At 61.6% G+C, this 56,086-nt stretch carries 56 protein-coding genes and 12 pseudogenes (1 of these 68 cut by a window edge); 30 read left to right on the top strand and 38 right to left on the bottom strand.

The window, feature by feature from the left end; all coding sequences use genetic code 11:
* The 3 genes and pseudogenes from thiC to SY89_RS16195 all read right to left on the bottom strand — a co-directional run.
* Positions 1-572 (bottom strand): annotated as a pseudogene (gene thiC, locus SY89_RS13910) (phosphomethylpyrimidine synthase ThiC) (it extends 825 nt beyond the left edge of the window).
* A 158-nt stretch (positions 573-730) separates the two neighbouring features.
* A pseudogene (locus SY89_RS16200) lies at positions 731-1,977 on the bottom strand (digeranylgeranylglycerophospholipid reductase).
* Between the two features lie 94 nt (positions 1,978-2,071).
* On the bottom strand, positions 2,072-2,404 hold the full coding sequence (locus SY89_RS16195; RefSeq protein ID WP_080506755.1) for a DMT family transporter: 333 nt from the start codon (positions 2,402-2,404) through the stop codon (positions 2,072-2,074).
* 83 nt (positions 2,405-2,487) lie between these two features.
* On the opposite strand from SY89_RS16195, the gene SY89_RS13900 reads away from it, so the two are divergent.
* Positions 2,488-3,276 (top strand): TrmB family transcriptional regulator, encoded by a 789-nt coding sequence (locus tag SY89_RS13900; RefSeq protein WP_054584779.1) that lies wholly within the window; start codon positions 2,488-2,490, stop codon positions 3,274-3,276.
* Between the two features lie 221 nt (positions 3,277-3,497).
* Here the strand turns inward: SY89_RS13900 and SY89_RS16190 are convergent.
* From SY89_RS16190 to SY89_RS18735, 3 genes and pseudogenes are all read right to left on the bottom strand, one after another.
* A pseudogene (locus tag SY89_RS16190) lies at positions 3,498-4,134 on the bottom strand (trimeric intracellular cation channel family protein).
* Positions 4,134-4,580: a DMT family transporter gene (locus tag SY89_RS18740; RefSeq protein WP_239685703.1), complete on the bottom strand. Its 447-nt coding sequence runs from the start codon at positions 4,578-4,580 to the stop codon at positions 4,134-4,136. Before SY89_RS18740 ends, SY89_RS16190 begins: the two are co-directional and overlap by 1 nt.
* A 131-nt stretch (positions 4,581-4,711) precedes the next feature.
* Complete coding sequence (locus tag SY89_RS18735) at positions 4,712-5,107, bottom strand: DMT family transporter (protein WP_239685680.1); 396 nt, start codon at positions 5,105-5,107, stop codon at positions 4,712-4,714.
* A 157-nt stretch (positions 5,108-5,264) separates the two neighbouring features.
* Here SY89_RS18735 and SY89_RS19725 point away from each other — a divergent pair.
* The 4 genes and pseudogenes from SY89_RS19725 to SY89_RS18720 all read left to right on the top strand — a co-directional run bounded on the left by SY89_RS19725 (position 5,265) and on the right by SY89_RS18720 (position 7,163).
* Positions 5,265-5,744 (top strand): annotated as a pseudogene (locus tag SY89_RS19725) (Lrp/AsnC family transcriptional regulator).
* Between the two features lie 12 nt (positions 5,745-5,756).
* Entirely contained in the window at positions 5,757-6,230 is a 474-nt protein-coding gene (locus SY89_RS13895; protein WP_394325755.1) for a DUF6735 family protein, read from the top strand.
* Between the two features lie 135 nt (positions 6,231-6,365).
* Entirely contained in the window at positions 6,366-6,560 is a 195-nt protein-coding gene (locus SY89_RS16175) for a hypothetical protein (RefSeq protein WP_080506754.1), read from the top strand.
* Between the two features lie 291 nt (positions 6,561-6,851).
* Entirely contained in the window at positions 6,852-7,163 is a 312-nt protein-coding gene (locus SY89_RS18720; protein WP_239685677.1) for a hypothetical protein, read from the top strand.
* Positions 7,164-7,218: 55 nt separating this feature from the next.
* Here SY89_RS18720 and SY89_RS18715 read toward each other — a convergent pair whose 3' ends face one another.
* From SY89_RS18715 to SY89_RS13875, 5 genes are read right to left on the bottom strand one after another with little or no spacing between them, the layout of a single operon-like run.
* Positions 7,219-7,491, bottom strand: coding sequence for a hypothetical protein (locus tag SY89_RS18715; protein ID WP_239685676.1), 273 nt, complete (start codon positions 7,489-7,491; stop codon positions 7,219-7,221).
* Positions 7,488-7,853: a hypothetical protein gene (locus tag SY89_RS18710; protein ID WP_239685675.1), complete on the bottom strand. Its 366-nt coding sequence runs from the start codon at positions 7,851-7,853 to the stop codon at positions 7,488-7,490. The genes SY89_RS18715 and SY89_RS18710 overlap by 4 nt, the downstream gene beginning before the upstream one ends.
* Before the next feature lie 50 nt (positions 7,854-7,903).
* A complete protein-coding gene (locus SY89_RS17815) occupies positions 7,904-8,179 on the bottom strand; it encodes a hypothetical protein (protein WP_204374474.1) in 276 nt (91 codons plus the stop codon).
* On the bottom strand, positions 8,176-8,604 hold the full coding sequence (locus SY89_RS17810) for a hypothetical protein (RefSeq protein WP_204374473.1): 429 nt from the start codon (positions 8,602-8,604) through the stop codon (positions 8,176-8,178). The genes SY89_RS17815 and SY89_RS17810 overlap by 4 nt, the downstream gene beginning before the upstream one ends.
* Positions 8,605-8,661: 57 nt before the next feature.
* Complete coding sequence (locus SY89_RS13875; RefSeq protein ID WP_080506785.1) at positions 8,662-9,459, bottom strand: DUF7847 domain-containing protein; 798 nt, start codon at positions 9,457-9,459, stop codon at positions 8,662-8,664.
* Positions 9,460-9,744: 285 nt separating this feature from the next.
* Between SY89_RS13875 and SY89_RS13865 the strand changes: the two genes are divergently transcribed.
* Both SY89_RS13865 and SY89_RS13860 read left to right on the top strand, forming a co-directional pair.
* Positions 9,745-10,167 carry a hypothetical protein gene (locus tag SY89_RS13865; RefSeq protein WP_054584777.1) on the top strand — a complete coding sequence of 141 codons (423 nt, stop codon included), beginning with the start codon at positions 9,745-9,747 and terminating at the stop codon, positions 10,165-10,167.
* Between the two features lie 73 nt (positions 10,168-10,240).
* Complete coding sequence (locus SY89_RS13860; protein ID WP_080506753.1) at positions 10,241-10,813, top strand: hypothetical protein; 573 nt, start codon at positions 10,241-10,243, stop codon at positions 10,811-10,813.
* 13 nt (positions 10,814-10,826) lie between these two features.
* Here the strand turns inward: SY89_RS13860 and SY89_RS13855 are convergent.
* Positions 10,827-12,190 (bottom strand): annotated as a pseudogene (locus SY89_RS13855) (restriction endonuclease).
* 118 nt (positions 12,191-12,308) lie between these two features.
* Here SY89_RS13855 and SY89_RS19720 point away from each other — a divergent pair.
* A pseudogene (locus SY89_RS19720) lies at positions 12,309-12,497 on the top strand (DUF6166 domain-containing protein); the annotation flags it as partial.
* Positions 12,498-13,173: 676 nt separating this feature from the next.
* Here the strand turns inward: SY89_RS19720 and SY89_RS16780 are convergent.
* On the bottom strand, positions 13,174-13,872 hold the full coding sequence (locus SY89_RS16780) for a hypothetical protein (protein ID WP_144427261.1): 699 nt from the start codon (positions 13,870-13,872) through the stop codon (positions 13,174-13,176).
* A 97-nt stretch (positions 13,873-13,969) separates the two neighbouring features.
* On the opposite strand from SY89_RS16780, the gene SY89_RS16775 reads away from it, so the two are divergent.
* The 5 genes from SY89_RS16775 (at position 13,970) to SY89_RS16770 (ending at position 18,418) form a co-directional block, all read left to right on the top strand.
* Positions 13,970-14,650, top strand: coding sequence for a hypothetical protein (locus SY89_RS16775; RefSeq protein ID WP_144427260.1), 681 nt, complete (start codon positions 13,970-13,972; stop codon positions 14,648-14,650).
* A 395-nt stretch (positions 14,651-15,045) separates the two neighbouring features.
* Positions 15,046-16,206 (top strand): hypothetical protein, encoded by a 1,161-nt coding sequence (locus tag SY89_RS13845; protein ID WP_080506783.1) that lies wholly within the window; start codon positions 15,046-15,048, stop codon positions 16,204-16,206.
* A gap of 97 nt (positions 16,207-16,303) precedes the next feature.
* Positions 16,304-16,615, top strand: a complete 312-nt coding sequence (locus SY89_RS13840) for a hypothetical protein (RefSeq protein ID WP_054584773.1) — start codon at positions 16,304-16,306, stop codon at positions 16,613-16,615.
* 139 nt (positions 16,616-16,754) lie between these two features.
* Positions 16,755-16,976 (top strand): hypothetical protein, encoded by a 222-nt coding sequence (locus SY89_RS13835; protein ID WP_054584772.1) that lies wholly within the window; start codon positions 16,755-16,757, stop codon positions 16,974-16,976.
* Positions 16,977-17,200: 224 nt separating this feature from the next.
* Positions 17,201-18,418, top strand: coding sequence for a homing endonuclease associated repeat-containing protein (locus SY89_RS16770; RefSeq protein ID WP_144427259.1), 1,218 nt, complete (start codon positions 17,201-17,203; stop codon positions 18,416-18,418).
* 193 nt (positions 18,419-18,611) lie between these two features.
* Here SY89_RS16770 and SY89_RS16165 read toward each other — a convergent pair whose 3' ends face one another.
* Positions 18,612-19,211: a TetR/AcrR family transcriptional regulator gene (locus SY89_RS16165; RefSeq protein ID WP_080506751.1), complete on the bottom strand. Its 600-nt coding sequence runs from the start codon at positions 19,209-19,211 to the stop codon at positions 18,612-18,614.
* A 689-nt stretch (positions 19,212-19,900) separates the two neighbouring features.
* Here SY89_RS16165 and SY89_RS13820 point away from each other — a divergent pair.
* The 5 genes and pseudogenes from SY89_RS13820 (at position 19,901) to SY89_RS13800 (ending at position 23,418) form a co-directional block, all read left to right on the top strand.
* A complete protein-coding gene (locus SY89_RS13820) occupies positions 19,901-20,821 on the top strand; it encodes an alpha/beta hydrolase family protein (RefSeq protein ID WP_054584769.1) in 921 nt (306 codons plus the stop codon).
* 303 nt (positions 20,822-21,124) lie between these two features.
* Complete coding sequence (locus SY89_RS13815; protein WP_054584768.1) at positions 21,125-21,472, top strand: hypothetical protein; 348 nt, start codon at positions 21,125-21,127, stop codon at positions 21,470-21,472.
* Between the two features lie 88 nt (positions 21,473-21,560).
* Positions 21,561-22,499, top strand: coding sequence for a M78 family metallopeptidase domain-containing protein (locus SY89_RS13810; protein ID WP_054585018.1), 939 nt, complete (start codon positions 21,561-21,563; stop codon positions 22,497-22,499).
* Positions 22,500-22,674: 175 nt separating this feature from the next.
* A pseudogene (locus SY89_RS13805) lies at positions 22,675-22,917 on the top strand (AbrB/MazE/SpoVT family DNA-binding domain-containing protein); the annotation flags it as partial.
* A 66-nt stretch (positions 22,918-22,983) separates the two neighbouring features.
* Positions 22,984-23,418, top strand: coding sequence for a PIN domain-containing protein (locus SY89_RS13800; RefSeq protein ID WP_054584767.1), 435 nt, complete (start codon positions 22,984-22,986; stop codon positions 23,416-23,418).
* Positions 23,419-23,455: 37 nt separating this feature from the next.
* Here the strand turns inward: SY89_RS13800 and SY89_RS13795 are convergent.
* Positions 23,456-24,265, bottom strand: a pseudogene (locus SY89_RS13795) (transcriptional regulator TrmB); the annotation flags it as partial.
* 83 nt (positions 24,266-24,348) lie between these two features.
* Between SY89_RS13795 and SY89_RS13790 the strand changes: the two are divergent.
* Together SY89_RS13790 and SY89_RS13785 are read left to right on the top strand one after the other, a co-directional pair.
* Complete coding sequence (locus SY89_RS13790; protein WP_054584765.1) at positions 24,349-24,855, top strand: LutC/YkgG family protein; 507 nt, start codon at positions 24,349-24,351, stop codon at positions 24,853-24,855.
* A pseudogene (locus SY89_RS13785) lies at positions 24,856-27,035 on the top strand (LUD domain-containing protein).
* Between the two features lie 21 nt (positions 27,036-27,056).
* Here SY89_RS13785 and SY89_RS13780 read toward each other — a convergent pair.
* The 3 genes from SY89_RS13780 to SY89_RS13770 form a co-directional block, all read right to left on the bottom strand.
* Positions 27,057-28,364 carry a hypothetical protein gene (locus tag SY89_RS13780; RefSeq protein ID WP_189319197.1) on the bottom strand — a complete coding sequence of 436 codons (1,308 nt, stop codon included), beginning with the start codon at positions 28,362-28,364 and terminating at the stop codon, positions 27,057-27,059.
* Positions 28,364-29,038 carry a hypothetical protein gene (locus SY89_RS13775; protein ID WP_144427258.1) on the bottom strand — a complete coding sequence of 225 codons (675 nt, stop codon included), beginning with the start codon at positions 29,036-29,038 and terminating at the stop codon, positions 28,364-28,366. The genes SY89_RS13780 and SY89_RS13775 overlap by 1 nt, the downstream gene beginning before the upstream one ends.
* Before the next feature lie 108 nt (positions 29,039-29,146).
* Positions 29,147-29,608 carry a pyridoxamine 5'-phosphate oxidase family protein gene (locus SY89_RS13770; RefSeq protein WP_054584763.1) on the bottom strand — a complete coding sequence of 154 codons (462 nt, stop codon included), beginning with the start codon at positions 29,606-29,608 and terminating at the stop codon, positions 29,147-29,149.
* 201 nt (positions 29,609-29,809) lie between these two features.
* On the opposite strand from SY89_RS13770, the gene SY89_RS13765 reads away from it, so the two are divergent.
* Entirely contained in the window at positions 29,810-31,465 is a 1,656-nt protein-coding gene (locus SY89_RS13765) for an acyl-CoA synthetase (RefSeq protein ID WP_054584762.1), read from the top strand.
* A 44-nt stretch (positions 31,466-31,509) separates the two neighbouring features.
* Here the strand turns inward: SY89_RS13765 and SY89_RS13760 are convergent, their stop codons facing one another.
* From SY89_RS13760 to nikR, 5 genes and pseudogenes are all read right to left on the bottom strand, one after another.
* Positions 31,510-32,307, bottom strand: a complete 798-nt coding sequence (locus SY89_RS13760; RefSeq protein WP_204374481.1) for an ATP-binding cassette domain-containing protein — start codon at positions 32,305-32,307, stop codon at positions 31,510-31,512.
* 68 nt (positions 32,308-32,375) lie between these two features.
* Positions 32,376-33,188: an energy-coupling factor transporter transmembrane component T family protein gene (locus SY89_RS13755; RefSeq protein WP_054584760.1), complete on the bottom strand. Its 813-nt coding sequence runs from the start codon at positions 33,186-33,188 to the stop codon at positions 32,376-32,378.
* A complete protein-coding gene (locus SY89_RS13750) occupies positions 33,185-33,514 on the bottom strand; it encodes a hypothetical protein (protein WP_054584759.1) in 330 nt (109 codons plus the stop codon). The genes SY89_RS13755 and SY89_RS13750 overlap by 4 nt, the downstream gene beginning before the upstream one ends.
* Positions 33,514-34,193 (bottom strand): annotated as a pseudogene (locus tag SY89_RS13745) (energy-coupling factor ABC transporter permease). The gene SY89_RS13750 and the pseudogene SY89_RS13745 overlap by 1 nt, the downstream one beginning before the upstream one ends.
* Positions 34,194-34,449: 256 nt before the next feature.
* A complete protein-coding gene (gene nikR, locus SY89_RS13740; protein ID WP_054584758.1) occupies positions 34,450-34,878 on the bottom strand; it encodes a nickel-responsive transcriptional regulator NikR in 429 nt (142 codons plus the stop codon).
* Between the two features lie 251 nt (positions 34,879-35,129).
* Between nikR and SY89_RS13735 the strand changes: the two genes are divergently transcribed.
* Positions 35,130-35,729: a class I SAM-dependent methyltransferase gene (locus tag SY89_RS13735; protein ID WP_054584757.1), complete on the top strand. Its 600-nt coding sequence runs from the start codon at positions 35,130-35,132 to the stop codon at positions 35,727-35,729.
* Between the two features lie 175 nt (positions 35,730-35,904).
* Here the strand turns inward: SY89_RS13735 and SY89_RS13730 are convergent, their stop codons facing one another.
* Positions 35,905-36,684 (bottom strand): cytochrome b family protein, encoded by a 780-nt coding sequence (locus SY89_RS13730; protein WP_054584756.1) that lies wholly within the window; start codon positions 36,682-36,684, stop codon positions 35,905-35,907.
* A 325-nt stretch (positions 36,685-37,009) separates the two neighbouring features.
* Between SY89_RS13730 and SY89_RS13725 the strand changes: the two genes are divergently transcribed.
* Entirely contained in the window at positions 37,010-37,843 is an 834-nt protein-coding gene (locus tag SY89_RS13725) for a winged helix-turn-helix domain-containing protein (RefSeq protein ID WP_054584755.1), read from the top strand.
* Positions 37,844-38,029: 186 nt separating this feature from the next.
* On the opposite strand, the gene SY89_RS13720 is transcribed toward SY89_RS13725, so the two are convergent.
* Positions 38,030-38,482: a DUF5518 domain-containing protein gene (locus SY89_RS13720; RefSeq protein WP_054584754.1), complete on the bottom strand. Its 453-nt coding sequence runs from the start codon at positions 38,480-38,482 to the stop codon at positions 38,030-38,032.
* Positions 38,483-38,563: 81 nt separating this feature from the next.
* Positions 38,564-39,964: an FAD-dependent oxidoreductase gene (locus SY89_RS13715; protein ID WP_054584753.1), complete on the bottom strand. Its 1,401-nt coding sequence runs from the start codon at positions 39,962-39,964 to the stop codon at positions 38,564-38,566.
* A 181-nt stretch (positions 39,965-40,145) separates the two neighbouring features.
* Here SY89_RS13715 and SY89_RS13710 point away from each other — a divergent pair.
* A pseudogene (locus SY89_RS13710) lies at positions 40,146-40,693 on the top strand (DUF1684 domain-containing protein).
* A 72-nt stretch (positions 40,694-40,765) separates the two neighbouring features.
* On the opposite strand, the gene SY89_RS18705 reads toward SY89_RS13710, so the two are convergent.
* The 3 genes and pseudogenes from SY89_RS18705 to SY89_RS16765 form a co-directional block, all read right to left on the bottom strand.
* Positions 40,766-41,773, bottom strand: coding sequence for a hypothetical protein (locus SY89_RS18705; RefSeq protein WP_054584752.1), 1,008 nt, complete (start codon positions 41,771-41,773; stop codon positions 40,766-40,768).
* Positions 41,774-41,972: 199 nt separating this feature from the next.
* Positions 41,973-42,674 (bottom strand): annotated as a pseudogene (locus SY89_RS18700) (metallophosphoesterase family protein); the annotation flags it as partial.
* 79 nt (positions 42,675-42,753) lie between these two features.
* Positions 42,754-43,449: a metallophosphoesterase family protein gene (locus SY89_RS16765; protein WP_144427257.1), complete on the bottom strand. Its 696-nt coding sequence runs from the start codon at positions 43,447-43,449 to the stop codon at positions 42,754-42,756.
* A gap of 387 nt (positions 43,450-43,836) precedes the next feature.
* Here SY89_RS16765 and SY89_RS13680 point away from each other — a divergent pair, with 387 nt between their 5' ends.
* The gene (locus tag SY89_RS13680) at positions 43,837-45,306 is read left to right on the top strand and encodes a hypothetical protein (RefSeq protein WP_054584747.1); all 1,470 of its coding nucleotides are present in this window, start codon (positions 43,837-43,839) and stop codon (positions 45,304-45,306) included.
* Between the two features lie 251 nt (positions 45,307-45,557).
* On the opposite strand, the gene SY89_RS16760 is transcribed toward SY89_RS13680, so the two are convergent.
* From SY89_RS16760 to SY89_RS13660, 4 genes are all read right to left on the bottom strand, one after another.
* Complete coding sequence (locus tag SY89_RS16760; RefSeq protein ID WP_144427256.1) at positions 45,558-46,337, bottom strand: hypothetical protein; 780 nt, start codon at positions 46,335-46,337, stop codon at positions 45,558-45,560.
* Between the two features lie 30 nt (positions 46,338-46,367).
* Positions 46,368-46,502 (bottom strand): hypothetical protein, encoded by a 135-nt coding sequence (locus SY89_RS19140; RefSeq protein WP_275575423.1) that lies wholly within the window; start codon positions 46,500-46,502, stop codon positions 46,368-46,370.
* 62 nt (positions 46,503-46,564) lie between these two features.
* Positions 46,565-47,314: a hypothetical protein gene (locus tag SY89_RS13665; RefSeq protein WP_144427255.1), complete on the bottom strand. Its 750-nt coding sequence runs from the start codon at positions 47,312-47,314 to the stop codon at positions 46,565-46,567.
* A gap of 331 nt (positions 47,315-47,645) precedes the next feature.
* Positions 47,646-48,050: a hypothetical protein gene (locus SY89_RS13660; RefSeq protein WP_144427254.1), complete on the bottom strand. Its 405-nt coding sequence runs from the start codon at positions 48,048-48,050 to the stop codon at positions 47,646-47,648.
* Between the two features lie 285 nt (positions 48,051-48,335).
* Here SY89_RS13660 and SY89_RS17435 point away from each other — a divergent pair, with 285 nt between their 5' ends.
* From SY89_RS17435 to SY89_RS13650, 3 genes are all read left to right on the top strand, one after another.
* Entirely contained in the window at positions 48,336-48,497 is a 162-nt protein-coding gene (locus SY89_RS17435; protein ID WP_189319196.1) for a hypothetical protein, read from the top strand.
* Positions 48,498-48,614: 117 nt separating this feature from the next.
* Positions 48,615-48,896, top strand: a complete 282-nt coding sequence (locus SY89_RS13655; RefSeq protein WP_054584742.1) for a hypothetical protein — start codon at positions 48,615-48,617, stop codon at positions 48,894-48,896.
* 455 nt (positions 48,897-49,351) lie between these two features.
* Positions 49,352-49,804, top strand: coding sequence for a hypothetical protein (locus SY89_RS13650; protein WP_054584741.1), 453 nt, complete (start codon positions 49,352-49,354; stop codon positions 49,802-49,804).
* A 93-nt stretch (positions 49,805-49,897) separates the two neighbouring features.
* On the opposite strand, the gene SY89_RS13645 is transcribed toward SY89_RS13650, so the two are convergent.
* The 5 genes from SY89_RS13645 to SY89_RS13625 all read right to left on the bottom strand — a co-directional run bounded on the left by SY89_RS13645 (position 49,898) and on the right by SY89_RS13625 (position 54,778).
* Positions 49,898-52,153, bottom strand: a complete 2,256-nt coding sequence (locus tag SY89_RS13645; protein WP_144427253.1) for a hypothetical protein — start codon at positions 52,151-52,153, stop codon at positions 49,898-49,900.
* A complete protein-coding gene (locus tag SY89_RS13640; RefSeq protein ID WP_144427252.1) occupies positions 52,087-53,136 on the bottom strand; it encodes a hypothetical protein in 1,050 nt (349 codons plus the stop codon). Before SY89_RS13640 ends, SY89_RS13645 begins: the two co-directional genes overlap by 67 nt.
* Before the next feature lie 37 nt (positions 53,137-53,173).
* Positions 53,174-53,392, bottom strand: a complete 219-nt coding sequence (locus SY89_RS13635) for a hypothetical protein (RefSeq protein ID WP_054584738.1) — start codon at positions 53,390-53,392, stop codon at positions 53,174-53,176.
* Positions 53,393-53,579: 187 nt separating this feature from the next.
* Positions 53,580-54,338, bottom strand: a complete 759-nt coding sequence (locus SY89_RS13630; RefSeq protein WP_054584737.1) for a hypothetical protein — start codon at positions 54,336-54,338, stop codon at positions 53,580-53,582.
* Positions 54,338-54,778: a hypothetical protein gene (locus tag SY89_RS13625; RefSeq protein ID WP_054584736.1), complete on the bottom strand. Its 441-nt coding sequence runs from the start codon at positions 54,776-54,778 to the stop codon at positions 54,338-54,340. The genes SY89_RS13630 and SY89_RS13625 overlap by 1 nt, the downstream gene beginning before the upstream one ends.
* A gap of 527 nt (positions 54,779-55,305) precedes the next feature.
* Here SY89_RS13625 and SY89_RS13620 point away from each other — a divergent pair.
* Together SY89_RS13620 and SY89_RS13615 are read left to right on the top strand one after the other, a co-directional pair.
* Complete coding sequence (locus SY89_RS13620) at positions 55,306-55,542, top strand: hypothetical protein (RefSeq protein WP_054584735.1); 237 nt, start codon at positions 55,306-55,308, stop codon at positions 55,540-55,542.
* 337 nt (positions 55,543-55,879) lie between these two features.
* Positions 55,880-56,086, top strand: a 207-nt coding sequence (locus SY89_RS13615) for a hypothetical protein (RefSeq protein WP_144427251.1), incomplete at its 3' end; no start/stop codon positions are given.

The raw sequence follows: 56,086 nt of genomic DNA, 5'->3' as shown, positions 1-56,086 counted from the left end.
CAGATATCCTCGAATTTTGTGTATAGCGGGTTCTGCATACCGTTCTCTTCGATCCACTGGGCGAGAATCGACCCGCCCCGAGACACGATACCGGTCTTGCGACCGTCTGTTAGCGGGAGATGTTCCATCAGAACGCCAGCGTGAATCGTCATATAATCGACGCCCTGCTCGGCCTGTTTCTCGATGATATCAAGCAACAGCTCATGAGTGATGTCGGCAGGGTTGTCGACATGTTTAATCGCCTCGTAGATCGGAACCGTTCCGACGGGAACGGGAGAATACTCAATATTGGCCGTGCGAATCGCATCAAGATTGTCACCGGTCGAGAGGTCCATAACCGTATCCGCACCATAATGGACTGCCGTGTGGAGTTTCTGAAGCTCGCCGTCGATGTCGCTCGTTGTATCGCTATTACCGATGTTCGCGTTGACCTTCGTGGAAAACTCACGTCCAATGATCATCGGATCCAGCGAATCGTGAGCCTGATTACTTGGAATAACTGCGAATCCGGCAGCAACTTGCTGTCGAACAAATTCTGGCTTACAGTTTTCACGCTTGGCAACTCGTTCCATCGCGGGAGTGATTTCGCCTGCTTTGGCCCGCTGAAGCTGTGTCCTCGACATTAATTCCCGGGTGGTACCACTAGCTGATATATTTTGGGTGAAGTCTCCCGAGAGATCAGTTAGTCCGGATTTGATAGGGGCTAGTTTCATCAATACAAGGGTTGTGGTTAGTTGAGATAAGCGGCAATTTCGGACTTTGTTTCTCGCCAATAGTTCAAGAGGAGAGATAAATCACTAGGATACAACAGCTTCATAATTTTCCACTTTCTTCCATCGTTAATATCTGAAAGGGTATCTCGAGAAAGCTTGTTCAGATCTTGCATGAGTCGGTCGTACCGTTCGTTTGGTGCAAGGTATAGCAACCTCGTCATCATCAATCGACGGTCTTGTCTGGGGCCAACTTGCTCGTTCCATAGGTCGTCGTAGACTCCCATCTCCTCAGCAGAGGTGTTTTTCCTCCTCGTCAGACAGCGGTCGGCTGTCATTGCAGCTGCTCGAGCTGATTTCATACACTTGTAGATTCCCTCTCCCCAGACAGGATCAACCGACGGGACAGTATCACCGATCGCCATAAACGAATCAGTACTCATCGATCCGGGGGCTGTACATGTGCTGATCCCCGAACTGGACTCTCTGCGATTTGTCTGGCGTTCTCGAACCGTGGGTCAGTATCAAGCCAATGTTCGAGATACCCGTCGACGGTGCGATCGTGAAGGGCGTTTTCTTGATAGCGTTCATTCTGGATGTAACAGATACCGACTTTTGCTGTGTCGTCACCCGTATGGAAGATCCACGAATAACCTCCAGGGGCGTACTCGTGGTCCAACCGTAACATCATCGCGTCAGTGAGATCAGCAAACTCGGGATGATTGAGATCGACGCCTTCAAATAAGTATTCAATACCAATTGCGTGGTTCTCCCGCTCAAGATTGGCTATCCCCAGATCTTTAGCCAGTGGCGCAGCCGGACCCGTAGCATCAATAACGATTTCGCCAAAGACCTCCTGGTCACGGTTATAACGGACACCAACGAGATCACCATCTTCGACGATCGGGTCACGAACACGAGCATCAAACCGATACTCAGCACCCTTGTGACGACCATCCTCGACAAGGAACTTCTTGAACGCCTCGAAGTCCAAGACAAAGCCCGGCTGCTCCTGGATAAAGTGTTCATTTGGAGATTCAAGAACGACTGATTCAGTCGCGTGCATAACGACGTCGTCCGGGATGCCGAAGGAGGTCATCATTGACGCAAACGTTCCGCCGGTAGATTTGTTACTTTGAGCTGGGAACTCATCTTCTACTTCGATTTCTAGGACGACAACATCGTACCCACGGTCAGCTAGATCTCGTGCACACTGCGCTCCCGCTGGACCTGCCCCAGCGATGATTACATCATACCTGTTTGACATCGTTGGAGAACAACTACTCAAGAGCGGACGAACAAGATGTTGGAACACAGTGCCACTTTTCGGTTGTTTCTACACAGGCCCGGTGCCCACCAACTTAGTGGGCAGACATCTGTGACACCACGTTGACGAAGTAGACGCCACCGATAATAAGGCCAATTCCGAGAAGGCCTGCCAGATCAACTGGTTCATCAAAAACAACGGCCCCGATACCTGCCACACCGACAATACCCAATGCTGCCCATGTCCCATAGACGACACCCATCGGTAATTCCTCTAACGTCAGGGAGAGTAGATAGAACGCTGCCCCATATCCGAGGACAACCCCAATACTGGGAACTGGTTGTGAAAATCCATCGGAGAGTTTGAGGGCAGTCGTCCCGAATAATTCGGAGAGTATTGCACCAGCGAGCAGTACGTACGGATACATGTCGTTAGGTCTCGAAGCCCCCGATATACGACTACTGAAACAAAACAGCACTTACAATTTGTTTGGAGGCACAATGACAAAGCATGACGGAATTGGGCGAGCTTGGACTCTCAAGTTACGAGGAGAAGGCCTATCGAACCCTTCTCGTAACAGGAGCAGTGACGGCAGCTGAACTCTCTGATACTAGTGGGGTTCCAAAAGGCCGTATCTACGACGTACTAAACGGTCTTGAAGCTCGCAAGCTGATCTGGAGACAGTCAAGCGATCCAAATCGGTACGTCGCCGTACAGCCAGAAACCGTCGTCGATAGGCTTCTGGCTGAACGAGCGTATGAACTGAAACAAGAGTGGGACCGGTACCGCGAGAAAGCAGAAACAGTTCGTTCGAACCTTTTGCCGACACCACCAACAGAGAGTAGTTTCTGGCTTGGATCGCTCGGGAGTGACGAAATGAGTACAGCACTCCAGCAGCATATGCGAACCGCGGAGAACGTTGTCAAAGCAACTGTCGGGCCTCCCTACGAGGATGCGACGTGGGAGACACTCCAATCTGAAGTGGAAGGCTTTTTCGAGGGTGCTAATACGGATTTGTCTGTTGACCTCCTCTTCAGTGAAAAAGCAGTTACCGTACTCCCCGACCGATTCCCACATCTAATTGAAAACCAGCCCGCAGACATAACTGTCAGAACGACTCCCGAGATTGCGCTTTCGTTTGATATCGTGGACAATGTGGAGACGACGATTGATGTGCTACATCCAGTATCTGGTGAAGATAGGGTCGGTGTGATCGGGATCAAAGATTCGCAAGTGGTCTCCGAGTTTGAGCAGTACTTCCAACGACTGTGGGCCGATGCTGTTCCTCTCCTCGAGTGAGACAGTAGTGATGGAAGGGAAAGCTGATGTGGTCTGATTGGTCCAACAACCTAATATCGATTCTGTACATCTGGGTGATCAATCTCAACACCTAGATGGTAGAACGGAGATAGCGTCAGAGCATTGTTTGGTCGTCGTATAGTGAAAGTATCGTGACTACTAACTTGATACGGGTTTCAGATTGCTGTTACGGGTCGACGGACAGCATCCAGGGGTCAAATTTAATTGGCTTTTTCGATTGTGTAGTCACGAATATTTGGCAATTCCCAACCAAATCGGACTGCCATTAGCCTTGACCCTACTGTCATCACAGCACATCCGCCGGCTGCGAGAACACCGGCTTCAAAGCTATTCGAGAGTAGCCAATAAACACACCCCCGAGTACTGAGCAGCTTGCATAAAAGTCTTGTAGCAAAATAAACGGAGGCCGGTCAAGTAGGATATCCGCGAATGCCCCACCTCCAACAGCGTTGATGGTTGCAACTGCAACCACTCCAAAAGGGGAGACCCCAGCATGGGTTGCTACGATAGCCCCAGTGGTCGCAAATGCTCCGAGCCCGATTGCATCAGCAGTAATCGAGTACGGGTGTCGATGAGGTTCATCGAGCAGTACAGAGAGTGCTACTGCTAAAACCACCCCAAACAATCCAAACGCAATATTTGAAACAGTCTGGAGCGAGAGTGGTATCCGCAGGACCAAGAGATCCCGAGTGGTACCTCCCCAAACGCAGTCACGAGGCCAACCACAGTAACCCCGAATGGATCGAATCCCTCATGAATAGCTTTGCTAGCACCAACGAGTGCGAAGGCGACTAAGCCGACGGCATTAGCAACCCAGAACAATGCGTTATCGAGCATCAGTCACCCCGAACATTGGAGTCACGGTGACTCGATGAATCCGTCGCTCTAAAACTAGCAATCGCTTGCCGCATTGTGTCTCGACTGACGAGTGAGAATCCTGTTGCGATTGCGAAAAACCCGATAATTGTCGTTGTACTAATTGTTTGGTTGAGGAAGAGAACAGACACAAGCGTCGCTGCCACAGGTTCCAAGTACGCGACAAGTGTTGTTTCCGTCGCCCCAACCTGTCGTACGAGACGGAAGTACAACAGGTATCCTCCGGCCCCAGCGATGAGAGTGATATACAGTAACGAGGCGAGAGCTACCGGCGAAAGCGACTGTACATCCGGAATCGATTCGCCTCGAAGGAAGCCGCCACAGAATAGAAGTGTTGCTCCGACCAGCATCGCCCACCCCTGGAGTGCCTCCATTGGGAGTCCTTCGTCGAATAGTTGGATTGTCACCGAGCCAACGGCAAACAGTATCGTTCCGAGGAAAACCAATCCGACACCGAGTGCTGTTGAGGACAACGATGCTGTGCCGACTGATGGTTGTGAAAGGACCAAGACACCACTAATACCCAAACAGAACCCGATCACATCAGGGATACCACGGGATTCCCCAAGATTGGAACTGCGACGAGCGCTGCAATAACAGGAGACATGGTAGTGACAACTGATGCAACTGCCCCCGTGATGTGCTGCGTTCCCATGTAGAGGCCCGCTTGATACCCACCAAACATGAACCCGCCAACGATCAGGATGCCCATGAGTTCTCGAAGAGTCTGTGGCCGTAGCCGATCCGTGGTCACCCGTGCATAGCCAAGGACGATACAACCAGAGACGGCATATCGAATCCCTGCAGCGCCCAGTGGTGGGAGCTCTGAAACGACGACATCAATAGCCGGGAATCCTGCCCCCCAGAGAAGTCCCAATCCAATGATGGCGATTCCGGCCGGAACGTGAAATCGAGGCGCACTTTGTGCTCCCATATTCTGTTGTCTCTCGATAGACCCCGAATTGATAATAAGAGAAGGAACACGGCATTACTTCGGGCTAACTGTAGCAATCCTGCATTCACTTCGAAGAAAAGGTTAGATATAGGTTGTGGGTTGAAGTAGCTTCGAATGATAGCTACATGTCGAACCTATGGATGAGAAGGATATTCAGATATTAAAATCACTAGAAGAACTTGAGACGACAAGTACCGAAGCAGTAAGCGAATTAACTGGGATTCCCCTCTCCACGATTCACTATCGACTCAATAATCTCCGTAACGAGGGTATCATTACAAATGAGCGTCTTGACCTCGATTTGAGTGAATTCGGGCTAGGAGTGACAATTCTTGTTGAGGTATTCACAAAAGATGACCAATCCCACACAGAGAGTGGACAAGTTATTTCAGATATTGAAGGGTAACAAAGGTCTTCTTTACCATGGGGGTACCGATTTTATCGCATTAGCACGACTACCGGATAGTGACAGCGTAGAGCGATTAATTTCTGATTTTGAAGCCCTCGATGAGGTGGCCCGTACCGATTCAACGTTTGTAATCGAAAGAGAACTTGACAGTCACTACCCCTTCAACAATACAATAAAAATACACTTATTAATGAATTTGCAGATTAAGTCCCTCAGAATCTGTCTCCTAAAGACATTGGGCACTCTCAGCACCGACTAGCAATCAGCGTCGAGTTGAAGCTCCGCGCCACCGGGCTCACCCTCGACGAGATCGTCGCGGACCATCTCGACTACCTCCACCACGAGGCGTTCTTCGTGGTGTCGACGAGGTTCGAGGTGACCGCCTACCGGACGCTGTGGTTCGGGCTCCAGTACGACTCGGAGACGGTCGAACAGGGAGAGACCGTCGGGAACGGCGCGCTCGCGACGGTGCGCTGGTACGACGGCGAGCCGGTCGGCGACGGCCACCTGCAGGGCCAGTTCGCGGCCCTCAAAGACGTCGTCGGCGACATGATCGACAAGGGCGTCTTCACGCCGTCGACGGCGAGACAATACCTGAAACGGAAGCTGGCCGAGCGAGTCGGAGACCGACAGGAGCTGCTCATTCCGACCGGGGAATCACCCTTCGAGAAGGCGAGCCTCAACCACTCCTAGTTCGATCTGTTGAAACCTTCATCCGCTGATAGTTTGCTGAGGTCGTGCTGAATACAGAGCGCGACTCAGTCATGGTCCGCTTGGAGAGCAACAAGGGACACCACTCTTATTAGATTCACACTGTCTCACTAGAGTGTGAAATCAATCGTCCTCATGCTGACATCGGTCTCGGTGGCTCTCTTTGTCGGATTCAGCGTTTCATTCGTCGTGTCTCCTGACCCAACAGGTGTTCTCCCAATGGCCATGGGAGTCGTTCTGACCGCTATATTAAGTGCTATTTTCTACATCGGAAGCCAGCAGATACTTGCTTCAACCGAGAGTCCGGCGTAAACGATACATCCTCTATATTCATCAGACGACCCGTGTCAAATTCTAAGAACTCACTCAATCCAATATATCACACACTACGGTTCGGCATCGATAGTCTCTCGTGCCCTCCATCGAGTCGTTCAGAACGAAGCGCGGAGTCGCACGCCTCACAGACGATGCCGTCCACTTCGATGAGTCTGCCGTCGGGTATGCCCGCTCGCTCTATCGGGGTACTGGCAAAGCGAGGAGCGATGGCGCAAGGCGATTTTCCTCGGGTACGTATCTGGACTGCTGTTTGCCATCAGTTGGCTCGTGAGTGCGATTCGCACTGGAGACAGACTGCTTCTCGCAGGACTGCTCGGCATTCTCACTATCCTCGTTGGAGTGAACTACGCTCGAGGATTCCGGTCTCCTAATCGCATTCCGCTCGACGATATCGAGGATGTCTCGACAACACGCGGTGAGAAGGGACTGACACGACCACGACTCGTTATCACGTACCTGGACGATGAGTCGACCTACAAGCGCCGGGTGAATCTGCCGACACTCTATACGGCCGACGGGGAGGCGGCGTACGAACGTGCACTCGACGCCTTCGGCGAGCGCGGATTCGACACGGGGTGACAGGAACTCTCGATGTCGGGGCACCACGACCAACCGCCGATCGATCTTCAACACGTCAGAACAGGAGTGAGGTCTCACGTTCGGCAACCGTATAGCCCTGTGCAGCGAGTGCGTCAGCCCGGTATCGTTCGGCGACGAACTGCTGTGGGAGCCGTCGAAGGCCGAACCGACGATCCGAGGTCCAGTCGACGTCGACGACTGTGTGGTCGTCGTCCTGTCTGATCGAGGCGGTGTACGTTCCCCACGGCCGACCGCCGGCGGTCACGAGCAGTTCGATATCACCATTTGGATCCCCATCGGGAGCGTTCGAGCGCGTCTCGACAGTCATCTCGGTAGAACGTAGGCCGAGTAGGTACGAGAACTCGTAGGTCGCGCCGTCATCGGTCGTGTGTACAGCGTCGGCGATCCCCCACTGAAAAGCGAGTGGGGCGGGGTTGCCCCCGTAAAGTCGGCCCGGACTGTTTCGGGGTCGGCGTCTGTAATCAGTCGAGCGGTGCCGCTGGTCCGAAACACCGGAATACGGACCAGCGCGCCGAGGGCCAGCCCGACGAGAACTGCCTGTAGCAGTGAGAACAGGAAGAATGCAGCGCCGACGACGAGCCCCACGAGAAGCGCAACCACATAGCTGAGCGGCCGTTCGAGTCGCTGGTATCGCTGAGCGACATCGACAGGGTTCGTGGTGGAGGGCATCGATAGCATGTGGACGAACCGTCGGTGTAGATGTTCTGTTATCGAGTCGTTCAGAGTAAAACGAGCACGAGGCCCAGCGCGACATTGAACACACCGAGACAGACCCCGACGAGTGACGTCTTGGCCATCCGGACGAGCGTCTGGCTGGGCGGACGATCGGAGACGACGAGTGGGTCGATGCCGTCGCCAGTCTCGGTGACACGGCCAACGACAGTGACCTCATCGCCGGGCATCGCACGCTGTTCGCTGTAGCGGCGAGTCCCGAGCGAGAGACGCCTCGTGAGCGGTCGGACGAGCGATGGAGGGGATCGCCAGTACGTCGTCACTGGGACGGCGTCAGTGGTCCGCTCGAACCGTGCGATGCGCTCGGGGGCTCGTCGCTCGGCGGGACGGTCGCGACGATTTCGCGTTCGAGTGTCACGGTGCGTGCCGGCTCGACGATATCGACATCGGCTTCGGCTGTGCGCACACGGAACGCATCCGAACCCGCCAATTCGTGGATCGTCACGAACCAGGGGAGCAAGAACGGACTCAAGCGGCGTTCTTCGACGGCGTATCGGAGGGCAAGACAGTCGTTCCCGCTGAAAGGCGCGCTCAGGAGGTCGGCGTCGCCCTGCTGGGCCGTCCCGGAGACACGAACGAGCGCCCTAGGAGTCGTCTCACCGAGCATCGAGACGACCTCAGCCCGGTAGATGCTGGTAGCACGCCAGACGTACCGCCCACTGAACGCGAGGACGATCGTCCCGACCACGGCGAGGCCGACGCCGAACAGTTGACTTCCGGAGAGTCCGAAGACCATGCTGACTGATTACGTTGTGAGCTCTCGATAGAACGACACGGAGTACACTCCGAAGAAGCCACCGAACAGCGTCCCGACCACGAGGACGAGGAGGCCGACGACGGCCACGAGCGGGAGTGACAGCTCCGGGAGATGAAGCGCCGCTGCCGATTGCGGTGACAGCAACAGCGAGAGCACGCCGAACACACCACCGAACACCCCACCGAGGACTCCGACGAGGATCGAGTAGCCGAGCGTACTCACCAGGTGCTCACGAACGACCGACACGCTGCGTTTGAGCCCGTCGACCGCGCCCATATCTTCGAGCACGATCGCCTGGCCGTAGAATTGGACGAAAAAGAGCGCTAGGAGATACAGAAGGACGACGATGGCGACAACGATTCCGATGACGGCGAGAACAGCGATGCTGGCTGATTCGAGACCACCGCTTCCGATGACGAAGATGCCGCCGAATAGCGCGACGAAGAACGCGACCATCCCGAGCGCAAAGTTGACCGCCACCAGGGCGAGATACGCGACGAGGATGGAGACGTAGTTGGCTTTCCCGTCGTCGACGAACGTCTGCAGTGCTGTTCGTCCATCGAGGGCTTCGTCGGCCATCGCGATCAATCCGCCTTGGAAGAATGGCATAACGACGAGGAATACGAGCGACACTCCGAGCGAGACGACGCTGCTGAGCAGTGGGTTGACCGCCTGCAAGGCTAACTGTGGGAGTTGGAACAGCGATATCACGAGTATCGGGACGAGCACAACCGGATTTCGGCGGAGAGCACTCGGCGTCCGGCGGAGGGCATTCAGGACAGCCATATCGGAATTTCCATCGGGCGACGTGAAAAGCTGTTCCCTATCAGACAGCTCGCCGAGTACATCGACGGCGACGAGGAATTCGACATCCAAACGGCCGGGTATACGAAGTGTCGATTCCCGGTCCTCGCAAAGCGGTACGTCGTTCGCGATAGCGAAGTCCTCCATGCCGATCTTAGCGGGCTCGAACCGATCGACGAGTAACTGTTGATCAGTCACCTGTCGGGTGAAGGGGAGCCGTTTATCGGGGGCTGATGGCTTGAGCCCCCACTGGGGCTTCGTGATTCCATGTCCGAGCAATCATCAAACGACCCATTCGAGGACTGTGAGCTAGGCCCCGACGCGATCCTCGGGACGCGAACCTTCGATGATGTCCTGTTCACCGATGAGACGGAAACGCCCATGAACGTCCTGACCGGCGAGACGCCCGAGCTTTCGCAAGTGAGCGTGGGTGAGGCCCAGACCTTTGTAGCCGGGATCGACAGCGACACCCCGCAGATCGCGCTACAAGCGTCGGTCGAATCGCAGATCGACACCGCGAGCAAACCGTACACGGCAGCCGCGTTCTTCCACTTCAAGGCGACCGGGTCGCTCAAACGGCATCGCGCCTACCATGCGGCCTTTGAGTCGGAAGTACTCTCGGTCGATTTCGAGGCTGACTACGAAACCGGTGACCTGACCATCACTGTCGAACGAGCGGACGAGGCCTGAGAATCCGCCGTCACGAGGAGAGTTTTTCGAGCGCCGGCGATGGGTGCCGGCGCACACGTGCCGGCGATGATCGATGTCGATACGGAGTCAACTCAGATTCGTCGAACGAGTGGACCAGGACGGCGAACAAACCGATAACGACCGCGTCGCGCAAGTGTACCGACATTCGGACGGCTACCCGGAGAGCGTGCTTCGCGATCTTGCGCAGTTGAAGGAACTTCTCGACGCGACCCGTGCCGAGCGAGGACCGGGTTATACGGCAGCGTCGTTCGTGTTCCTCGACAAGCTCTCGACAGTCGACCTGTATCTGGATGGTGACGCAGATCGAACAATCGACGCAACACAGCCAGCGGATCTCCTCGAGCCGGACAATATGGAGCACCTCGACCAGCCGATGTTCCTGCTCGGACACGGCGTCGAGAACCCAGCCGACGGCATTCACGGCGACGAGGAGTACCTCTACGTCGTCGAGCTCCCGACCCGGAACCCGTTCGAGGAGCCGTCCGAGTGGACCGTCAAGGTGAGTGGTCACTCCGCTTTCCCCCGGTGGGATGGGCCGACCGACGAGGCCTTCGAGCGGGCTAGCTGGCAGTTCAACGGCCCGCTTGAGCACGCACTCGAAGAGATGGTCGCTGTGCCGGCGTGAACACCGAGCCCGCTCAGATGATGCCGCCGATGACGAGGAGTCCGACGACGAGCAGCAGCGTCGCGACCACGCTCCCCCGGCCAGCCACTTGTTCTCCATCGCCTTCTCGTGAAGCGGCATCGCGGCGTACTCCTCGCGGAACGCCTCGAGATTCTGTTCGTCGTAGAAGTACTTCGTCTTCAGCGCGAACCGCTCGGTGACTGCACAGCCCTTACAGATCGGCTCGCCTTCCAGCCGCTCCGTTTTGATGTGGCTGGAGCAAGCGATTGCCCCGCAGTTCGGACAGTATGTGTACGTCTCGTCGCCGCCGCTCGCGTCACAGTGGACGCACCGATGGATGCCGTCCTCGGCGGTCACTCGTGACGGGCCTGCCGCGTAGTACTCATAGGGGTAGGTGTACTCCTGGATGTCGGTGGTGTGCCGAACTTCCGGGAGGTACACTGGTTCGATCGACTGGATGGAGATGTCCGAGCGGTTCGGCTCACACGTCTTGTTGTACGTGACGTTATTGTCGCCGGTGTAGGTCACCGTCGTCGTGTGGTAATCCTGGAGGCGGTCAACAGCCCACTCCTTGTACTCCGTTTGGGTCTGGCCGAACCGGCGCTCCTCAACGTCGTCGAACACCTCGCCGAACTGCTCGGCGTCGAGGTCAACCGTCGCGTGGAGGTTCTCAGTGACCAGCGTCGCGACGTCTTCGTCGACGACCTGTGGCTGCCCGCGCTCGGCGTGGGCAACGAATCGTGTCCGGTCGTTGATCTGGTGGATGACGCCCACCGACGTCTCGAAGACGGCGTTCGTGTCCGCGGTAACCGCGACCACCGGGCGGAACGTCACCGCCGAATGCGGTTCTGGCAGGTCGGCAGCCTCGATGTTCTCGATGTCGCGGAACGCCTCCGTGACCGGCGCGTCGACGTCTGCGGCAGGGTCGTACGGGCGGAGTGTCTCGTCGCAGAGAATCTCGATGCGCCCATTGTAGAGGTCGAGGCCGATCTCGTCGGCGATCTCCCGGAGGTCCTCGCCATCGAGCAGCTCGATCGGGTGCGGGTCGTCATTCTGCTGGAGGCGGTCGGCGTACTCCTGAGCGGGATTCGTGAACCGGCCAGTTGTGACGACCATCCCGCGTTTCGGGCCGTCGAAGTCGAAGGTCGCGATGGCGGAGTGGAGCTTCTGGACGACCGGCCGCCCGACCGTCCCCGTGTGCTTGCACTCGACGATAATCGCACGCCGCGTACCGTCGACGACCTCCTCCATGATGACGTCGCGCCCCTCGTCAGCCGTGCGGTCGGCCTGGCGGACGTTCTCGTAGCCGAGGTTCCGGAACACGTCCTCCATCACGTCCTCGAACTCGAACCCCGAGAGATCGTCCAGTACAGCCATCCTCAATTATGTGGATAGTACGTTGCAACTGCCAAATACGTTGCCGAACGCTACGCCGTCCTGTTTGTTGAACCCCTGAGAAGGGTGCGGGGGTCACCGAACCGCCCGCGAGCAACGAATGAACGGGAATATACCTGTAGCCAGATCGGAATCGGTTCCAGTCGCATCGCCCGGTCAGGCTCACCGAGACGCAGTCGAATACGTCGGCTTCCGCGTCGACGGCCAAGCCGTCGTGCTGAACCTCTCGGAGCATCGGCGACTCTCCCTCGAGCGCAGTCTGGACCTCGTCAACCACAGTCTAGCTGGCCGCCTATAGCGACTTACGTGAAACGCGGTTGCACAACAGTTCCCGCACTGGAGCCGGGAAATTAGTCGGGATAGAAGGACCTGGAACAGTCTGGAAAATGGTCTGGTCAGCATTTGTCAGAAGAGAGCTGCTGAATATTGAAGATGCAGTCAGCAAGCGACTGTTATACGTTCCACATCCGAAGCTGTGGAACGCCGGTAGCAGGTGTGCTCACCTATCGATAACCAGTTTGTAACAATTTGTAAACTGACTTCGATAAACGGCGGCTTAACTTGTGACGACAGAGATGGTTAGCTCCTTTTCCGACGAAATGAAGAGCACCATCTCGTCTGTTTCGTCCTTTATCGGACGCTCCTTGCGAATTTCACTATCAAGTTCGCATACCAACTTGTACTGCGACCGATTTTGGATTTTCAACCCATCAATTAATGTTTTTGTGTTGGAACCCGCTACCTGATAGGAATCCTCAAAAAGGACTGATTGGTCAGATTCGGATACAACAGAGACATCAAGCTGTACAGGATCTTCGTAAAAATTATTCGCCCATACTTCCAGTGGGTTTTTTACCAGTTTCGAACACCCAGAGATTGATGGGACGGCAAGTACGCCAGCTATGAACTGTCTACGATGCATATTCTAAAAAGTTATTTAGTTATTCGGTTTGTTGAGAGGGACGTTAGATGTTGTTAGCTGAGGCATTGACCGCGTCAATAGTACAACTGGAAGGGCTGCGAGTGTAACTTACCCCGAGGGCACGGTATTCTGAACATGTACCCTTCTCGGAGGCTGTGCCATGGCCTACTGACATAGGAGTTCGATAGTCCTTACCGTTTTTGTAAAAGTCTTTACCAAGGTAGTGGTGGTTTCCCTCCCCCTCAGTCATCTCCTTGATGTCCCCATCACTATTATCAATGGTAGTGTGAAGAACCTCGTGAAGAGCTAAGCTCTTGAACATAGACCGGTTAGTTACTCTAGTTGTGCTCACCGTTGCAGGGACTGCTTGGTCAAACGCGCTCGGCCCCAATACGGCGGCATTCCAACCACTTCCGCTACCGCCCCCGGCGATACCGTGGACGAGTAGCCATGTTCCGTTAGTTGGTTTGTGGTTGTTATTCAGCCAATTGGCCCACTCCTCCAACACATTTGAGTTGGAGTTCGCTGAATGTTCCACATCCCACTGTCGAATGACATACCCATCGATTGTATTCTTCACATAGAGCTCGGAGAGGCCCTCTTCAATAGCAGATGCAGCGTCATTGCGATCATCTGCAGTTTGACCGCTCGCCTTGCAGACATTAACGTTCAGACATTGGTTACTACTCCTATCGCCCGCGACGATATCCTCGGCAGGAGTTGAATGAACCTTGTGACCCATTCTGTCTGAAATACAATCTACCAATCATAAATTCCTTTCTATTTAGAGATAGACTTGGGAAGAAAAATATACAAATAAGGGATTCAGAATAGAGAGTATGTCGGAAGAAAGCAAAATTAACTCGACTCGAAGAGGTGTTCTCCAAGCAGTCGGGACAGGGGCAACTGTTTCAGCATTCGCAAGTGGCCACGCCGCAGCAACTCCGGTTGAGGAAGAAACCACCACTATTGTAACACAAATCGCCCCCCAGTTTGAATTTGATGGAGAGATTTATCAAAGAGAGGTAATGGTTATGTCCGAGGATAGACTTCGGGGAGTATCTGTTCTGGCAGACGAACAGCGAATTGACTTACATGATTATTGCAATGACGATGAGGCAACATCAATCATCGATAGTGAACGTGTAGTGATGACCTCTAATACAACGAGAGAGTTTGGGGGTCGTAAGATCAATCCTGGGCTCAATGGGAATGTTCCCGTCTCTCTGAGTTCCAATGGCGCTCCCATGGACAACGTCATAGTAAATTCGACGCCAAAACTTGCTGCTGTCACAGGACATCGCTCAACTGCAGACGAGGTGACTGTTCAGTACAATGGGGATAAAATGACTGTTCCAAATGGTGAGGAAAAGCGGTTCAATTTCTACAGAGGCGGTCTGGATACTGAAACCGCTGATTTGGTGTCGGAAAGTAGCGGAGCGGACGTGATACCTGTTCGGGGAGATATCGTTGTTCGTCACTTGGGAGAGTGTTCGATCAATGTGGAACAGAGTGATTGATTCTCTTCTCCAGCTAAGGCCCATGGAATCCCAAAAGGTGGGATATTAGAGTTTACACACCCCCAATTCTCCCATTTGGAATGAGCATCCTCGCACTCAAACTGGAAGACTTCGGGCTATTGCAAAAAGCCGTTACTCATCCGTGCGACGCAGCTGTGGGTTATCTCCAGCATTAAGGAATTCTCCAGTTTCGTTCTCACGATCTCGTCGGTCCCGTGAACCGCCGGTGACCCCTCGCTTCGCTTGTAGAAACGTCAAACAGTCAGGTTGGGGAGTACACTCTCTAGGTCGAATGGCAGTTCGTGAGACGTTGTTTTTGCGCCCGGGAGAGGGGCGCAGGGCGCGAGACGATGCAGTCGCACGTCGACGAGGATTCCTCAAGTGAGGTGACTGAGATGAAAGATCCAGAGTCCAGAACCATCTTCGCTGGCGTCGATGGACGTACCGACACCGAACTACCCGAGTGGTACCGAGAGCGGCATGGAGATGCAGACCCTGTGACCTTCGCCGAGGCGGTCCGTGATCTTCCGCAGGCCGTCGAGACGACCGTGGCGTACCAGAATCCCTACACCGACGAGTGGGTCGAGACGGAGCGGTTCAACGCGCTCGTCGAACCGAGCCGAGCTCGGGAGCAGGCCCGAGATGAGGACGCAGACACGGACCCGTTGTTCCACGTTCCCACTGACAGCTACTCGATCATCAACACGGTCGACGTCTACGGGCCGCTGGAGGAGGTCCTCCGCGAGGAGACCATCGACGGGACCCCGCTGGGCGAGGTGATGTTCGGCGAGATTCGGCGCTACCGGGGAGGCGGCGAGGTCCACATGGACATCATGTTCGATGGTCTCGAGGTGCGCCTTCCTGGCCGGTCGGATCCGATCACGATGGGCGTCACGTCGGGCTACGACTTCTTCGGCGAGCACGCCGTCTACGTGGAAGGGTTTGCCCAAGACGGCTACTGCTCGAACACGATGCGCTCGCTCACCGACAAGGAGGTTATCAAGCACGTTGGCGACGTCCGGAACTTCCGCACCTGGTGGGAGGAACTCCTCGCACAGGTCGAACTCGTCGCCGACGATCTCTTCGAGTTCATCCGGGACGCCCAGGACATCGACCTCGACTTCTCGGAGCTCCCGTTCACCGTCACGGAGTTCTACAGTCTGCTGGGCTTCCCGGACTACCTGGCCGAGCGCGCTGCGAGCGATGCCGAGGCCAACGCGGCCTCACCCGTCGAGATCGATATGTGGACGCTGCATTCCGGCGCGACGTACGCGCTCACTCACTTCTTCCAGGGCAAGGAAGGCGCGTCGCTGGACGGCTACGTTCGCACGGCCAACGACATCCTGTTCAACCCCGAGGGTACCATCGAGCGGGTCGAGCGAGCCTACGAGGAGGAGCTGGAGGCGGACGGCGACGACGGGTCGCAGGCGTCGCTCGCCGGCGAGCGGGCGCTCGCGAGCATCGAGCGCGTCAGCGACGATCTACAGGAGAAGGTCGACCAGTTCGAGGAGCGTGAGGACGCGCTTCGTGAGCGGTTCCAAGAGGCGATGGGCTAAGACCAGTTGAAGAGAAAATTCGCCAGGCGTGCTTCCGTTCTAGCGGCTGGAATCCACTGCTGACAGTATTAAGTGAGTAGGGGCGTACCCAGAGACCATGTCTATTGAGCATAATCCGACTCTCGACGCGCGAGAGCCACAGCAGGGGGATATAGAGACTTTTGAAGAGTTGGAGCGTGGTGACTCGGTCAAATTCTTTGAATGGCCCGTCGAGCCGTTGACCGTGATCGGTTGGGAAGAAGACGATAATGTCGGGAAGCGGGTACGAGTTGAAGCAGAAGGCGGCGAGTCGTTTCTCTACCAGGTAGACGGCCACCTCTGGCATTACGTCCCTGAGGACGAGTTCGCCGGCGAGAATAACCCATACCCTGTTCAGAACCTCGTTTTGCTCGAATCCTCGGAAGCCTGATTGGGCTTCGAGACAGCTCGAATCCTGTCGTGAAGGCCTCTATTTTGATGGTCTCATTCGCAGTGGGTGCACCTTCCCAAGATCTACTGCTTCAATTCTCTGCTGTTGCTCGTGCCCTCGATAGGTGGAGGCATCCGTTATGGGTACTTCTACAGACGACTCAGAGGCGTCAGACGAATTTCCGCCTGAAAAGCGGCTTGAGGCACCGAACACGCGTCTGATCAAGGCAGGGATCGCGACGATTCCGGATATGGAAACCCTCCAGGAGTGCGTTGCCTACGAGAACGCCCACCAGAATCGAACGCAAATTCTGCGCCGGCTCAAGTGGAAGGCTGAAGAGCTGCGTGAGGACGAAGAGTAAGCTCTATTCTTAACCAACACACCCTGCGTAGGTCCCCCTTTTGTTGGTTAACAGGCTGTGCCTCGGTTTTTCGGGCCCCTGAAAGGGTGCGGGGCAGCCAGCAGCGGCCTCGCGAGTTCAGTGGTTATAGACGCCTGCGATAGATCGACAGGGAACAGACGCCGGGACAAACATTCAAATACCAAGCCGGGACCAAACTGAGTGATTCATTCACATCGCTAATTATGGGCAAGAAGCTGTACTCAGACGAAGAACTCCTCAACCGCCTCCAGGAGTTCGCTGCGGAACTCGGACGACCTCCGTCTCAGAATGAGATGAACGACTCTGGACCTCATGCTGCAGCAACCTACGCTGCCCGGTTCGGGTCGTGGAATGAAACACTCAAGACTGCAGGACTGGAGACGGGCACAAACGAACCGGATGGGCGACCACCGACCCCAAAGGAGGATCTCCTTGCGGACCTCAAGGCGGTTGCCGAAATTGTCGGGGAGGCTCCATCAGAGCGAACCTACAGACAGCACGGGGAGTATTCGGTGAAAACATACTACAAGCGGTTCAGGGGGTGGAATTCGGCGCTACAGGCGGCTGGTTTTGAACCGAACGTTGAAATCAACCTCTCCGAAGAGACGCTTATTACTGCTCTACAGAAGTTTTCTGAGGATCTGGGTAGAGCACCGACATCGGATGAGATGGACCAGAATGGTCCATACACAGCGGGCCCATACAAGCGAGTATTCGGAACGTGGAATCGAGCTCTTGAGCAAGCTGGACTGGGAGTCCACTCTGCGTGGGGTGTGAGCGAGGAAGATCTGATAGCCGAACTCAAAAGGCTCAACGAAGAGTTGGGACACGTTCCCCGTAAGAGTGAGATGCGGGATCAGGGAAAATGGAGCGGGTCGATCTATCAAAAGCGGTTCGGTTCCTGGAACGAAGCCCTGACAGCCGCTGGCTTCGAGCCGAACGAGCGGTGGCGAATTCCGCAGGAGGATTTGTTGACAGAGTTGCGAGAACTCGCAGACGAGTTGGGCCACCCGCCGACAACGAGTGAGATGCTTGAACACGGGAAATTCACGACCCAGCCGTATCAGCGCGTATTCGGATCATGGCGAACAGCCCTACAGGCGGCCGATCCGGACTATCTGGAAAAGTACCGTCAGTCAAATACCGAGACAGTGCCGTTCGGCTCGAACTGGCCACAGATTCGTGAGGAAATCATCACCCGGGACAACGAGTCCTGTCTGCGCTGCGGTATGGGCCGCGAAGCTCACCGCGAGAAATTCGGCCGTGATCTCCCGGTACATCACCGGATTCCACGACGTCGGTTCTACAACGATCCAGATCGGTCAGTCGACGATGCAGATATTCCGAGCAATCTACTGACACTCTGTATTCCTTGTCATCGGCGTCTCGAACGAATGCCAGTTCAGCCAGTAGTTGGGTGATCAGACGAACACAGATTCGGGCCAGTCGCTCGTGATATTATTAGTAACTGACAGCAGTCGCGTGCTGAATACACAGCGCGTATGAGTAGAATCGTCTGGTCCGCTACTGACTGATTCGCTAATCAGCTGAGTACTGTTGAGAATGCGTACAACGCCCGACGATACGTCGTTTTCGCGGACGGTGTAGGTTCGACTATTCGATTACGATACTTGAGACCACCAAATCGAAGAGAAAATCGCGGACCATCGTATACTGGCCTTTTCTGAATTCGTCTCGATGGAGCGGAAGATAAGACACGTAGATCAGGGCCAATGCAATAATTTCCGCGTCTTCCTGGATGATTAGTCCACGTCGCTGCCAATCCTTGAGTTGTGGAATCAGCACCGATAGCTTTTCTAGTCGCGTCGAGTGGAGTGTCTCCTCATCAAGTTCGTCTCGAAGGCGTTCACGTTCATCACGTGCTATCGTTCCACGAAACAGTGGATTCGATACGAGAGAGTCGCTGGCAATATCTAGGAACTCTCGGAGCCCTGTTGCGGGGTCGTCTTCATGATGACGAAGCGTCTCCTGGAGTTCCACGTAGACCGCTTCTGCTTCATGCTGGAGAATCCTTGCGAGCAACCCCTCTTTCGATTCGAAAAACGAATAAAACGTTCCAGTGGCGATGTCAGCATCATCGGTCAATTCTGCAATGGACGTTCCCTCCAATCCATGTTTCTCGAAGAGTTCACGTCCCGCTTGAAGTAACGATTCTCTGACTTCCTCTCGCCGTTCGTCAGTAAATCTTGGCATTGCTCGTCCCTCATGAGGTGGGAATCGCCATCACAGGCAGAACCCACGATAGCGATTCACACTCTACTAGATGAATTGTAATACGTTCCTATTCATATAAAATTTCGTCTTTGAAGCCGGATGTCCGTCCTCAAGACCGAGGTTCGTCGGTCTCTTGCAACCTATATGAATAGATAGGCAGAAATATTCATATAGTGGCCTGTCGAATCGGGTAGTATGAACAATCAACTTCAGACCCCTCGGATTCACAAAGTGATCGCGTCACCGGTTGGGCGTCTTTTCCACTCACGTCTGTTCGAACGATTCAAGATCGCGTCTGTAGATCGAGAGTTCACAGTCCTACGAGCTCGGGCTGCAGCAGACGTCGCAGGAACAGACGTAGAACAATTCCTGCAGGAACTCGACGCGCCAGACACCGTGGACGAAGACCTACTGGAATCGATCGAACATGCGTTAACCAGCCACCAACAGGCCCGAAATCGATTCGAACGCCTTTCGGATGAATGGAATCAGCTCTTCTGGAATGGCCAGGTGTCTACCATCGAAGAACGAAACGAACTCGAAACGAAGCGGCGGGACGCAGGTGGCGACTGGGTCTCCCCGCAGAAGCCGTTCAAATTCCTCAGCAAGACCAAATGGGTCGATATCGTTGACTTCGCAATACCAGATCCTTCGTCAACCGTCGAGGAATGGAGCGAGCTGTCCCCGAGACCGTGTACGGGCCGCCTGAGTCGAGTCCCGATATTCAGGTGTCGGAGACCATGCAAGGCCCTGGAACAAGGGAATATCTTCTTCGGTTTCCTTCACCGTCGAATTTCATCGACGACGAGGCTTACGCGCGCGTATACGAGCCTTGGGACGCCCCAGGAGACGAGCCACTTCCGACCATCATCTTCGGAACCGGGCTAGCGATGGCGTGTGACGTCATGGAATACTGGACCGAAGAGGAATACGTGGGCCGTCAATTGGCTCCGCAGGGATATCGGGTTATCCTCCCGATTCCGCCTTGGCACGGGCGTCGTGAGCAAACTGGGTTCTACACTGGCGAGCCGTATCTCGCCAGAATGCCAGTAAGTGCGGTTGAACTGTACGAAGCGCAGACCAAAGAAATCGCCCTGTTGACGAGGTGGGCCCGCGACCACAACGCTTCCCGTGTTGGGGTTGGCGGCATTAGCATGGGCGGAATCGTGGCGATGTTCGTGGCGGGTCACGCAGACACGTGGCCCGAACTGATGCAGCCCGACTTTGCACTCCCTGTGGCAGCCTCCGCAGATGTCTCGGAATTATTGTTCGAGAGTTCGCTGACAGAGATTCTCGGTGTGACGGATGCACTGCTCCGAGCCGGGTGGGACAGGGGGAAGATGGCCAACCTCGACAATGTGCTCACTGCGCCCTCAACGTCAGGGATTGCCTCCGATGAGATCTATCCGGTTGGTGGATTAATCGACGATATGACGAAGTACGAAACGTTACGGGAAACCCTCGACAAGTGGAATGTCCCACAGGAGAATCGACTTGAATGGGATTGTGGCCACTTCGGGGTGACGTTGCGCGCCATGCGAACTGCCGAATTCCAGGACTTCGTCCGTCTGGCCTTGGATGGACAATAACGAGTCCTTCTGAAAGATACCATCCCCAGAAGTTGAATGCGGTCCTCCGAAGACCGTCTCGCTGTCTCCATACGGACACATCTTAATTCCAGAATGGTTTTCAAAAGCGGATGCTGAGTACGGCCTCTGTATACAGCAAAGTTGTTGAAATTTAACAAATATTGATCAGATCACAATGAGCTGCTCAAGATGTATCGCCGGTGAGCAGAGCGTCTACCTCCCGCCAGCGTGACTTCGCGATCTGTTTTTCGTGCCCCCAGAGAGGGCGAGGGCTCCTTCGAAAGCTCTCAGAGGTGACTTCCAGTGAGTCAACAACAGAGTCCCGACAACGTCTCAATCGACGATATCCCGGTCGATATCGACAACACGCAATCAGCGGAGATCGATCCCGCCGATGTCCCCGACGAAATCGAGTCCATCACCCGTGGGCTCGCCGGTGAGCAGCCGCCGACGAATCCCATAGTGGTTCTCAAAGCGGCCCGGTGGTGGTATCTACACGGCAAGGGCGGGACAGATCCCGCCTTCCAGTGGGCCATCGAGTGGACACGTCACCTTGCGACCGACACGCCCAGCGACGTTGAGCAGTTCGACGAGTTCCTCGAGTACCTCGTTACGGTCGGCTTCGCCGACGAACGCCACGAAATCCGCTGACTGACAGACTCGGTTTTTTGAACGCCCCTGAGGGGTGCGGCGCGGTCTGAACAGACGCAGTCGCCGTGACCTTGATTCGGTGATCACGATGTCTACGACCAGAGACTCGTCGGTCTCCTTCGACCAGACCGACACACGATCCGACGAGATGAACAGTACGATCGAACAGTGGATCGACGACCTCGTCGCCGGCGTCGACGACGCGCAGACTAGTGAGGAGTTCCAGGAGTGGCTGGACGTCCAGAGCCGCTTCCACGACTACTCGTATCGGAACACGCTCCTCATCAAGCGGCAGTGTCCCGAGGCGAGCCGGGTTGCGGGCTACCGGACGTGGCAGGAAGAGTTCGACCGCCACGTCACGGAGGGGGAGTTGGCCATCTGGATCTGGGCGCCGATCATCACCACGCAGTGCCCGGAGTGTGAAAACTCGCCGAGCTACCACGAGGACAGCGACTGTGAGTACGACGAGACGCCGCCCGAGGCGTGGTCTGAGGGCCTCGTCGGATTCAAGCCTGCCCCGGTATTCGACGTCTCCCAGACCGAGGGCGAGCCACTTCCCGACCTCGACACGGAAGCGACCGGGGAGGCTGGTGACCTCGTCACGCGACTCACCGACGCCGCTGACGAGCTCGGCGTGACGGTGCGAATCGTTCCGGAGGCCGAGTGGACGCACGGCGAGGCGAAGGGCATTTGCGAGCAACTGAGCCTCCTCGACATGCAGCCGCTCGTCGAGATACGTGATCGGGAGAACGAAGCCGACCTCGCACGGACGCTGATTCACGAATACGCGCACGCCCTGCTCCACTTCGACGTCGACGACGACACCGAACGGGCGAAACGCGAAGTCGAGGCCGAAGCAGTCGCGTACGTCGTCGGGCGCTACTGCGGGCTCGACACCAGTGGGTCGGCGTTCTACCTCGCTGCGTGGGAGTCGGACGATCCTGGGGTTGTTCGCGAACGGCTCGGGCGTATCAGTCGGACGGCAGAGGAACTCATCGACGTGCTCGAAGAGACGCCTGCTCCCTAAACTGATTAACCAACAGTTGCCCGGATTTCCCTCTTGCGTTGGTTAATTCCACCAGACGGTCGGCTCCCAACGACCCCAGGGTAGAACACCATCCTCTTCGTCGGAATCGCTCTTCTGGCACAGGGTAGTGTGGCGGCACACTAAGTTTTTCACGGCCCGTCACATATCGGGAGGTATGAGCAGCGACAGAATTGACGCCGAAAGCAAGGTGTCTGGAAACCAGGCAAACATCCCCGCCCGGATTCGGCGTGAACTCAATATCGACGATGGCGATCAGCTCCGTTGGCAGCTCGAGGACGACGGGAGCATTCGGGTCCACGTGATCCAACAGCAAACGGGCACGTTCGCCGACTTCGACGGCTACGCTGGTGAGGAGCCGACCGATGTCACGAGCGATCACGACGCCTGGGGCGTCGACGAGAGCCGACGGCTCTCGTCTGCCAACCAGAACGCTGAGCGTTCTGGTGACGTCGACGTCGAGTAAATGCCGCGGGCACTCATCGATACGACAGTCGTCTTTGCCGCCGCATACCGGCGGGATGGATCCCACGATGCCGCGCTTCCCGTGCTCCATGGCATCGACGATGGAACGCTCCCGGAGGCAGTCGTCCTCGACTACGTCCTCGCGGAAACGCTCAACGGCCTCACGACCCACGCCGGCCACGACGCAGCCGTCGATCTCCTCGATCGAATCGAAGAAAACGCCCGCTTCCACATCGATTCACTCACCACCGACGCCCTCGCGACCGGGAAGGCCCTCTTTCGCCAACACGAACCGCTCTCCTTCGTCGACGCCTGCATTATCGCGTATATGCAAACCGAGGGGCTCGGCTACCTGTATGCGTTTGACGACGATTTTGACGCCATCGAGGATGTCTATCGGCTCGATACAGCAACGAACCCCTACGACCCGAACTGACGCCGGCTGACGCTACGGCTGCCGACAACGTCCGGTCTCAGGATAGTCGTACCTCGTAGTCAGCCGCCAGTTTCTGAAACTCGTCCCACTCCGGGAGCCGGTCGTCGTCGACCTCGCCGTGCGTCTCGAGGTAGCGGAGCAAGGCGTCGATTTCGTCTTCGAGGCCATACTTCGCCGCCTGCTCTCGGAGGTCCGCCTCGTCGACGTCGACGCGGCTGAGTAGGAGGAGACAGTACGAGCGGTGGCGGCTGCCGTCATCGACCAGCAGCGTGTGACAGCAGAGCTCCGCCGGCGAGACTGCGTCGAGATCCTCGGAGTAGACGTAGTAGCGATGGCCGGTGAGCAGGAACTGGAGGTCAAAGGCTGCGAACCGAGCAAGGCCGGTTTCGTGGAACGCCGCCGCATCGATCTCCGTCTCGGCCTGGGCGAGGAATTCGTCGTAGTCCTCCCAGAGAGTCGTGCCCTTCGGGGCGACGGCTTCGAGGCGCTGGCGATGTAGATGATGTGCGAGTTCACGGGCGAACTCGTGGAGGCGGTCGAAGTCGGCGTTGAACTCGTAGTGGCCGTCGACGGTCCCGACAAGCCCACGATCGCGAAACCGCTTGAGGATGCGGTTGACCGTGTTGCGGTAGTTGTCGCTCCGGTCGGCGATCTCGGAGACGGTTCGCGGCTGGTCAAGGTAGTACAGCACCTCGAGTGCCTTGCCGGTCAGCAGCTCGGGGAAGTCAATGTGGGAGTGCTGGCGGACGAGGTCCTGATAGAGCTCGACGGCGCGAGCATCCGACGGGACGACTCGTTTTCGCCGCCCGTCGCGTTCCGTGTAGACGAGCCCCTTCTCGACGAGGTACGTGATCGGTCCCACCAAGAGGCCCTCGCCGGTGCCTGCAGGGAGGAAAACACCCAAGAGCCTGTTCCCGAAAGACGCAACCAATGTCGGCCCCGCATATCGCGACTTTCGAGTCCTCGCTCGACGATCTCGGCGTCGACCTCGTCCGGACCACGGCCGGCGAGTTCGCGTCGACGCTCGAACCGCTGCTCGACGCGCCCGCGGTCGGCGCCCCGCTCCCGTTCGATGGCGTCTCGCTGCCCGAACCCGTCGAGACCGACCCGACGATCGAGCAACTCGACGCGGCGGCGACCGGCGTCACCGCCGCCGGCTACGGCATCGCCGACTACGGCTCGGTGGTCGTCCAGGGCGGCGCCGAGGGCGCGGAGCCGGTGAGCCTCTACGCCGACGAGCACGTCGCCGTCGTCGCCGAGAGCGACGTGCTCCCGGACATGGACGCGGCGTTCGATCGGCTCGCCGCGGACGTGCGAAGCGGCACCAGACAGTCCATCGTCGCCACAGGACCGAGCGCCACCGCGGACATGGGCGCGCTCGTGCAGGGCGCCCACGGCCCGATGGCCGTGACCGTCGTGCTGCTGGAGGGCGCGTAGATGAGCGCCGACCGCCGGCGGAAGGCCGAACGCATCCGCCACCTGCTCGACACCGAGGGCGACGCCGTCCACGCGAACACGCAGGTGTTCAACGAGGGGCGCTACGAGTCCACCGGCGACCTCGACGACTACGAGGCGCTCAAAGACGAGGCCCGAGCGATCAAGGAGGACGCCATCGAGCGGCTCCCCGAACTGATCGACGACGTGACCGCGGCCGTCGAGGCCAACGGCGGCACCGTCTACGTCGCCGACGACGCCGAAGACGCGAACCGGTACGTCCGGGAGGTCGTCGACGGCCGGAGCGTGGTGAAGTCGAAGTCGATGACCAGCGAGGAGATCGACGTGAACGAGTCCCTGGAGGGAAGCGGCGCCGAGGTCTGGGAGACCGACCTCGCGGAGTTCGTCCTCCAGGTCGCCGACGAGGCGCCCTCCCACATCGTCGCGCCGGCGATCCACAAGTCCCGCGAGGAGATCGCGACCCTGTTCAACGAGGTGTTCGAACCCGAGGAGCCGCTTTCGACCGCGGAGGAGCTCACGCGCTTCGCCCGCGAGTACCTCGGCGAGAAGATCCGCGACGCCGAGGTCGGGATGACGGGGGCGAACTTCATCACCGCCGACACCGGCAGCCTCGCGCTCGTCACGAGCGAGGGCAACGCCCGGAAATGTGTGCAGGCGACGGACACCCACGTCGCGGTCGCGGGCGTCGAAAAGCTCGTGCCGAGCGTCGAGGACCTGCAGCCGTTCGTGGAACTCATCGGCCGCTCGGGCACCGGCCAGGACATCACCGCCTACGTCTCGCTGCTGACGCCGCCGGTCGACTCGCCGACGTTCGGCGACGACGGGCTCGAGCCCGGCGACGACCGCGAGTTCCACCTCGTGCTGATCGACAACGGGCGGATGGCGATGCGCGAGGACGACCAGCTCCGGGAGACGCTGTACTGCATCCGCTGCTCGGCGTGTGCCAACTCCTGTGCGAACTTCCAGCACGTCGGCGGCCACGCGTTCGGCGGGGAGACGTACTCCGGGGGATCGCCACCGGTTGGGAGGCCGGCGTCCACGGCCAGGACAGCGCCGCCGAGTTCAACGACCTCTGTACGGGCTGCAGCCGCTGTGTGAACCAGTGTCCGGTGAACATCGACATCCCGTGGATCAACACCGTCGTTCGCGACCGGATCAACCGCGGGAGCGACGGCGACTTCGACTTCCTCGTCGAGGGACTCACGCCGGATTCGGAGCCCGGCGGCGTCGACCCCCAGAAGCGGCTGTTCGGCAACTTCGAGGCGCTCGCGAAGCTCGGGTCGGCGTTCGCGCCGGTGTCGAACTGGGTCGCCCGAACCGACACCGCCGGGGCGCTGCTGGAGCGAACGCTGGGCGTCGATCGGCGCCGTGAGCTCCCCGAGTTCGAGCGCGAGACGCTCGTCGAGTGGTTCGAGCGGCGCGGCCCCCGCGTGGGCCGCGACGCGGCCCGCCGACAGGTCGCGCTCTATCCGGACGCGTACACGAACTACGTCCGCACCGAACGCGGGAAAGCCGCGGTCCGGGTGCTCGAAGCGCTCGACGTCCGGGTCACCGTCCCGGCCGCCGGCGAGAGCGGCCGCGCGCCGCTGTCACAGGGGATGGTGGCGACCGCCCGGTCGAACGCCGAAGCCGTCTTCGACGCACTCGCACCCGCAGTCGCTGCCGGACACGACGTCGTCGTGATCGAGCCGTCGGACCTGGCGATGTTCCACCGGGAGTACGAACGCCTCCTCCCGACGGACGACTACACCGCACTGAACGAGCACAGCTACGAGTTGCTCGAGTACGTCTACGGCCTGCTCGAGAACGGCGCGAGCGTCGACGCGCTCGCCGACGGCGACGACGAGCGGGTCGCCTACCACAGCCACTGCCAGCAGCGGACGCTCGATCTCGAGCCGTACACGGTGGCGGTGCTCGAGGACTGCGGCTTCGACGTGACGACCTCGGACGTGGAGTGCTGCGGGATGGCCGGGAGCTTCGGCTACAAGGCCGAGTACTACGAGCTCAGCGTCGACGTTGGGGAGAGCCTCGCCGACCAGTTCAGGGCGGACGACGCCGCCGACCGCACCGTCGTCGCCAGCGGCACCTCCTGTCTCGAACAGCTCGACGCGCTGCTCACACGCCGGCCCGCACACCCCGTCCGACTGCTCGATCGGCAGTAGTCAGCCGTCGGCCCCGGCCGCTCAGGCCCGTTCGAGCGTCTCGACCGTCGATTCGGCGACGCCCGGCGCAACCCGTGCGACCGCCGTCCCGACGGCGTACTCGGCGATCGTGCGATCGAGACGCGAGACGGGGAACTCGCCCTCGTACCGGGCCAGCTCCCAGTCGGCGTGGGCCACGCGCCAGCCGGCGTTCGTGATCGCCGTTCGCGTGAGCTCCGGCGCGTCACTCTCCGCGAGTGCGGTCTCGAGTGCGTCGTAGGCCGCCGAGCGCACCTCCCGGACTGCCGCGGCACTCTCCGGGCGGGACAGCTCGCCACTGTCGATGCGCTCTTGCAGCCGATCGAGCGCCGCAAACCGCGTGAGCTGTCGGTTCGCCTCGACGACGCCACTGGCTGGCCCGTCCGCGTCCGCAGCCTGAACCGGCCCGATCTTGACCCGCTGGCGGAGTTCGTCGATCACGAGTTCGTGCAGGCCCCAGTCCTCGGCGGTCGGCTCCGGCGGAACGTCCGACTGCTGGGAGTGCACATCGGCGAACAGCGTCTCGGTAGCGCCGGAGAGCGTCGCTTCGACCGTCCCCGCGTCGGCCGGGAGCGACGCCCTGAACTGCTCGTCGAGGTGATCGGCGTCGTCGCGGTACGCTCGGGCGGACTCGACTGTTTCTCCCCACTCCGCGACGTGGAGCAGCCGACTGTCCTCCCGCCGCGGCTCGTCGCTGTCGATCGCCCGCTGCAGCAGGTTCTCGATCCGGTGGTGGACGAGCGCCGCCCGGACTGGGTCGCTGCCGACGTACTCGTGGTCGGTTCTGGCGGACTGGGCGTCAGCGACAACCTGCTGATGCGCTTCCGCGAGCGTCTCCGCCGAGCGATCCTCCGCGACGACCGCCCACCCGGCGGCGGCGTACCGGGCTTCGGCACGCGCCCGATGGAGCGCCGTGAGCGCGGCGAACTGCGTCGGCGCGCCCTGTGCCTCGCTGAGCCTGTCGGCGGCGTCGCTCGCGGCGTCGACGAGTCGTTCACGGATGTACCCGTTCGGGATCTCTTCGGGCCCGAGCGGGGTCGGGATCTCCGCGAGGAGCGTCGTGACCCTGTCCCGGGTCGCGTCGAAGTACGCCGGCGCAACGTCGACGGGAACGGATTCGGGGACGACTGGCTCCGGGTGCTCCCGGCGATCGATGTTCGGCAGGTCGTAGGCACGGATCGTCGGCTCCGAGGACTCGCCGAACTCGGGGAGGCCGCTACACCCGGCCAGCGCACTCGCGCCAGCCGCGGCCAGCAGTCCGCGTCGGGTCAACCGACTGCCCGCCGACGCGGTGGATCGATCTTCGTCCATCACTGCTCACCCCCGGAGTCGGCCGTGGGCGTCTCGGTCGCCGTCGAGTTCTCCCTCGGGATCGTCGGACTGGCGCCGCCCTCCCCGTCCACCGTTGTCCGGTGGCGGTCGCACGCGCCGGTGCCGATCGAGGAAGAGAACCCGTTCACCTCGTCGTCGTCGAGCGGGCTCGGGATCCGGATCAGCCGCGCCTCGATGACCGACTCGTCGACCTCGCAGTGGTCCGTGTACGGACGAGTCTTGCGGGTGTAGTCCGTCGAGATCTCACTCGCCGACCAGCTGACGTGGCAGAGTTCGAGCCGGAAGCACTCTCGGACTTCACCCATCTCGATGTAGACGGTCTCGTCGCCGAACTCCGTCGCCGCGAGGAACTCGTCGACTGCCTCGCGGTCCGCGGCCTCGGCGACAGTGACCCGGTCGGCCCGGGACGCCTCGTCGACGATGACGTGGTTGCGCCACCGATTTTGCTGGCGGACTGTCGGCCGCCCGTCGTCCTCGCCGGGCTCTGCGAGCCAGATCGGCGGGCGATCGGCGTTCATCCGCAGCAGCAGCGTTTCCGGCTCCGTCGTCGACCCGGACATCGGCCCGTCCGGGCTGTCGTCGCGCGGTGCTGTTCGTGTCGATCCGCCGTCGCTCTCACCGATCCCGCTACAGCCAGCGAGCGCGGCAGACACTCCGGCGACGCTGGAGAGGAGGGTACGGCGTGTCAAGGGGACCATCGTGCGTTCACCATTGGGACGACCTGCGTGAAAAAATGACCCGTCCCCGATCTCCCGGGACCGTCACGCAGACGACGTCGATCGCCCCGTGACCGTGTCGATCTCGAGTTCGAGGATCGAGATGTCGAGCTCGTCGATCCCCTCGTCGAACACGCGAATGGGGGTGAACTCGCGGTTGATGGCCGCTGTATCGAACCGGCCGTGTTCCGACTCGGGGAGCTCGCTCAGCTGGCCGGTGACGATGACGCTCCAGGACTCGAGTTCGTTCGGGTCCTCGGTCGGTTCGGTGCCGTACAGCACGTAACAGGCCGTCTCCGTCGTTTCCAGGAACGTCTGTTTCTTGCTGTCGTCGGTCCCCCCGACGCGGAAGTACAGCCTCCCGTCGTCGTAGACGTGCGCCAGCGGGACCGCGTACGCGTCACCGTCGTTCGAGAGGGAGAGCACTCCGGTCTCGGCCGTCCGCAATCGCTCGGCGACTTCGGCGTCGTCCATCCCGTTGGTGTACGCGTATTCGACGTGTTCCATAGTGTTGTTACACGGACACCCAGTATAAGCGTACCCGGCCCTGGGGCCGCTCGCAGGCAGGAGGTGGTCGGCAGCGACTGTTCCAACCGGGAACTCCACTGCTGAACGCATGGTTCCGTGTGTCACTCCGTGAGGCGGGTGCAGTGCACCCCGTCGCAGTCGTCGTGAACTATATCACGTTGACCGTCGCATCTGACACGTATGTCTGTTGACTACGCGGCTGCTGTCGAGGGGTTCGAGTGGGACATCCCGAGCGATTACTCGATCACGTCGACGATCGAGGAGCACGCCGAGGCGTTCGGGGACCGCGTCGCGGTTACGTTCCTCGACGGGGAGGGCACGCGAACCGAGCGGACGTACGCCGACATCCGGGACGACATGAACCGCTTTGCGAACGCGTTGGCGTCGCTGGGCGTCGGCGACGGCGACCGCGTGATGCACCTGTTCCCGCGCCACCCCGACGCCTTCGCGATCCAGCTGGGGGCGCTCAAGCGTGGGGCGCTCCTCGTCCCCTGTTCGGCGATGCTGAAGCCCAAGGACATCGCCTTCCGTGCGAACGACTGCGAAGCGACGACCGTCGTCGCCCACGAGTCGCTCGTCGATATGGTCGATCCGGTGCTCGAGGAGACGCCCCTCGAAACGACGATCGCGCTCGACGGGGCCCCCGACGGCTGGGAGTCGTTCGCCGACCTGATCGACGGCGCCGACATCGACCACGACGGGCCCGCAGTCGGCGCCGATGACCCGATGAGCATCAACTACACTTCGGGGACGACCGGCCAGCCCAAACCCGTGCTCCACCGGCACCGCTGGCTCCGGGCGTTCGAGCTGATCAACGCCCCCTACTGGTGGGGTGTCAGTGCCGACGGCGAGCAGCCGGCGGGCGTCGAAGGGGACGGCGTTGATCTCGACGAGGAACTGCTGTGGGCCACCACCGGAACCGGCTGGGCGAAGTGGTTCTGGTCGCCCGTCGGCGTCGGGCTCACGACCGGCGCCCGACAGCTCCTCTATCAGGGCGAGTTCGACGCCGACGAGTTCCTGTCGGTGATGGCCGAGGAGGGGGTGACCCGGCTCTGTGCGGTCCCGACCCAGTACCGGATGTTCACCCAGACCGACCTCTCCCAGTACGATCTCGATCTCGTCGAGGCGCTCTCGGCCGGCGAGCCCCTGAACCGCGAGCCGATCGAGGCGATCCAGGACGCGTACGGCATCACCCCACGGGACGGATACGGGCAGACCGAGACCGTCGCACTCGTCACGAACTACCCCGGGATCGACGTGAAGGAAGGCTCGATGGGCAAGCCGACGCCCGGGCTCGGGACGACGATCATCGACACGCAGGCGGAAACGGAAGTCGAGCAGGGCGAGATCGGCGAGATCGCGGTACCCGTGGACTGTCCGGGCACGTTCGACAGCTACTACGAGAAACCCCACCTCGACGAACGGACCTTCGACGGCGACTACTACCGGACCGGCGACCTGGCCCGTGAGGACGAGGACGGCTACTTCTTCTTCGAGGGGCGCGCCGACGACATCATCATCTCCTCGGGCTACCGGATCGGCCCCTTCGAGGTCGAGGACGCACTGGTCTCTCACGACGCCGTCGCCGAGGCTGCCGCCGTCGGCTCCCCCCACGAGGAACGCGGTAACGTCGTCAAGGCGTACGTCGTCCTCGCCGACGGCTACGAGGGCGACGACGACCTCACCGACACGCTGCAGACCTACATGAAAGAGCAGACGGCACCGTACAAGTATCCGCGCCGGATCGAGTACGTCGACGAACTCCCGAAGACGGCCTCCGGGAAGACCCGCCGGGTCGAACTCCGCGAGCGCGAAGAGCGCCGGTTCGGCGAGTAAGGGGAGCCCACCGGCGGTGCCGTCGGAGGCTGCGAGAACGGCTCTCAGTCCTGGGCCCTGGCGTCGGGCGACGCCACGGCGTCCGGGTCGGCGGCGTCAGCCAGGAGCGCCACGAGGTCCGACTCCGTCACCGGTCGGGCCGTCGCTGCGAGCCCCGCATCGCGAGCGATCCGAACGGCACTCGGCGGGTGAAGGTTCGCTCGTGCCAACAGCGCGTCGTCGTAGAACACCTCGCTGGGCGTCCCGCTCCCGACGACGTTCCCGTCGGCCATCACACAGACGCGATCGGCGACTTCGGCCGCGAACTCGAGGTCGTGTGTCGAGAGGACGACGCTGATACCCTCCTCGTGAACCTGCTGAATCCGGTCGGCGACCAGCTGGGACCGTTCGGGGTCGAGCCCCGCGAGCGGTTCGTCCAGGACGACCACGCTCGGGTCGAGAACGAGTACGCCGGCGAGGCCGACGAGGCGTTTCTCGCCGCCGCTCAGGTAGTGGGGGATGCGGTCTTCGAGGTGGCTCGCGTCGACGGTAGCGAGCGCCTCACGGACGCGCACTTTCGCTTGGTCTCCGGGGACGCCGTAGTTCTGGAGGCCGAACATCACGTCATCGAGGACCGTCGGTGCGACGAGTTGCGTGTCGGCGTCCTGGAAGACGAACCCGACTTCTTTCCGTGCGTGTGCTTTGGTGTCGTCGGTGATCGGCCTGCCGTCGACGACGAGTTCGCCGTCGTCGGGCACGAGCGTGGCGTTGAGGTGTTCGAGGAGCGTCGACTTCCCCGCGCCGTTGCCGCCGACGAGGGCGACGACTTCGTCACGGTACACCGAGAAGTCGACGTCGTGCATGCCGACCGTGCCGTCGGGGTAGGTGTGGGCCTCACACTGGAGGTCGACCAGCGGCGAGTCGTCCCGGCTCACAGCCCCACCCCGGAGCCCGCGACCACCGCGTAGCCGACGACAGCCACGTAGCTCCCGGCCACGATGCCCAGTTCGTGGGCCGGCGGCCGCGACACGGCGCCGTACAGCGTGATGTCGCCGTCGTACCCCCTGGCCTCCATGGACTTGACGAGCCGTTCGGACTGCTCGATCGCCGACAGCATCGTCATGCCGAGGATCCTGGCGTACAGGCGTTTGTTCGACCAGAACTCCGAGACGTTCGCGCCACGCGAGAGCGCGGCTTTCACGAGGTCCTCGAGCGTCTCGAGCATGACGAACGTGAACCGGTACGTCAGCAACGCGATCTGGTCGATCGGCCGGGGGAGCAACCGACCGAGCATGTACGCGACGTGGGTGTACTTGGTCGTCATCGACGCCGTCAGCGCAAACGTGGCGACCGTGAGCGATCGACAGCTCAACTCCAAGAAGAGCACGAGGCCCGCCCACGTGACCGAAAGCTCACCGACCGGCGTCGCGAGCGCCCCTCCGACCGGCGTCCCGGGTTCGAGAAACGCCAACGGGACGGCAACCGAGACGAGGAACAGCAGCGGCAGGGTGTACCAGCCGGCAAGCCGTCGATACGGCAGTCCGGCCACGCCGTAGACGACGAGGACGCCCCCGTATAGCGCGGCCAGGAGCGCGAGCCGGTCGAACACCGTCACCCCGAGGACGAGCGCGCCGGCGATACCGACCTTCGTCCAGGGGTTGACGCGGTGCAGCGGCCCGTCGCGCCGCTCGGCGAACGCCGTGATGAGGCGCGGATCCGGAACGTGATTCGAGAGTGCCGTCACGGGTATCGAGCCGAGCGGTCATCGTCCCCGAAGCCGCCGTAGCGGTCGACGTAGACGTACAGTCCGATGCCGAACACGACGAGCAGGGCGACGAGCCCCCCGAACTCGACCAGCAGCCCGCCCTTGCGGATCGGGCCGGCGACGACGACGCCGCGGCCGAAGTCGACGAGCGCGCCGCTGCCTTCCTGCACGCCGCGCTGGAGTGCCTGTGCGGAGCGCTTGGCCCACGGCACGGCCCCGCCGGTCGCGATGAACCCCCAGTAGCCCGCGGCGAGGAAGGAAGCGAAGAGGGCTGTCAGCCCACCGTACTGCTTCCAGCGCTGCATCAGGCGGTCACCTCGCTGGGCTCCTCGTGGGCGTCACGATCGGTGAGGCCGACGAGGTCGGGTCGCACGGAGGCCAGGAACTGCACGATGAAGCCCGTCAGAAGCCCCTCGATGACGGCGACGCCGAGGTTCAGCCCGACGAGGCCGGCGACGGCGATCGTCAGGTCGCCACGCGGCAGCGCGCTTCCGTTCACGCCGCTGATGACGATGATCGCCCCCATCAGGAACGCGCCCGCCGAGAGGCCGACCGTCGCGGCACTGGCGCCCGCGGGGAAGACGTCCCAGTCCATCCCCATCAGCGTCTTGAACGCGTAGTAGGCCACGATGGCTTCGCTCGCGTTGACGAGCGTGTTCGCGCCGAGCAGGCCGACCGCCCCGTGGCCGAGCGCCGCCGAGAAGATGTTCACGACCAGAGCGATGAGTGCCCCGAGCAGTGGTCCGGCCAGGATCCCCACGAGGCCGGTGAGGTTCATGTGGATCCCGCCCCAGACGGGGATGTTCAGCTGGAAGATCGCGAAACTCGCGGCCGCACCGATGCCCGCGAGCGCGATCTGGTTGGTCTCGACCCCCCTTTCCGGACGCGGTAGACTACGGCACTGATCAGTCCGGCACCGACCAGCGTCCAGAGGATCAGTGCCCATAGCGGGAACGAGCCTTCTCCGAGGTGTATGTGTGCCATCTCTGTGTTAACAATATAGAGTACGATTATAATAATCTTGCCCTATTCAGAGAAACTAGATAATAACCGGGTGAACCCCTGTGTCTTGGGAGGACGCGTCGACACAGCCGTCGGTGTACAGTGTCTCGATCCGACCGCTCGCAGCACTCCGCGTCCACGGCTGACTGCTGAGGGTGGGGAAAACCGAGGAGAGGGAGTCCGAGCGCGGCAGTGTTGCTCGCGTCGACGAGGCCGCAGGGAGGAGCGAAACCCGGGCTTAGTCCATATCGGCGAGCGGGCCGAAGTCGTCCACCGGGAGCACGGAGTAGTCGACCGTGAGGGTGTCTTTCGTCGCTCGGATCTTACCGACGAACGTCGAAATATCTTCGAGCGATCCCTCCAGCACGAACAGTTCCATGCAGTGATGGCCGCCGACGTGGCTGTGGAAGTTCGACGCGACGATGTCCTCGTGTTCGTGACGGAGGTGCATCATCTTCTCCTCGACGCTCGTCGTTTCGTAGTCGAACACCACTGTCACGACGCCCATGAGATCCCGACCTTCGAGTTTCTTGTCCTCGAACTCGCCGAGGAGGTTCCGACTCGCCTCCCGGATTACCTCACTGCGACCGGTGTAGCCGTGATCGTCCGCGAACTGGTCGATTCGATTGAGCAACTCTTCGGGCATCGAGACGCTGACGACGCTCATATAGCAACTCAGGCGGGTTCAAATATTAAATATTGGTATCGGCCCTGTCGCGACGCCGATTCCGCCCCTGAGCGCCCTGTGTCGACGCCGATTTCCGGGCTGACTCTGCTACGTCGGGTTTGTCACCACTGAGCGGCTGGCGGGGGGTACTGCATCGGCGTCGCCTCGCGTCGGTGAGACTGACCCCGTTATTGCCCCGGCCAGGACGCTGGAGAGACAGTACCAAGGCCAGCGGGCCTCATCGTGACCGTATGACTTCCTGGGACGAACGATTTCGCACTGGTGCGTACCCGTCCGACCCGGAGCCCTCCTCGGTGTTACGCACGTACGTCGACGACACCGCCGACGGACGGGCGCTTGATGTCGCCTGTGGAACAGGGCGCAACGCGGTTTTTCTCGCCGAACAGGGGTACGAGGTCGACGCGGTCGATCAATCTATCGAGGGGCTTCGTATCACCGAATCCACCGCGGCGGCGCGTGGCGTCGACGACCGGATCAATCTGATCCAGGCAGACGCAACGGAGTTCGAGTATCCGGCGGACCGATACGACCTCGTGACGATCAGCTTCTTCCGGGTACTCGACCGGCTGAGTGACATCAAGGCGGCACTCGGGCCCGACGGGCTGTTGTTCTACCAGCACCATCTCCGGTCGGAGCCGCCAGCGACGGTCGGTCCGAGTACCGATCGCCACCGGTTTGCGTCGAACGAACTGCTCCGCGCTTGCCTCGATCTGACCGTCCTCTACTACGAAGAATCGAGCGAGCGACGGGAGGAAGACCTCTCGGCGACTGTCGAACTCGTCGCCCGCAACAGTCACGGTGGCGCGCAGTCGTATCCCGAAACGCGATAGCGACGAACCTCGGGAGGTAGGACTCACGTTCGCACAGCCCGCCAAGCTGTTCGCGAACGTTCGCGCTTCCCTCCCATTCGTTCGCGTGACGCCTCGAACGCGACCGCTCGTCGACGCCACCGCGCTCGGTGACGTCGTCGCATCCGCGGAACTGTCGTCGCGGGGGACCGACTGCTTATTTCGGTGGCCGCAGCCGGTAGTAGCGGCGGTTGAGGTCGTACATGTACCCCTCACGCATCGTCTTGAGGACCGCGAAGGCGACCGCTGCAGTGATGGGTGGAAGGATGAACGTCAGGTCGAACAGCAGCGTCGGCGACATGGGGACGAGGTTCTTCGCGGAGTACACCGAGAGCGTGAACGCGAACACGGTGCCACCAACGCCGATAGACGCCCAGAACGGCTGTTCGACCGGGCGTCTGGCGCTTCCCTTGTTCAGGAACGGGACGATCGCGACCGTCCCGACGACGACGACGTTCGCCAACACGCCGTAGGTTTTGTCGCTGACGACTTTCTCGCCACCTAAGGCGGCCAGATCAGGGTTCAGCGGCCCGAGTTTCAGGAGGCCGAACGACCAGTAGAGGTACCAGTCGGGCAGGATGACCGAGGGGGTCACACTCCGGTTTGCGGGGTTGCCGATGTGGGGCGGGAGCGTCGCCGCCAGCAACAGGAGCATGCCGACGAAAAACGCCGCCAGTGCGAGGTTGCGGACGAGCTCGTGCGGCCAGGCCGGGAAGCCGAGTACGTCGCGCTCGACGTACGTCGACTCCTCGCGGAGATCCTGATCCTCACGGCGAGCGCGCTCGAAGTACTCGTAGGTCAACCGGGGCAGCCCGGCGCGTCGGCGCTTGCGTTCGCCCCACGTCGGCGTCTCGTCGTCCGGGGAGACGATGTTCGCTCCGGCGCCGTCGGTTCGTGGTTCAGTGTCGGGTTGGTCGTCTGCTGTTGGCTCTGGCATCGCTTGGGGGGTGGTGATTGCGGTTCGAGCGCCAGCACTCGCGGGCGCTCGAGTTATGCGTACAGCTGGAGCTTATCGACCGAGTGGAGGGCCGAATTGTGTGCTTGGTTCGAGGGCCGGTTCACTCGTACAGCCGCGGGGACCGTAAGGGCTCGCAGGAACGCGTTCCTGTTGGTGATCGGATAAGCCGTCGCCAGACGCGACACACATGTGCCGGGGAGGGCCACCGCAGTTGGCGTCGTCGGATTCCAGAATACTGATTGGTACTCCGCTTGAAGCTTGACGGAATGTCCCCGAACAACAGGTCCGGCAGCGCCCGGCAGACGTGTTCGCCCTCCTCGCGAACGACATTCGGATGGATATCCTCCACACCCTCTGGGACGCCGGCCCCGGGTCCCTATCCTTCTCCGACCTCCGCGGCCGGGTCGGCGTCGAGGACTCGGGCACGTTCAACTACCACCTCGATCAGCTGTGCCCCGAGTTCGTGACCAAGGACGGCGAGTGTTACACGCTCACGTACGCCGGGCGCCAGACCGTCGGAAGCGTCGTCTCCGGCCGGTTCAGCGGCGCCGAAGCGACCGACGTCGGCCCTCTTCCAGCAGGCAACTGCATGCACTGTGGCGGCCCCGCAGAGGCGAGGTACGAGGACGGGGCCGTCGTCGTCGAGTGTACGGCGTGTGCGTCGCTGATTATCAAGATGTCCGTGCCGCCGGTCGTCGTCGCGAGCACCGATCCGTCCGCCTTTCTGGAGGTGTTTAACAAACACGTACTGACACGAGCTGACCGCCTGAGCCGCGGGTTCTGCCCGCTCTGTCGCGGCCGCGTGGACGCCACGCTCACTGTCGAGTCCGAGGTGGAGTCGATCACCCACCGATCGGCGTTGGACGTTCGATTCACGTGTCGGGAGTGTGGCGCCACGCCGCGGCTCAACGTGTCGGCGGTAGTGATGGACCACCCCGCAGTCGTCTCGTTCCTGCACGACCTCGGCATCGACCGACGGGAGACCTACGTCTGGGAACTCGACTCGTTGCTGGACCCCGAAGCGGCCGTCGAGCGCCGTGACCCGCTGGAACTGACTCTCGTGTTCGAGATCGACGGCGAGACGCTGTCGGTCACCGTCGACGAGTCAGCCACCGTGCTCAGCCACGAACGGCGGTGACGGCTCCGGTACTGGTGTCCGAGCGGCGGTGACACCCTCGAAAACGTGGCCAGGGTCGCGGCTGGGCCGATCAGGGCCAGCGCAGCCGACCCTCCAGTGTGCGTCTGCGAGAGATTTGGGCCCCGTCCAGCCCCGAGCTGGCCGTCTCAGTCGTCGGCCGTCCGCAGGGGCCACTCGCTCTTATCGTCAGTTGCCAACGGCTGCCGGGCGTTTCCCGCCGGTTTTGGTCGCTAGCCAGCCACCGACTTTCGAGCCGAGAAACCCCACGATGCCGGCGAATCCGAGTAGCGCTATGGTGAAGCCAACCGCCAACAGCGGAATCGCAACGAAACGGAACCAAAGCGGACTCCCCCACGTGATCGCCGCCACGAACAAGTCGACCAGGAGCCACAATCCCGGCAGGCCACCGATGACGCCAGCACGGAACCCGACGTGAGACACGTCCGGCTCTGTCGCTGCCGCGCTAGCGAGATAGCCAGCCACGAGGCCACCGAAGAACACCATGTTCAGCGAGATCTCACTGCCCATTCCTGACAGCCAGTAGGAGCCGACCGTGAACGGGAGGGAGGCGATACCGCCGATGAGGGCGTACGTCCACGTCTCGGTCACGTGGAGGGAGGAGGGACCGTTTTGCACCATCGTTGGCGCTTCCGCGCCTATCAACATAAATTTGTCTTGGCTGAAGCGGCGTGTGTGTCTCGTCGATTCAGCGTGCGGCGCTCAATCGAGTTTCCCCTCCAAGACCTTCGCGGCCGTGAGGACTGGGTCCCACACCGGGCTGAACGGTGGCGCGTACGCCAGATCGAGGTAGGAGAGCTGGTGGGCCGTCATCTCGGCGTGCAGCGCCGTGGCGACGGTGTCGATGCGCTTTGCGACCCCCTCACGGCCGGCCATGCTCGCCCCGAGGACCCGACCGGTCTCGCGGTCGCCGAGGATCGTGATCTCGATCTCGGACCCGCCGGGGTAGTAGTGGGCGCGCGACGGCGTCGTAATCGTCACGGAGACGGGATCGAAGCCGGCCTCGCGGGCCTGTTCCTCGTCGACCAATCCAGTGCGGGCGACTTCGAGGTCGAACGCTTTCACCGCGGCCGTGCCGGCGATCTCGCCGACGGGCGTCGGCTCACCGGCGAGCGTCTGGCCGATGGCGCGGCCGGCCCGGTTGGCGGTCAGCGCGAGCGGGACGTGATCGGGCTCGCCGGTCACGACGTGGGTCGCCTCGGCGCAGTCACCGGCGGCGTAGACGTTCTCGTCGTTGGTTCGGCCGTACTCGTCGGTCGCGATCGCACCCGTGTCGCCGAGTTCGATGCCCGCGTCCTCGGCGAGTTCCGTGTTCGGGGCGACGCCGACGCCGACAAGCGCGAGGTCGACGGGGACCTCCGCATCGCCCGCGGCGATGGCGGACACGCGCTCGTCTCCCCGGATCCCCTCGACCGCGGTGTCCAGATGGAGGTCGATCCCCTGCTCGCGGAGGTGGTCCTCGACGGTCGCGGCCGCCTCGGCCCCGAACGGCTGGAGCGTGTGGGGCAACATCTCGAAGAGATGCACGTCGAGGCCGCGCTCGGCGAACGCCTCGGCCATCTCGATGCCGACGTAGCCGCCGCCGATGATCCCGACCGATTCGGGGGACGCGGCGTCGGTGTACTCCGCCGCCGCCTCGCCGGAGTCAACTGACGGCGTGTCGACGCCGAGCGCTTGCCTGATCTCGGCTCCTGCCTCCATGTTGTGGAGCGTGAACACGCCTTCCTTCTCCATCCCGTCCAGCGGGGGCTCGACGGCGCGAGCACCCGTCGCGATCAGCAGGTCGCTGTAGGACTGCTCGAACTCGCCCTCCGGACCGTCGACGGTCACGGTCCGGGAATCGCGGTCGATGGCCGTCACCTCGTGGTTCGTTCGGAGGTCGACGCCGCGCTCCTCGACGAACTGCTCGGGGGTCACTGAGACGAGGTCCTCCAGCGTCTCGACTGCGCCCTTCACGTAGTAGGGGAGCCCACACGCGCCGTAGGAGACCCAGTCGCCGCGCTCGAACACGACGACCTCTCGGTCGGGGGCGTCACGTTTGAGCTTGCTCGCCGCACTCATCCCCGCTGCGTCTCCGCCGACCACGACTACTGGTGCTGACATACCTGAACATACAACCGCACTGGTAATAAAGAATTGTGTTACACTCACAATACCTACCGGTCTTGCTCTGCAGCGCGTATCGGGCCAAAATATGGGTTTGGGTCCTTGGAGGGGACGAAATACCGCATCGGACGATGTGGCGAGCGACGCGCTTTTGCCCATCTGGCACAAACTTTCGGCTATGGAAACAGCTGAGGACTGGACGGACGCCGTCGAGGCACAGCGACGCCAGAAAGACCGGTATTTCGCTGAGGACCCGCGGTCGCCGATCCCCGAGGACCAGCGGGCGGCGTTCGACGGGCTGAACTACTACCCGGTCGACCCCGACTACCGGTTCGAGGTGGCCCTCGACGTGTACGACGAGCCCGAGGTCGTCGTCGTCGGAACCAGCACGGACGGCGAACAGGAGTACCTCGCGTGGGGGAGTTCACCGTCGAGATCGGCGGTGAGTCGATCACGGTGACGGCCTACAAGGGCGACCCCGAGGAGGATCGGCTCTGGGTGCCGTTCCGGGACGCGACCAGCGGCGAGGAAACCTACGGTGCGGGCCGGTACATCGATCTCGAACCCGACCACCACCGGACCGACGCGGGAGCGTGGATCCTCGATTTCAACGAGGCGTACAACCCGACCTGTGCCTACTCGGACCGGTACGAGTGCCCGCTTCCGCCGACGGAGAACTGGTTCGAGGTGCGGATCGAAGCCGGCGAAAAGGACTTCGAGCTGTAACTAGGCGATTGTTGTCTGCTGGGCAGCAGATAGACCCTGGTTGTCTCCGCGACGAGCGAGCGACGGCCCACATCACTCGACAGCTTCGAACCACTCGAACAGTTCACGGGCGACAGCGGGCGTTTTGCAAGCTCGCTGCAGTTCGATCGTCAGCGGGCATCGGTGCTCGGTGTTCGCGAGCCAGTTGAGCGCTGATTCAGTCCGGTCCGGGAACGCGTTCGGCGGCAGATGTTGGACCGTCCCGGCACGCGGTTCGGTTGTCAGTGCGGAGGCCGAGACGTCCCCCGGGAGCCGATCGACGATGGCGTCAGGACTGGCGTCGCTAACGCCATGGAGATGGATGTTGGCTGGCGTCTCCATCGCCTCCAACATCGCCGTCGGCGTCGCTGTGTGGCCAACGTCACCGGTAAACGCGAGGAGATCGGCTCCCCCTTGGCTCGCCGCGACCGCCCGAAGCTGATCGATGTCTGCTGGACTGGTCAGCAAGTAGTCGAACCCCGGACGGGGACAGACGTTTTCGACGGCGATCGTCGGGAGATCCAGCGGCGCCTCAAGGAACCGGTCGCTCCTGATGTGTTCGATGGTTGCCCGGAACGTCTCCACCAGATCGCGCCGTGCCTCAGCGAGTCGCGTCTCGGCGTCCGTTGGAAAGCGGGGCGGGTGTGTGGTTGCGACTGCTGGCTCCATCTTCGGAACGCGATTGATCTCCGGCTGCCCCGGGTAGGATTGGTCCGCTGCCGGGCGCGTGCCGTCCTGTTCGTAGTTGAGGAGGACCTCCTTGAGGTGCGTGTTCCACTCGACGTTCCAGTTCCCGTCGAGCCCCTGCTCGTGAACCCCCAGCGGGGGCGTGTGGATCGTTCGGATCGGCAGCCCGAACGACGAAGCGTACCCGACGGCGGCCTGGGTCGAACTCATGTAGGCCTCCGTGGGCTCGACGAACAGTTCGATGCCATCCGCCGCCTCCGCGACGACAGTCGCGAAGTCGGCCAGTCGCTCGTTTCTCCCGGTCGCCGCGAGGAAGAGTTCGGTGACCGTCATGGAGACCAGGAGCGGGGCGTCTTCGAGCGGCCCGTCCGGCATGATTAGACATCCCCGTGGAGGCTTGCGTGAACCCGAACGAACGGGCCTCGGCGTCGAGCGTCACCGTACCGATACCCCGATAGCCGAGGTTGAGACAGTACGTGTGGCCGTCCGACCCGTCCGCTGGTTCGTAGCCGTGCGTGTGTGAATGGCCGCTGAGTGCGGCAAACACGTCGTGTTCCCGGATGGCGAGTTTGGTCGCGATCGATCCGAAGTGGAGGAACTCTCGATCCGCCTCTCGTGTCCCGACGGCGTGGTGGCGATCGAATGCCGTGTTGAACGGCGGGACGTGGGTGGCGAGGAGGACGTTCGTCTGCGGTTCGAGCAGTTCCGCAAGCTGTTCGTACTCGGTTTCGACGCGCTCGACGCCGCGCGTGAACTCCGGGAGTTCGGCGTCGTCGATGCCGAGTGAACGGGCTGCTTCCCTCGGCGTTTCCGTCCCGCGGACAACGTCGAGACAGGCCGTTTCGAGGTCGTTCGCGACCTGGTCCGCGAGATATCGGCGGTTACCCTGTCGGGCGTCGCGGGGGTCCAGCGCCGGGAACGCACACTGATCGATCGCCGGCGAAAGCGATCGCTGTTCACACCCCTGGCCGACGATCGTGAGGTCGCCGAAATCACGGACGAATCGGTGGCCCGACCACGACGCCCTGAACGGTTCGACCACGTTCGATGGCATCGGCGCGTGATCGTGATTTCCGGGTACGTAGATCACCGGCGTGTCGGTGCCGAACCGCTCGACGAACTCCCGGGCGAGTTCGATATCGGCCGGATTTGCACGATGAGTCAGGTCACCGACGACCAGTACGGCGTCGATGCCATCGGGGACCTGCATCGCGTCGATGTCGTAGCCACTCCCCGCCGGTTTGAGGTGGAGATCGGTGTAGACGAGAAGTCGCATCGGTTACAGATTTGAACCCAGATAGAAGTTAGTAGCGGTTGTGTGGGTTGCTGTCTCACTGTGGGTCGTGGGAGGGCCGTCAGACGCTTTGCCCTCCGTACTCGATGGGGGCATCCTCGGTTTCCACGCTGTCGCCATCGATTGTGACAGTTTTCGCACACCGGTAGCCAGGGTTGACACACCGCGTCCCGTCAACGTCGACGACGCCTGCCGCCCCGTGGATATGTCCGCAGAGACAGAGAGCAGGCGAGTACTCCCGGAGTGCGTGGCGAACTGCGAGCGAGCCCCAGTGGTGACCTTGTAGTGGTGAGCGCTCCGCCCGAATCACGTCTAGTTGCGTGTCGAACGGCGGCACGTGTGAGACGAGCACCCCGGCTTCGGCGGTGTTCGCAAACCCATCCCGGAGGTGTCGCAATCGATGCCGGTACCGCTCGATTCCGTCGGCTGGTACTGCCGACGGATCGGGCCCCGTCACCGGAGACGACTGGAACGCCTGTGCTCGGTAGGCGTCCAGCCACTCGTCGACCTGCTCGGCATCACCCTGGAACGGACTGTCAAGATACCTGATCTCCGTACCAGCATCGAAGCGGTCACACCCCAGGCCGACGAACCGAACCCCATCCCGTACGTCGGTAGCCGTGAGATCAGTTACGCCGTCGACGCCGGTGAGCAGATCGCGATACGGGTAGTCGTGGTTGCCGGGAACGTAGCCGACGGGGGCGACCGACCGGACGAGGTCTTCCAGCAGTTCCACCCCGATCTCGGGGAGTGACATCGCTGATCGAGCAGATCGCCGACGACGATCACGACGTCGATCTCCGTCGACGCCACGGTGACTTCTGGGACGGTCGACGCCGTGAGGTGTGGGTCCCCCAGGACGAGAAGCCTCATCCGCCCGTCGCTCGCTCCCCAGGCGTGACGTTCGTCATGGCCATTCAGTGGCGAGCGGTTTGGCCGCCAGCTTCCTAGAGCCATCGGTAACGCAGCTCCTCGTATACGACCCCGACGCGCCCCGGGGTCACGTTTATGCGGATTCGTGTGAGACCGTTTGTGTATCCATGGGTGCCGATGTCGTCGACATTATCGAGAACAAGCGGATGGGCCACGAGGGGACCCGACCGGTGATAGAGCCCACCCCAGCGGGGTCGAAGGGTACGAGCCAGTGCTGCAGGTGGTCGTCGAGGGGTCGACGACGAAAACCGAAGGCGGGTTCAACCCACGGTACGTGTTCGAGCCGAGTGGGCGGCCGGACTTCCACCTGTTCGGGTCACACACGGGGAACTACATCGACAAAGAGACCATAGAGAAAGACGAGCGGCTCCGCAAACTCCTCACGACGCAGATCGGCGACGCCCAGCGGTCGATCCGATACCCCTCCGCGAGTGCGGTCCAACGTCGGTTCATCAATCCGGACACCAGCATCATCGACGACAACGAGTTCGTCCAGGAGTCCTCGACAGGGTATCAGCTCCTCCGGTCGATCCTGATGCGGTACGTACTGAAGTTCCACGAGTACGGGTCGAGCGACTCGCCGAACGGTCACTTCATGACGCTCAACCATCCGGAAGTAGCTGCGTTCGGCTACATGTTCCCGTTCTCACAGATCCCGGCAGTCCTGAAGGGGGACCGAGTGTTCTCTCGGGCTCTTCCGACGATGTACCACGAGTTCCCGGCGTTTCTGGAAGAACGACGGGTGCTGTCGGAGTTGATCGAGGCGGGCTCGCCGTTCGACGAACTCTGTTCGGTCGTCTCTGTCTCTCCGGCTGAACGGGAGAGGCTGAAAGAGACTGATAAAGATGTCCTCAACGAGACGGTCCGTGCGCTCTCCGAGTGGTATATCGCCCCTGACGACTACAGTGCGGTCGGCCGGAACACCCAGATCCTCCGGACCATCGACTGGCTCGAAGACGAAGTCGGCCGGCCCCGTGCCCTCGACGCGCTGAACGTTCCCCGGGAGGCGACGATGCATCCGGACAAGTGGGTCTGTCACCTACTCCACGATATCGCGACCGGGATGGACGTCGACGATATCCGGACCGATGGGAGCTACTGGGAGACGAGGGCGGGCGGTGGCACGTACGACGACGCCAGCGAACTGACTGCGCGGCAGCGACGGGACGCGGTCGAGAACCCGTGGAACCGTGGCTTCTACACGACTCACGAATCGATCCGGCTATCCGAGACCAAACTCGTTCGAACGTGGTACAGCTACCGCCCGGACACGTCGTTCTCCATCGAACACATCCGCTACCGGCTCTTCCTCCAGGAGTTGTTCACGAACAGCACGCTATCGAGAAACGGGGAAGAGTGGGACATCGAGATGATCGGGAAGACGAACACGCCCGCGCGACTGGAACTCACAGACGAGGAGAACGGCCGGATCGTCGACGAGCAGCCGTTCCATTACGCCCGGTACCACGTCCGCGGAGAGAACCCGTTCGAACTGGCCCGCACGGGGGCGACGACGCCCGGCGACATCGGGACGTTCTTCGATTACGAGCAGAACGGCGATCTGTCGTGGCAAGCCTGGAACCAGAGTCGACAGGATGCGCTTCGACAGATGGCGTTCGAGGAAAACGAACTCGGGGAAGCGCTCGAGTGGGTCCAGTCGGGCGAGTATGGCGAGCTGTAGCTGCTTCGCCTACTCGCTGTTCCACTGCTCCCGGATGCGGTCTTCGACGAGCTTCTCGTAGAGGAGTTCCTGCTCGGAATCGCTCATCTCGGGGAACAGGGTGTTTTTCACCATATCCCGATACACATTGACGGCACTCACCGCGAAGGAAGTTATCTCGTCTTCGACCAACTCGGCTGGCTGCTCCGTCCAGGAGTTGATGACGTCCTCGTTCCGATCGAACTGGATGTGTGCGATCGTTTTCGCGAGGTCTATCTGCTGGTGGCGGTCGGCCGCCGTCGAGTCGTCAGCTCCCGTCCCGCCAGACTGGTCAGCCTGACCTTCGGGTTGCGCCGTCTCCGTTGACGGAGTGTCCGTGGCTGCACTGGAGTCATCAGCCGCCGAAGCCTGTGCCCCGGCGTCCCGCGTAGCGTCCACTGCGTCTTCGACGACGCCTTGCTCGTCGTTGATCGGCCCTGCTCCCCAGCGATACCTTCTTGACCCGGATCTGCCTGTGGCTCCAGGTCGGGGTCCGGCGAGATTGGATCGCCCTGAACCGTCGTAACTGACTCTTCAGCGTCGGGGTCGTCCGGCGTTTCGGCCGCGCCGTCCTCGTGAGTCGTCTCGTCGGCACCGGTTGCATGGGCTGTCCCGCCTGTGCGCTGGGGTTCGCCGTTGGTTCGATCGTCCCAGGCAGTCGGCGCCGTTCTGGGTGCCGCAGCGACTGGTGGGGCCCGAGTTCCGTCCTGCCACTCGTCGAGGACTCTGAGGAGCGCGCTGGTCAGTCGCCGGGGTTGCTCGGCACCGTACTGCTCGAGATCCGTCTCTTCGATCGCGGTCCGAAGCGCCTCGTCAACCTCGTCCTCGCTCGGACTTCCGAGAACGAGTTCCGTCGAGGACTGGAGCATCGAGACGATGTCCTCTGCTCGCGCTTCGTCGACGCCGCCGTCGACGAGTTCGCTCTTCCATCCGTCTTCGACTGATTCTTTGCTACTCCGCGCGTTTTTGATTGGTTCTGTCCCGCTACCGTCGGTGTGCCTGTTGTCGTTCATTGTTGGTCGTGTGTCTGTCTCGCGGTGTGGTCAGGGGCGTCGTCGCGTGTACGAACCGAACAGTACCTGCCCGTCGGCGACCTGCACGTCGAACCCGGTTCGTTTCAGTGAGGCGTTCTGTCCGTCCTTGCCGAGAAGCTCCCGCACCGTGTCACCGCCTGTCACGACCCGTCCGTGCTCTGACCCGTCGTCGGCGGCAGCGTTGAGCTTCCACGCGCCAGCGTGGATCAGCCCCAGGTAGGACCGTATCTGTCGTGAGAGTCGCCGCTCGTCGTCGCAGCCGACGAGACCGGTGATGACGCCTGCGACGGCGAAATCGTGAACGCCGTCGGCAGTCTGCCACCCCCGTCGGCGGCCGGTAGATCGGTGCCGAGCTCCAACGACGCTAGCAGGTCCTCGTAGCTTGTGCCGCGGAGCGAACTCAGGTTGCCGATCCCGATCTCGACGTTCGGATCCCGAAACATGCCTGCCTGCTGGGCGACAGTGGACATCGACGCCTCGGTGGGAACCACCGAGATCTTCTCTTCGGGATACCCTTCCACGCGCTCCGCGGTGTGTTCGCCGGCGTCGAGTCTACTGAGCACGCCGCCGACGTAGTCGACCATGCAGGCGGCTTTACCGCTGGGGAGACTCTGGGGTGAGCCCGCATCGAGATCCTGTTGCTGAAGCCAGTCACAGACCGCGCCGATCCGATACGTCGCGTAGTCGGAGTCCTTCTCGACTTTTGGGATCCGCTGAATCACGCCGATATCCTCGAGATACGGCAGGATGTCCGTCAGCGTCGCGTTCGACCACTCGTTGTCAGCGTCGTCGAGTTCGTTCGCTTCGAGATACTCGTTGACTGCCTCCTTCAGCCCGGTAAACGTATAGACGTCCGAATCGGCCTGCAGGACCGTTTCGAGCACCGGCCTCCGGTAGGTTGAGTGCTGGACGGCGAACACTTGGCTGATTCGAGACCAGTACGCTGCGAGCGACATCGGACCTGTCTGTGGCTGGCTCATGGGATGTGTCGGGAGAGCACGGTTCGGTTCTCGGGTGGTTCGCGTCTGTCGGGAAACGTTGCACCGCTCGACATCCGACCCCTACGCGCCAGGGGTGGCTTGCCCTGATGGTGACGCATCGATTGGGGTAATCTTTTTATATCGTTTTGGCGAGACAAGATACTCGCAGGATCGGTAGCAGCCCTCATATATCTAATGGGGAAGCCGATCGACCACATGACCAAGCCGACGTCGCGCCGGGGAGCGTCGAGGCCCCTCGTAGACTGTCGCGGACGCAGCGTCGACGTGCGGGACTTGAGCGACTCGGTCACTCCGACTGCAGTTTCGTCACGACCGCGCGTGCTTTGTACTCCTGTTCGTACAGAGCGTTCCAAGCGGCCTCGTCGAAGCCCGCCAACTGCACCGGTTCGAACTGCGTCAACTTCAGTTGGCGCTTGCACTCACTACACTGGGCGATGCCGTGGACTTTCACCACCTCGACACCGACCTCCGGGTGGTTCTCTACCAGGGAAACCTGGCCGTCCTGCGCTCGGAACTCATTCTTGGTGCCACACTCCGGACAGCGGAACTCCGTTCGAGTCAGAATGTCCCCTGAGCTGGGGTCCATCGCGTCCCGAAAATACTCGAGTGCCAGCACCAGTTGATCTATCTCGTCCTCGGTTATCCTGATCTCACCCGGCGTGTTACCCCGTTGTTCCAGCACCTTGTTCATCAGCCGGCAAACGGTCACGAACCGTTCTGCTCGATCCATACCTGGCCGAACGATGCGTTGCTCCGTTTGTACTATCCACTGTGAACAGGGGGAAGATCAGCGTGAGCCACCGTTCTAGTCCCGACGTTCTGAGGCAGATTCGAGCAGGCATGGTGTCGATCACACCGACTCCTGACGGGTCCTATCGATTTGTGAGATTCACCACCCTCGGTTCATCACTCATAAAGCTAATCCAGAACACCGGTCAGGGGACTTGCCGAGTACCCCCGGCGTATCGCTGTAGATATGGCACGCAAGAGCGTCCGTGTCCGGAAGGTTCGCTACAAAGGCCACACGGTCCGGGTCAAGGTCTACCGGCGCAACGGTCGTATCGTCCGACTCAAAGTGATCAAGTCGCCCGTCAAGGTCAAGCGGAAAGTCCTGATCCGGCGGATCCGTCGCCGATAACGTAGTTGGGAGTACGATTTCGGTACGCGATGCCGGATCAGATGGCTGCTCCGAAAAGCGACCACGGACAGTGAATTACCGAATACTCCTGAGCGTTCGAGTTACGAAGTCACACGTATGATGTCAGACGACACGACCGTTCTGCTGGATGGGCAACCGCTCGAGTTGGTCGAGGAAACTGGGCACGGAGCGGTGATCTTTGGTGACGGGGAGACCGGCGTCATTTTCCTCCCGGATTCGGGGAACTGTCTCGTCAAGGAGGGCGAGATGGTCACGCAACTGAGCGAAGACCGGTTCGAGAAGGACCGTCGCGTCTTCACGGGGTTCGGCAGGCACACCGTCGAGGTGGTCTGGGACGTTGCGAGCTCCGAGTCCACTGGGGGAGACACGTCGAAGTGAGCGGAGCCAGCTGGGTCCAGCACGTCCCCATCCCGATCGGGCTGGCGCGCCCGTCTGCACACCTTCGGGGAGCGCGATCGACGTTGACGACGACATACGTGGTCGACATCCAACTGAATCTCCGTTCCGGAGGAATCGGTGGTCCCACGGTACCTCGAAACAGGCCCCTCCGGCCGCCGCAAATCACTTATAAAGACTTCGCAGATTCCCGTTCTCAGTCAGGTCCACCGTGGTACCGCTCTGACGAGGAACTACGCCATGACGAAGAAGATCACCACGATGAAGCGGCGGGCGAAGGGGTTCGTGGACGAGATCCACTGTGACGGTCGCCACTACGGGGTGGTCAACAGCTTCGACTCGTCGTGCTCGCTCGGCACGCTCCGGCCGTCTTCGAGCAGCCTGAAGTCCGACATCCGCAAGCTGTCGGCCGGGGGCAGACGGCCCTGTACGACTCGGTGTACCACTCCATCGGCTCGCTGGCGAAGGCCCACTACGACGCCGACCGTCACGGTATCCCGATGGCCGTCCTGACGTTCACCGACGGGAAGGAGAACAACAGCACCCGCGGGGTCGGCGACGTCCGGAAGCTGATCCGGGACCTCGAGTTCTTCCCGTCGAACAACTGCTACTTCATCATCGCCGGCGTCGGCGAGGCGTCGGAAACGCAGATGCAGGAGCTGTGTCGGGACGACTACGGCCTGTACATCTCGGCGTCGGACATCGACGAGGTGTTCAGCACGTTCAAACGGCTGCTGTTGAAACTCGTCCTGAAAGACGAGCGCGCCGCGGTCAAATCGCGCAAGAACGGCAAGGTGGTGAAAGTCGAGGGGCACAAACGCTCCGTCGGCGCGTCGATCAAGGAGGTCGACTACGCGCTCAACCTCGACTGCTCCGGATCGATGGGGTGAGTTTCGCCACCCCGGGCAGTTTCCGGCCGCTCGGTAGCAATCCGGGTGGTCACTCCGGCCGCAACTCGATATCCACTGTCGACGGGATCCGTGTCAGCAGGTCCACGAGCATGACCTCCCCCGATAGGTCGAGCGATCCCTCCGCGAACAGGTCCACGAAGGTGTCCCGGTAGGCCCTGAGGTCGACCGGTTCGCTGTCGGCGATGGTGGCGATGGCCGTGACGAGGTTCGCTTCGGTCTGTGTCCCGGGACGCGCTTCGAGTGCCGTCGTGAGTTCGGGGACGCTCTCGACGAGCTGGTCGGGATTGGACTCGGCCAGGATGCAGTATATCTCCGCGACATCCTCGCGAGCCTCGGGGGCGCTGTCGAACAGTGCTGCCAGCTCCTCGTTCCCCTCGCCGAATATTTGGGGACGCCCGGGCTCACTTCCTTGAGTACCCCCAAGAGGTGCTCCTGGACGTCTTCGTGGGCGCGCTCGTACAGATCCACGAGTGACTCCTCCTCGTCGTCGACGAGTTCGGCTGCGACACGATCGGGGGCTGCCTGTGCGACCCGGCCCAGCGCTTTCGCCCCGTGTGTCGTGTAGACCGTGTAGCCGAGACAGTCACTCGCCGGGGACTCGTCGAACGACTGCCGGTCTAGCGTGGCTCCGAGCCAGACCAGGTGGCCGACGAGCCCCGTCTCGTCGGTGACGAGCGCTTCGGCGTCGTGGCCGGCGAGGTGGTACAGCGCCTCCGCGGCGGGGAACATCGCCTGCCCCTTCGCCTCCGACTCCAGATCGAGTAACGAATCGATCTCTTCGACCGTCGGAAGGACCGTCGCAGGCCGGGTCCGCGAGAGCCCGCAGACGGCCCACATCGCGTGTTTGCGAACGTCTTCGTCGTCCGCGTCGAAGGCGTCAGTGAGCGCCGGAAGCAGCTCCTCGGTCCCCGCGGGCGGAGATTCGTGGACGACGTTGTCGCTCAACATCGAGTTCTTCGCGGACTGCCCCGTCAGCACCCTGGCGATTGCCGCCGCGTTCTTCTGCCGATCGGTCGACCCATCCCGGAGTGCCTGTAGCAGCTCCGTCCGCACCGCCTGATCCAACTCCTCTAGCGACGCCGAGAGTTCGCCGATGGCCTCGACGGCGTTCGACGTGGAGAGGCTCCCGCTGTACGCCAGATCGAACTCGACCAACTCGACGAACAGGCCCTCGGGCACGGCGTCAATCTCCCCGGCGACTTCGCTCAGCACGCGACAGATCGAGTCCTTGGTGTAGTCCGACGAGTCCCGGAAGGCGACGACGAGGTCGTCGACGACGCCGGCAACCGGTTCGGGATGGTCGGTCGCGACGTGCCACAGTGCGCTCGCGGCCTCCTTCCGGATGTCTGCGGTCCCCTCCCGGAGCGTCTCCCCCAGCGTCGGAACGGCGTCGACCACGGAGTCCGGCCTGTTGTCGGCGAACTGGCTCATACACTCCGCCGCACTCTCAGTGAGGCGGTCGTCGTCCGCCGCCAGCGCTTCCTCGATGCGGGGGCGGAGTTCGTAGAACGGCTCCGCGTCGCGAAGCACGGCGGACGAAGTGAACTGTATCGCCCGAACCCGTGTCTCCAGATCGTCGCTGTCGAGCGCCGCCCGGATCTCCGGGCGGAGGTCCTCGGCCACGTCCGGCCGTTCTTCGAGCACGGTCATACAGGCGCTGCGTGCGTTCGTCGAGTCGATGCTTTCGGAAGCGGTGAACGACATCTCGAGGAGGCTGTCGGCGCCGTCCGCAACGGCGTCCGGTTCCACCTCGGCGACGTTTTCGAGCGCCGTCGCGGCCATGTACCGTCCGCTCGCGTTCTCCTCGTCGACGACATCGAGGAGGGCGGGTGCGTGCTCCACGACGGCCTCGGGGTGTTGCCTGCTTATCTCGCCCAACGCGGTACAGGCGTAGTTCGAAGCGTCGTCGCCCTGATCGAGCGCCGTCTCCAGGACGTCCGTGTGAGCGACCAGCCTGTCGGGAGACTGATCCGCAACGTTGCTGAGCAGTTCGGCGACCGACCCTTTGGTCGACTGATTGGTCCAATCGGCTTCGAGCAGCCGTCGGCACTCCGGGATGACCGTCTCGAAGGTCGCCGGGTCGTGCGCCAACAGGCGTTCCAAGGTCCGCCGCGTGTAGAGTTGTGCCCGTTCGGTCGAGAGCCCGGCGACGATATCGGCCGCCGACGGGACGAGTACGTCCGGGTCCGTCGCTGCCACCGCCGCGAGCAGTTCGGACGCCTCCGAGGCCACGTCGCCGGAACCGCCGTCCAGCGACTCGATCACGTCCGGAAGTACCTCGTTGACGAGTGCGGACGCCCCGTCCCCGTCAAGCCCGGTTTCGACCACCGCAGCGAGGACGAGTAAACTGTGCTCCTGCGCCGTCGGCGCACCGTCGGGGAACGGCGACACGATCGACTCCGGCAGGTCCTCGGCAGCCCCGGTTCCGCGTCGATGACACGTTCGATGGTGGTCGCAGCTGAGTAGGAGACCTGCTCGTGACCGATGAACCCGGCCAGCTGTTCGACCTCGTCGCGAAGCCGTTCGGGCGCGTACTCAGAGATCTCGAACACTGCTTCGACGGCCGCCTCCGCCACCTCGCTCTCCTCGGCGTCGAGCAACGGCCGCACGTCGGCAGTCGCGTCGAGCGCCGCCTCGGAGGGCGTTTCGTCGCTCAAGAACCCCACGTTGACCAGGTTCCTGACGAACTTGACGGCCTCCGTACGCACCGGGGCCGGGCTCTCTCGCAGGAGTTCTCGAACCTCGGGGAGCCCCCGTTCGGCGATCGTCTCGTGATCACTGGCGAGACACCGCACGTAGTAGCCGGCGACCGGCCGGCGATCCCCTGCCTCGGTGTCGGTGAACGTCGAGAGCAGGGAGTCGAACAGCTGAGTCCCGACCTCGTCATCGTGCGCGGCGAGGTTCGTGAACAGGTGTTGGTTGTTCCACCGCTGGGACTGGTTGTCCGCCCGGAGCCCGATTTCGACCAGCCGGCGACGATGTTCGACGAGCTCCCCCGGCACCTTGTAGCTGAGCTGCTGGAGCAGCGCCGTGAGGTTGTCCCGGATTTCGACGGATAGCTGCTCCTTGCCTGTCGTCTCTTCCACACGAGCGGGTTCTCGATGGGCTTCGCGGTAGGCCGCCGCGACGATGTCGTCGGCGATCTCGACAAACGGCGTCGGGTCGTCTTGGATGTACTCGGTGGCTGCGTCGGTCGTGAGACGCCACTCTTCGAGCTGGCCGATACTCCTCGCGGGGCCGACCCCGCCCCGGAGCGACTCCACCACCGTTTCCACGTCCGGATCGGCGTCGTTCACCATCTGTGCCGCCACCTCGGGTGTCGTGTGTCGACAGAACGTTGCTGAGTCATCATCGGTCGAGTTCCGGTATCAGCGAATCCGCGATTTCGGCGACCGGGTCAACTACCGCCCGGCTTCCGCACGTCTCCCCACCACACCGGTTTTCGGAGACGCGACAGAGCGGGCACTCGATCGTCGTGGCCGGCGCCGACAGTTCGAAGAGGCGCTCGATCAACTCCCGTCCGAGATACGCCCGCGCCCAGTACGACTCGTAGCGTTCCCCGTCCACGGTGGTCCCGCCGAGGAAGGGATTCGCTAAGTGATCGGTCGCTCCCGATCGAGTGTAGACGACGCCCCCGAACCCTCCTTGTCGGAAGGCTCGCGATATCGTCTGGTCGGTCGCCGCCGCGGCGAGGGGACCTGATCGACATCCGGCGTCGGGAACCGTACCGGGTCAGTCGCGCCGACCGGTTCGGTCAACAGCGGCGGTTCCGGCCGCTGGGGCGACGCGGAGTCGCCGAGATCACGCCGCAATCGCTCGGCGAGTTCTCGCGACGCCTGTCCCGGAACGTCGTCGACCCGGGACAGCGAGTCCGCCGCCGAGTCGAGCCGTTCCGCGGGGTCGTACGACGCCACGGCCGTCCGGTCCGGCTCAGGGGGAGCGGTGCGTCGAGGGCCACGTCGGCGACGACCTCGGCCGGGACCCGACCGTACGTCTCTCGGAGCGCGGTGAGCCGGTCGAGCACGTCGTCCCGGGGCACCGAGAGCGTCACCGACCCGGCGAGTTCGGTTAGCTGGTCGCTGGCCGTCGCTTCGTCGACGTCCGGATGCATCGCGCCGAACACCGCGGCCATCTGGTCGAGGTAGCCGTCCTCTTCGACCATGGTCCAGACGAAGAACCGATCGACCGTCGTCGCGACCGGGTGCCACCGCTCGTGGAGCGTGCGCGCGGCCCCGACAGCCTCGTCGATTCGTCCGGCCGCGTCCGCGACGGGGGTATCGCCGGCCGCGGCCTCGAACAACGCGTTCGTCGCCCTTCGGTAGAGCGTCCGTCCCGTTCTGGCCGGGGTGAACTGCTGGCGGTAGCCGGCCATCAGCAGCGCCGGGAGTCTGAACGTCTGGAACGCCCGCATCGCCGCCTGGTCGCCGCTTGGCGGGTCGAGTCGGAGCAGGCTTCGCCATGGGTCCACCTCCCCGTACGACCGCTCGTCGCCGAACGCAGTTGATACCTGCATCACCCTGTCCGGTCTGAGTATCCGGTACGGAGTTCAGCTAATAAACGTTCGCCCGGCAGCCGGTCGCCGGGGCGGTGACCGGACCGGGACGGCCCCCTGCTACGGGTCTCAGTTCGACTCATCGGATTCGGGGGATCAGGGGTTTTGCCCACGATGTCCTCACGGATCGCCGCGACCCGCTCGGACAGTTCGTCGGCTCGCTTCTTCTGTGCTGTCGCCACCTCCTGGGCCTGTTCACGGCGCTCTTCCCGAACGCGCTCGTTGTGCCCGATGACCGTCGACGCCCGTGCGAGATGGACGTAGAGCGTCTCGATGTGGTCACGGAGTCGCTCCGGATCGTCCGGGAGCTCCTGAACTGGCGTGTAGAACGATTCGTCTTCTAAGATCGGTCCGGCTTCCCCGATCGTCTCCGGGAGATCTGGTCGCTCCGGGTCGCCCATAGTTGCTGACAGGACGGCGACCCAGTTAGTCCTGTCCCGGCGACGGCGTGTCCCGATAGACGAGACCGACTCCCGTCGGTCTCCGGACAGTACGACTTGCGCGCTCACGGAGGCCCGGTACCCCGCCAGACCGTCGAGAAGGCTACTGGGTGGTCGACACCCACGGTACGGCCACGATGAACTGCGCGCAGGACGTCCCAACCCTCCCGTCCCGGGTGGAGCTACGGCCGGCGAAATCGATCGACCGCCGCGAGATGGAGCGCCTCTGGCGCCGGCGCGTCGGCTTCGAGATCACGAACACGCTCGACGCCGTCTTCGACGACGAGACGGCGGCTCACGGGTTCGTCGCGACCAACGTCGAAACGATCGTCGGGTTCGCGGGTCGTCCTCGTGCTCACTGCCGAGGGTGCCCGCGACGCCTTCTCGGCCCCGCTGGCGGATTACCCGTTAGGCGAGGAAGTCGCAGTGTTCCACGCCGGCGTCGTCGACGAACAGTGGGAGGGGCGCGGCATCGGCTCCGCGCTGATGTGGACACGACTCGCGTTGGCCCGGAGCAGTACGAGGTCGACGCTGCGGTCGGGAACGCGTGGCTCCGCCCTCACCGTGTCGACTCGTCAGTCCTGTTCGAGAAGTTCGGGTTCGACCGGGTCGAGACCGTGCCGAAGTTCGCACAGCGAACCGACGGTGATCGAGACTGCCCCGACTGTGACGGCGAGTGTACGTGTTCGGGCGCGCTGTATCTCTGGACGCCGACGGCGGCGTAGACCCCCGCGTATCCCCCGAGTACTTACACCCCGAAGAGTCGCCCCGCCGCGGCGAAGTCCCGGTCGAGCTCCGGGCGGAGGGGGCCTGACGATCTCCGGGATGAGTTCCGGCGCTCGTGTGTGGTTGGCGTTGAGGTCCTCCATCCGGTCCACGGCCTGCAGGAGGTCGTCGTGGTCGAGGGAGTCGCTCCCTACGTCACCGTCTGCGCCCGCCATCTAACACCACCGTACGGACACCACCACGTAGGCGTTGCTCCCGGGAGAACGGTGTAGAAAAATCCTTCGCTGATTCGCCGCTTGCGGTCAAGCGGTCCTCGTCCGACGACAACAGTGAGGTGTGCTGGAAAGCATGTTCGGAACGGCCGTTGCACAGGCGGGCGGGTTCGGCGGCAACATGGGGATGCTCATGTTCATCGGCGTGCTGATCGCCGTCGTGTGGTTCACCGCCCAGTCGTCGGGCGACAGCAACAGCGACGAGGACGACGAGGACGGGCGCCGCGTGGTCCGAGTCCGTCGGTCCGGTCCGCCGGCGGCGACGGAAGCG

The sequence above is a fragment of the Halolamina pelagica genome (assembly GCF_001307315.1).
In the GTDB taxonomy this organism is placed as follows: domain Archaea; phylum Halobacteriota; class Halobacteria; order Halobacteriales; family Haloferacaceae; genus Halolamina; species Halolamina pelagica_B.
Note: the sequence above shows the minus strand (reverse complement) of the source record. Positions and strands in the feature narration are given on the sequence as shown.

What these genes read in the sequence shown, in the direction of transcription:
- SY89_RS16195 (WP_080506755.1), bottom strand. Translation starts at nt 2,404, where the DNA reads ATGTATCCGTACGTACTGCTCGCTGGTGCAATACTCTCCGAATTATTC.
- SY89_RS13900 (WP_054584779.1), top strand. Translation starts at nt 2,488, where the DNA reads ATGACGGAATTGGGCGAGCTTGGACTCTCAAGTTACGAGGAGAAGGCC.
- SY89_RS18735 (WP_239685680.1), bottom strand. Translation starts at nt 5,107, where the DNA reads ATGGGAGCACAAAGTGCGCCTCGATTTCACGTTCCGGCCGGAATCGCC.
- SY89_RS18715 (WP_239685676.1), bottom strand. Translation starts at nt 7,491, where the DNA reads ATGACTGTCGAGACGCGCTCGAACGCTCCCGATGGGGATCCAAATGGT.
- SY89_RS18710 (WP_239685675.1), bottom strand. Translation starts at nt 7,853, where the DNA reads ATGCCCTCCACCACGAACCCTGTCGATGTCGCTCAGCGATACCAGCGA.
- SY89_RS13875 (WP_080506785.1), bottom strand. Translation starts at nt 9,459, where the DNA reads ATGGCTGTCCTGAATGCCCTCCGCCGGACGCCGAGTGCTCTCCGCCGA.
- SY89_RS13865 (WP_054584777.1), top strand. Translation starts at nt 9,745, where the DNA reads ATGTCCGAGCAATCATCAAACGACCCATTCGAGGACTGTGAGCTAGGC.
- SY89_RS13860 (WP_080506753.1), top strand. Translation starts at nt 10,241, where the DNA reads ATGTCGATACGGAGTCAACTCAGATTCGTCGAACGAGTGGACCAGGAC.
- SY89_RS16780 (WP_144427261.1), bottom strand. Translation starts at nt 13,872, where the DNA reads ATGGGTCACAAGGTTCATTCAACTCCTGCCGAGGATATCGTCGCGGGC.
- SY89_RS16775 (WP_144427260.1), top strand. Translation starts at nt 13,970, where the DNA reads ATGTCGGAAGAAAGCAAAATTAACTCGACTCGAAGAGGTGTTCTCCAA.
- SY89_RS13845 (WP_080506783.1), top strand. Translation starts at nt 15,046, where the DNA reads ATGAAAGATCCAGAGTCCAGAACCATCTTCGCTGGCGTCGATGGACGT.
- SY89_RS13840 (WP_054584773.1), top strand. Translation starts at nt 16,304, where the DNA reads ATGTCTATTGAGCATAATCCGACTCTCGACGCGCGAGAGCCACAGCAG.
- SY89_RS13835 (WP_054584772.1), top strand. Translation starts at nt 16,755, where the DNA reads ATGGGTACTTCTACAGACGACTCAGAGGCGTCAGACGAATTTCCGCCT.
- SY89_RS16770 (WP_144427259.1), top strand. Translation starts at nt 17,201, where the DNA reads ATGGGCAAGAAGCTGTACTCAGACGAAGAACTCCTCAACCGCCTCCAG.
- SY89_RS16165 (WP_080506751.1), bottom strand. Translation starts at nt 19,211, where the DNA reads ATGCCAAGATTTACTGACGAACGGCGAGAGGAAGTCAGAGAATCGTTA.
- SY89_RS13820 (WP_054584769.1), top strand. Translation starts at nt 19,901, where the DNA reads ATGGAGCGAGCTGTCCCCGAGACCGTGTACGGGCCGCCTGAGTCGAGT.
- SY89_RS13810 (WP_054585018.1), top strand. Translation starts at nt 21,561, where the DNA reads ATGTCTACGACCAGAGACTCGTCGGTCTCCTTCGACCAGACCGACACA.
- SY89_RS13800 (WP_054584767.1), top strand. Translation starts at nt 22,984, where the DNA reads ATGCCGCGGGCACTCATCGATACGACAGTCGTCTTTGCCGCCGCATAC.
- SY89_RS13790 (WP_054584765.1), top strand. Translation starts at nt 24,349, where the DNA reads ATGTCGGCCCCGCATATCGCGACTTTCGAGTCCTCGCTCGACGATCTC.
- SY89_RS13780 (WP_189319197.1), bottom strand. Translation starts at nt 28,364, where the DNA reads ATGGACGAAGATCGATCCACCGCGTCGGCGGGCAGTCGGTTGACCCGA.
- SY89_RS13770 (WP_054584763.1), bottom strand. Translation starts at nt 29,608, where the DNA reads ATGGAACACGTCGAATACGCGTACACCAACGGGATGGACGACGCCGAA.
- SY89_RS13765 (WP_054584762.1), top strand. Translation starts at nt 29,810, where the DNA reads ATGTCTGTTGACTACGCGGCTGCTGTCGAGGGGTTCGAGTGGGACATC.
- SY89_RS13760 (WP_204374481.1), bottom strand. Translation starts at nt 32,307, where the DNA reads ATGCACGACGTCGACTTCTCGGTGTACCGTGACGAAGTCGTCGCCCTC.
- SY89_RS13750 (WP_054584759.1), bottom strand. Translation starts at nt 33,514, where the DNA reads ATGCAGCGCTGGAAGCAGTACGGTGGGCTGACAGCCCTCTTCGCTTCC.
- nikR (WP_054584758.1), bottom strand. Translation starts at nt 34,878, where the DNA reads ATGAGCGTCGTCAGCGTCTCGATGCCCGAAGAGTTGCTCAATCGAATC.
- SY89_RS13735 (WP_054584757.1), top strand. Translation starts at nt 35,130, where the DNA reads ATGACTTCCTGGGACGAACGATTTCGCACTGGTGCGTACCCGTCCGAC.
- SY89_RS13730 (WP_054584756.1), bottom strand. Translation starts at nt 36,684, where the DNA reads ATGCCAGAGCCAACAGCAGACGACCAACCCGACACTGAACCACGAACC.
- SY89_RS13720 (WP_054584754.1), bottom strand. Translation starts at nt 38,482, where the DNA reads ATGGTGCAAAACGGTCCCTCCTCCCTCCACGTGACCGAGACGTGGACG.
- SY89_RS13715 (WP_054584753.1), bottom strand. Translation starts at nt 39,964, where the DNA reads ATGTCAGCACCAGTAGTCGTGGTCGGCGGAGACGCAGCGGGGATGAGT.
- SY89_RS18705 (WP_054584752.1), bottom strand. Translation starts at nt 41,773, where the DNA reads ATGCCGGACGGGCCGCTCGAAGACGCCCCGCTCCTGGTCTCCATGACG.
- SY89_RS16765 (WP_144427257.1), bottom strand. Translation starts at nt 43,449, where the DNA reads ATGTCACTCCCCGAGATCGGGGTGGAACTGCTGGAAGACCTCGTCCGG.
- SY89_RS16760 (WP_144427256.1), bottom strand. Translation starts at nt 46,337, where the DNA reads ATGAACGACAACAGGCACACCGACGGTAGCGGGACAGAACCAATCAAA.
- SY89_RS13665 (WP_144427255.1), bottom strand. Translation starts at nt 47,314, where the DNA reads ATGTCGCTCGCAGCGTACTGGTCTCGAATCAGCCAAGTGTTCGCCGTC.
- SY89_RS13660 (WP_144427254.1), bottom strand. Translation starts at nt 48,050, where the DNA reads ATGAACAAGGTGCTGGAACAACGGGGTAACACGCCGGGTGAGATCAGG.
- SY89_RS17435 (WP_189319196.1), top strand. Translation starts at nt 48,336, where the DNA reads ATGGCACGCAAGAGCGTCCGTGTCCGGAAGGTTCGCTACAAAGGCCAC.
- SY89_RS13655 (WP_054584742.1), top strand. Translation starts at nt 48,615, where the DNA reads ATGATGTCAGACGACACGACCGTTCTGCTGGATGGGCAACCGCTCGAG.
- SY89_RS13630 (WP_054584737.1), bottom strand. Translation starts at nt 54,338, where the DNA reads ATGCAGGTATCAACTGCGTTCGGCGACGAGCGGTCGTACGGGGAGGTG.
- SY89_RS13625 (WP_054584736.1), bottom strand. Translation starts at nt 54,778, where the DNA reads ATGGGCGACCCGGAGCGACCAGATCTCCCGGAGACGATCGGGGAAGCC.